The sequence below is a fragment of the Microbacterium sp. genome (assembly GCF_031179285.1).
In the GTDB taxonomy this organism is placed as follows: domain Bacteria; phylum Actinomycetota; class Actinomycetes; order Actinomycetales; family Microbacteriaceae; genus Microbacterium.
The window spans coordinates 1-55,452 of the sequence record NZ_JAPSHY010000019.1 but is presented as its reverse complement, the minus strand read 5'-3'; the positions used below and the strand labels follow the sequence as shown (position 1 = coordinate 55,452).

Below are 55,452 nucleotides of genomic sequence, written 5' to 3'. Positions count from 1 at the left end.
GGAGGAACCCGAGCGGGATCGAGACGATCCCCGGATTGTTCAACGGCCAGATCGCGAAGTCGACCCCCGGGATCATCGACGTCGGCGTTCCGGAGAACACCGGCGACAGCACGATGAGCAGGATCGCCGATCCCAGCCCGCCGTACATGCTCCACACCGCACCGCGCGTGGTGAAGCGACGCCAGAACAGCGAGTAGAGGATCGTCGGCAGGTTCGCAGACGCTGCGACAGCGAAAGCCAGCGCCACCAGGAAGGCGATGTTCTGGCCCTGGGCGCCGATGCCGCCGAGGATCGCCAGGATGCCGATGACGATCACCGTGCGGCGGGCGACCTTCACCTCGCCGTTCGGATCGGCCTGAGCGGGCGCGCCCGCGGAATCCTTCTTGTTCTTCTGGATGACGTTCGCGTAGATGTCGTGCGCGAACGACGCCGCCGCGGTGATCGTCAGCCCCGCCACGACGGCGAGGATCGTGGCGAACGCGACCGCCGAGATGAAGCCGAGCAGCAGCGGGCCACCGAGCTGGAGCGCGAGGAGCGGGGCCGCCGAGTTCACCCCACCCGGGGCGTTGGCGATGACGTCCGCCCCGACAAGCGCGCCGGCGCCGTAGCCCAGCACCAGAGTGAGCAGATAGAACCCGCCGATGAGCCAGATCGCCCACACCACGGAGCGACGCGCCTCCTTGGCGGTCGGCACGGTGTAGAAGCGCATCAGCACATGGGGCAGCCCCGCCGTTCCGAGCACGAGCGCCATGCCCAGCGAGAGGAAGTCCCAGGGGTTGGCGCCGTACTGCAGGCCGGGCGCGAGGATCGCGTCGCCCTTGTCGGAGTTGGCCACGGCTGCCTCGAGGAGGGTGTTGAGGCTGAAGCCATGCATCGCCAGCACCCAGATCGTCATCACGATCGCTCCGCCGATGAGCAGGAACGCCTTCACGATCTGCACCCAGGTGGTGCCCTTCATGCCGCCGATCAGCACGTACACGATCATCAGCACTCCGACGACCGCGATCACGATCGACTGCCCCAGGCGGCCGTCGATTCCGAGAAGCAGCGACACCAGACCACCGGCCCCGGCCATCTGCGCGAGCAGATAGAAGAAGCACACCGCCAGCGTGGTGATGGCGGCCGCGACCCGCACGGGGCGCTGCTTGAGGCGGAAGGACAGCACGTCCGCCATCGTGAACTTGCCGGTGTTGCGCATGAGCTCCGCGACGAGCAGCAGCGCCACCAGCCAGGCCACCAGGAACCCGATGGAATACAGGAACCCGTCATAGCCGTTGATGGCGATCGCACCGCAGATGCCGAGGAAGGATGCCGCGGAGAGGTAGTCCCCCGCGATCGCGAAGCCGTTCTGCGGTCCGGTGAATGAGCGACCTGCGGCGTAGTAGTCGGCCGCCGTCTTGTTGTTGCGGCTGGCACGGATGACGATGAACAGCGTCACCGCGACGAACGCGAGGAAGATCGAAATGTTGAGGACCGGGTTGCTCTCGCCGACGGGATTGTCTGCGGCCATGGGGATCACGTTCATGCTCCGGCCTGCGCCTTCTCGAGATCTTCGCGGATTTCCTGCGCGATGGGGTCGAGTTTCCTGTTCGCGAATGCCACATACGCCATCGTGATCGCGAATGTCGTCACGAACTGCCCGAGACCGAACAGTAGCCCGACGGTGATGTCACCCCAGACGCGCTGGCCCATGAAATCGGTGGCGAATGCCGCCAGCAGCACATAGACGAAATACCACACCAGGAAGAACGCAGCGAGCGGGAAGATGAATGATCGTTGCGTTCGTTTGAGCGTTCGGAATCGCTGCGATTCCTCGACGGCGATGTAATCGATCCCATCCGGGGAATCGATTGCGTTTCGGTCAGGCATGGGGCCTCCTTGCCACATGATCCAAAGCCCGCACGAGTCGATGTGCGAGTGGTAGGGTCGACGCTACGAAACGGGGCACGGTGCCGTCACCCCCGAAAGTAGGTAGTCGTGAGCTCATCTCTCGCCGCGGAGTCGGAGACGGAACTCGTCGCCCGAGCGGTGCGCGAACTGTCTCGTCGCACCCGTTTCCCCGTCGCCTTTGGCGGCCTCGTCGAAGAGGGCGCCGTGAGCGTGACGACCATCGTGGGCAACCGCACGCACAGTCTCGACGGCCTGAGGGTGCGCCCCGAGCGGGGCCTGGGCGGTCGGGCGATGACGGAGCTGCGGCCCCGCATGACCAGCGACTATCGTTCGTCGCAGCAGATCACCCACGACTATGACGGCTTCATCCTCGGGGAGGGGCTGCGGACGCTCCTGGCGGTTCCGATCGTGGTCAACGGGCGCTCGCGCGGTGTGCTGTACGCCGGCGCCTGGGAACAGACGCAGATCGGCGGAGTCACCACGGCCCCGGCGATGCAGGTCGCGCAGTCGGTGGCGGACGAGATGCGCATCCGCGACGAGGTGGACAGACGCCTGCGCACGAGCGCGCCGCCCGCCGCCACCGTCGTTGCCACCTCACAACGCGAGGAGCTGCGCGAGAGCTTCGCGGAACTGCGCAGCATCGCAGCATCCGTTGACGACTCAGCCCTCCGGGCCCGCCTTGCAGAAGTGGAGAGACGGCTGCTGACGCTCGCCGGCGAATCCCTCGCACCGGCCACCGGAGCGCTGTCGAGCGTGCGTCTCTCACCCCGGGAGACCGATGTGCTGGCGTGCGCGGCCCTCGGTTCGACAAATACCGAGATCGCGGCCCACCTGGGGCTCCGCGAGGGAACGGTGAAGGCGTACCTCGGCACGGCGATGTCCAAACTCGACGCGTCGACGCGGCATGCAGCGGTGGTGAAGGCCCGTCGGGCCGGACTTCTGCCCTGAGCACGCAGAACACCGCTGCCTCGATTCTGCCCAGCGCCTGCCCAGCCCGGTTGGCTATTCTTGGAAGCGATCGGCCCTCCCGATCCCGGACGAGGCAAGACCAGTACCCGGCACGCGACAAGACTGGTCCGAAAGGGACCGACATGTCATGGATCGTTCTGATCGCATCCGGTGTGCTCGAGGCCGTCTGGGCGACCGCTCTGGGTAAATCCGAGGGACTGACAAAGCTCTGGCCGAGCGTCATATTCTTCGTCGGACTCGCATTGTCGATGTTCGGGCTCGCATTCGCGATGCGCGATATCGCTACAGGCACTGCCTATGCCGTATGGGTGGGCATCGGCGCCTCGCTCACCGTCATCTGGGCGATGATCACGGGTGACACCGAGATCTCCTGGGTCCGGATTCTGCTCCTGCTGGGACTCGTCGGGTGCATTGTGGGGTTGAAACTGATCGACCCCGGACATGAATAGCGCGGTTGTCCTCATAGGAGCCGCCCGCTATTGTCGTTGACATGGCGAGAAGAATTGTGCACCAACTGGTCGACGATATCGACGGCAGCGTCCTCGAGGTGGGCGAAGGCGAGACGGTGCATTTCTCGCTCAACGGCACGTCTTACGAGATCGACCTGAATACGGAGCACGCCGAGGAATTGCGCAGAGCTCTCGAGCCGTACATCTCTGCGGGCCGCCGCGCCGGGTCGTCGGGCAGTGTCCGTGCGTCGTCGCCTCGCAAACGCGCGGCACGCAACCCGGAGGTCGCCGCGATCCGGGCGTGGGCCAACGACAACGGGTACAAGCTCTCCGAGCGCGGACGGGTTCCGGCACCGGTCGTCGAGGCGTACAACGCCGCACACTGAACAGCGCCGGTTCCGGCGGCCGCCGAACCGGCCGCCCGGATTCTCACGCGGACGTGCCAGCGCTCTCCTGCGCCCAGGGCTCATCGCGAAGAGTGATCTCGTCCGTCATGTCTCTGATGAAGCGGATGACCACGTCGCGCTCGGCCTCGCTGAGTCGAGCGGCCGCGTAGAAGCGCTTGGCCTGCTGTCGCCCGACGGTCTCCATCGCGGCGAGCCGCGTTTCGGGCGTGATCGTGATGGCGAGCGCGCGGCGGTCGGTCGGGTGCGGCGCTCGGAGGATGTGGCCACCTCTCTCGAGGCGGTCGAGAAGCTTCGTCGTGGACGCGGTCGAGATCCCCAGGTGCTGTGCGATCCCGCCGGGTGTGGCGATGACCTCGCGGTTCGCGCAGACGATCAGGTAGTGCAATGCGCGCATGTCAGTCTCGTTGAGTTGCATGTAGCGCCGCGACGCGCGCGACAGTCGCATCTCGGCATCCCGAAGGTCTCCCAGCGCGCCCATGAGCGATGCGATCTGCCGCAGCCCTTCGGGCGAGACACCGGTGCGGTCGATGAGGGTACTCCGCGGGTCACTGGCATCGACATCGTAGATCGCGGAGTGACTGAGACCGTCGGGTGTGACCGCTTCCGAAGGCGCCGAGTCAACGAGCGGCCGCGGCGATCTTCCCTGGGGGATGGCGCCGGGCTCGTTGTCCATGCGATCATGCTACACAAGGAACGACTTCATGCTAGGGTAACTACTCGCTTAGCTAGCGAATGCCACCACCCGGAGAGGACGGCGATGGATGACGTGATCCTCCTCTCCGACAACGGGATCGCCGTCGGGGTTCTCGCCAAGGATGAGGTGCACACGACGCAGACACCGCTGCATCTCGCGTTCTCCTGTCACATCACGGACTCCGATGGGCGAATGCTGGTCACCCGGCGCGCCCTCGGAAAAAAGACCTGGCCGGGGGTCTGGACCAACAGCTTCTGCGGCCACCCGCGACCCGGAGAGGACATGCTCGACGCTGTCCGGCGACGGGCTCAAGAGGAGCTGGGGGTCGCGTTGACGTCGATCCGCCTCGTTCTCCCCGACTACCGCTACCGCGCGGTCGATGCGAGCGGCATCGTCGAGAACGAGATCTGCCCGGTCCATGTCGCCGTCATCGACGGCCGGCTCGATCCGGACCCCGACGAGGTGTCGGAATGGGCGTGGGTGGGGACGGAAGACCTCGCCGAAGCCATAGAGCGGACGCCGTTCGTCTTCAGTCCTTGGCTCAGAGAGCAGTTGCCACTGCTGCGCGCTCACGGCGAGATGCGGCGATGACGATCACGACGCAGGAGGATCTCTCCCGCACGATCGAGGACGCCCTGCGTCGGCGCTTCAGCGAGCGCAGCGTCGCAGCGGCGGAGTACGGCGACGAGTTCGCCACCCTGTGGAGACTCGCAGCCGACCACGTCCTCGGGGGAAAGCTCATCCGCCCTCGACTGCTGCTCGACGTGCATCGCGCGCTGACGCCCGGCTCGTCGGCGCAGGGCGCCGAGGTCGCGATCGAACTCGCCGCCGACATCGAGCTGCTCCACTTCGCCTTCCTCCTGCATGACGACGTGATCGACGGCGACCTGATCCGTCGGCATCGACCGAACCTGATCGGCTCGCTTGCCGGAATCGAGGGCGACCACGCGGCGGCGACCGACGCTGACCTTCACTGGGCGCGCTCAGGGGCGATCCTGATGGGAGACCTGCTGCTCTCCTCGGCGATCCTGGGCTTCTCCAGAGCAGCGGTCAGCGCCGGCACCCGGGTGCGGCTCCTCGACCTTCTCGAGCACGTCGTCCTGGAGACGGTGGCCGGCGAGCACACCGACGTGGGCTTGAGCGACGGGGTGATCAGACCCGATCTGCAGCGGATCCTCGCGATGACCGCCTACAAGACCGCGACGTACTCCTTCGCGCTCCCGCTGCGCGCCGCGGCGATCCTGGCCGACGCCGCCCCGGCGGTCGAGTCGAGCATGGTCGAGATCGGTCGTCATCTCGGGCTCGCGTATCAACTCCAGGACGATCACCTCTCGGTCTTCGGCGACCATGCCGTGCACGGGAAGGACGCCCACGCAGATCTGCGTTCGGGCAAGGAGACGGCGATCATCGCTTATGCCCGGATGACCAGCGAGTGGTCGAGCATCGAACCCCGCTTCGGGCAGGGCGACCTCCTGCCCGACGATGCGGCGCGAATACGGCAGCTGCTGATCCGGTGCGGCGCCGAGTCATTCATCCGCAGCCTCGTGGACGACCAGCTGACCGCGGTGCACGAGGCACTGGAGAACGGCGACGGGACCAGCGGGATCCCGGAGGCAGCGCGTCTGGCGATCGTCGCCGTCGCCCGGAGCATCGAGGGCAGGCGGCGATGAAGCCTCAGGCCGGCGAGTCGTCGCCGGGGAAGGAATCCCTGGATCGGTTCACTCGCACCGCCGAGATCGCCACCAGGGACGTGATCCGCACCTACTCGACGTCGTTCGGACTCGCCACGCGGCTTCTGGGGCGCCGGCACCGGCGGCATATCCGCAACATCTACGCGATGGTGCGGATCGCCGACGAGATCGTCGACGGCGTCGCCGCCGAGGCGGGCCTGGATCCGCGCGCGCAGAACGCCGCGTTGAGCGACTACCGCAGCGAGACGCACCGCGCGATGCGCACGGGCTACAGCAGCGACATGATCCTGCACGCCTTCGCCCGCACCGCGCGCGAGGTCGGTATCGATGAAGAGCTGACCGTGCCGTTCTTCGCATCGATGCAGAGCGATCTGCCCGGCGCGGATGACGCCCCGGGCTTCACCGCCTACGACGCCCGAGCGCACGGGCGGTACGTCTACGGGTCTGCGGAGGTCGTCGGGCTGATGTGCCTGCAGGTCTTCCTGCAGGGCCAGGTGCGCGGGCCGGCGGAGCTCGAAAGCCTTCGCACCGGTGCGCGTCAGCTGGGCGCCGCATTCCAGAACATCAACTTCCTTCGCGATCTCGCCGACGACACGCAACGGCTGCGACGCGGCTACCTCACCGGAGCGAGCCGTCTGACGGATGCCGACCGTGACGCCTGGGTGGGCACGATCCGCGGGCAACTGGAGCAGGCACGACGAGCGATCCCCCTGCTGCCTCGCGATTCGCGGACCGCGGTGCGCAGTGCTCTGGCATTGTTCTCGGCGCTCACCGATCGCATCGCGCGTACCCCCGCCGCAGACCTCTACCGACGACGAGTCCGGGTTCCCGACCTTCAGAAGGCCCTGCTGACCGCATCCGCCGTCATCCGCACCTGGCTGGAGCGCCGATGAGCCGCGTCGTGGTCATCGGCGCCGGTGTCGCCGGACTCGCCACCGCCGGCCTCCTCGCCCGCGACGGTCACGACGTCGTCGTGCTCGAGAAGAACGCCGCGGTCGGAGGCCGCGCGGGATCGATCGGAAGAGACGGCTTCCGATTCGACACGGGGCCGTCCTGGTATCTCATGCCGCGGGTGTTCGACCACTTCTTCGCCATGATGGGCACCAGCACCGACCGGGAGCTCGACCTCACGTTTCTCGAGCCCGGCTACCGCGTCTTCAGCGAGCCGGCGGACGGCGAAGGTCAGGCTTTCGTCGTCACCGTGCCGCGCGGCGCCGATCGGGTGTCGCGACTGTTCGAGGAGCTGGAACCCGGGGCCGGCGCCGCGCTGCAGAGTTACCTGAACTCGGCGAGGCACGCGAGCGAGATGGCCGAGAAGCACTTCCTGTACAACCCGTTCACCCGCCCGGGCACGCTTGCCAGAGCAGAGATCGTCCGGGCGGCCCCCGAACTCGCGAGGCTGCTGCTCACCCCGCTGGAGGCGTGGGCCGCACGGCGGTTCGCGCATCCGGTGCTGCGGCAGATCCTCGGGTATCCCGCCGTGTTCCTCGGCACGCACCCTGCCGAGGCCCCGGCGATGTACCACCTGATGAGCGCACTCGACCTCGATGACGGCGTGCAGTACCCCCAGGGCGGGTTCTGGGCGATCATCCAGCGACTGGAGGCCCTCGCCATCGGCGCGGGCGCCACCATCATCACGCGAGCGACAGCGTTGCGCATCGAAACCGAACCCGTCGGCCGGCGCAGGAGCCGCGCGACCGGGGTTCGGTGGCGTGACGAGCACGGGGTCGAGCACACCGAGGCTGCCGACATCGTCGTCTCCGGCGCCGACCTGCACCACACCGAGAACGCCCTGCTGCCGCCGGCGCAGCGCACCTATCCGGAGGCGTGGTGGAGCCGGCGCACCAGCGGTCCCGGAGCGGTGCTCGTCATGTTGGGCATACGCGGAGAACTGGCACAGCTCCCGCATCACTCGCTCTTCTTCACCCGCGACTGGGACGCGAACTTCGACGCCATCTTCGGTGGATCGCCCCGCGTGCCCTCCCCCGCATCCGCGTACGTCTGCCGGCCGAGCGCCACCGATGCCGCGGTCGCGCCCTCGGGGCATGACAACCTCTTCGTCCTGATCCCGATTCCCGCCGACATCTCGCTGGGCGCGGGCGGTCCGGACGGCACCGGTGACGCGGCGATCGAAGAGGTCGCGGACGCGGCGATCGATCAGGTCGCGCGATGGGCCGGCATCCCGGATCTGCGCGAGCGGATCGTCGTCAGGGAGACCAGAGGGCCATTGGATTTCGCGCGCGACTACCACTCCTGGCGCGGAGGGATGCTGGGCCCCGCGCACACTCTGCGGCAGAGCGCGATGTTCCGGGCGCAGAACGCATCGAAGCGCGTCTCGGGTCTTTACTACGCCGGCGCGACCACGGCGCCTGGCGTCGGCGTGCCGATGTGCCTGATCAGCGCCGAGCTGGTGCTCAAGCGCGTCCGCGGAGACCACAGCGGCGGCCCACTCGTCGAGCCCGAGCCGCTCGCGACGCAGGGCGGAGCTGCGTCATGGGCATGATCTACCTCGCACTCCTGCTCGGGGCCTCCGGCTGCATGCTGCTGCTGGACTGGCGCTACCGGCTGTTCTTCTGGCGAGACCCGCTGGCCGCGGCGATCGTCATGGTCGTCGGGCTCGCGTTCTTCCTGACCTGGGACGTGGCGGGAATCGCGCTGGGCATCTTCCTGCGCGGCGACGGACCGGCGGCGACCGGCATCCTGCTCGCTCCGCATCTGCCGATCGAAGAGCCGGTGTTCCTCCTCTTCCTCGTGCTGTGCACGATGGTGCTCTACACCGGCAGCGTGCGGCTCATCGCGCGCCGCCGCACCGCTTCGGCGACGGCTCGGACTGGTGGGGGTGAGCGACCGTGAGCTACCCCTCCCTCTCACTGTGCTTTCTCGCCGTGGCCGCGATCGCAGGCGCGCTGCTTCCTCTCATCGCGCGAACGCGGCGTCCGTCGATGGGCGGGCTCGCGATCAGCGCCGCCGCCCTGCTGCTGCTGACCGCAGTGTTCGACAACGTGATGATCGGGTCGGAGCTCTTCCACTACGCGCCCTCTCAGCTTCTGGGCCTCCACGTCGGACTCGCTCCCATCGAGGACTTCGCCTACCCGATGGCGGCGGTCCTGCTGCTTCCGAGCGTGTGGGTCGCCGCCCTCCGGCGACGGCGACGACACCCGGCAGAGGATCGCGCTGCCGACGACCGCTCTGGCGGCATCCGATGACCGGTTCCGGCGTCGCGCAGATCGTGCTCTCCTCGAGGCCGGTGAGCTGGATCAACACCGCCTTCCCCTTCGGGGCCGCCTATCTGCTCAGCACGCGCGAGGTGGACACAACGCTCGTCATCGGCGTCATCTACTTCCTGATCCCATACAACCTGGCGATGTACGGCATCAACGACGTGTTCGACTACGCCTCGGACGTCGCGAACCCGCGAAAGGGCGGAATCGAGGGGGCACTGCTCGCCCCGCGTCTGCACCGGCCCACGCTGTGGGCCGCAGCGCTGTCGAATGTGCCGTTCCTCGTCTTCCTCGTCGTCGTTGGCAACCCCGCTTCCACGCTGTGGCTCACGCTCAGCGTGTTCGCGGTGATCGCGTACTCCGTGCCGGGGCTGAGGTTCAAGGAGCGGCCGTTCCTCGACTCGATCACATCGAGCACGCACTTCGTCAGCCCGGCCGTGTTCGGGATCGCCCTCGCCGGAGAGCCGGTGACGGTGGGCAACATCACGATCCTCGGCGCCTTCTTCCTCTGGGGCATGGCCGCGCACGCATTCGGCGCCGTTCAGGACATCGGTCCCGACCGCGACGCGGGAATCGGCTCCATCGCGACGGCGATCGGAGCGCGGGCGACCGTCCGGCTCTCCCTGGCGCTGTGGACGCTCGCCGGTGCGCTGATGCTGACGACGGGGTGGCCGGGTCCGCTCGCCGCACTGCTCGCCGTGCCCTACCTGCTCAACGCGGTGGGGTGGTGGAACGTCACCGATGGGACATCGGCCCGAACGAACGCGTCCTGGCGCCGCTTCATCGCGCTCAACTATCTGTCCGGCTTCCTCGCCACCATGCTGCTGATCCTCGCCTGGATCTCGTGACGGCCGGCTCCCCTCTGCCTCGACCCCGAAAGACCGAGATGACCGCCTCCGAACCCGCCTCGCCGCTGCGTCGTCGTCAGCGCGTCCGCAACCGATCGTGGGTGCGCGTGCTGCTCCCGGCGGCGCTGATCGTGCTGTGGCTCGCCGGCGCCTCCTTCGGGGGCCCGCTGTTCGGCAGGATCGACGAGGTCTCATCGAACGACCAGACCACCTACCTGCCAGAGTCGGCCGACGCGACGAAGGTGCAGGCCGTGCTCGACGAGTTCACGGATTCCGATGCGATTCCCGCGATCGTGGTGTTCGTGGCCGACTCGGAGCTGACCAGCAGTCAGCTGGATGAGATCACGGATGCCGTGACGGCAGCGAAGGACGTCGCGGGTGTCGAGGGCGACCTCTCGCCCCCGTTGCCCTCCGAGGATGGTCGAGCCGTGCAGGTCTTCGTCCCCATAGCGAGCGACGCCGACATCGGCGACGTCGTGTCCGAACTCGGAGACGACCTGCGCGCCGCCGTCGATGACGGCGTCGACGTCTTCGTCACCGGTCCCGCGGGATTCACCGCGGATCTCGTCGCCGGCTTCGCCGGCATCGACGGTCTGCTGCTCGGCGTAGCCCTCCTCGCCGTCCTCGTGATCCTCGTGCTGGTGTACCGCTCGCTGCTGCTGCCGGTCGTCGTGCTCTCGACGAGCCTCTTCGCGCTCTGCGTCTCGCTGCTCGTCGTGTGGTCACTGGCGAACGCGGAGGTGCTGCTGCTGAGCGGCCAGACCCAGGGCATCCTGTTCATCCTGGTCATCGGCGCGGCCACCGACTATTCGCTGTTGTTCGTCGCGCGATTCCGCGAAGAACTGCGCAGCACGCAGGACAGGGGCGCCGCGGTGGCAGCGGCGTGGAAGGGCTCGGTCGAGCCCATCGTCGCCTCAGGCGGCACGGTGATCGCCGGGCTGTTGTGTCTCCTCCTCAGTGACCTGAAATCCAACAGCACACTGGGCCCGGTCGCTGCGATCGGGATCGTCTTCGCGATGCTCTCGGCACTGACCCTGCTTCCATCATTGCTGCTTCTCTTCGGCCGCGCCGCATTCTGGCCGCGCCGCCCCTTGTTCGAACCCGACGCGGTGGCGGCGGAGGGTGGGATGCCGACGACCGGCCTCTGGGCGCGGCTTGCGCGCGCGATCAGCCGACGCCCCCGGACGATCTGGATCGTGACGACGCTCGTGCTGGCGGTAGGGGCCCTCGGCGTGCCCCAGCTCGACGCCTCGGGCGTGCCGCAGTCCGACCTCGTCCTCGGCGCATCGGAGGCGCGCGACGGGCAGGTGGCGCTCGGTGAGCACTTCCCCGGCGGCTCCGGCAGCCCGGCGTACGTCGTGACGGGCGAGGCGGATCTCCAGGCGACCGCCGAGGCACTCCTCGCCCTCGATGGCGTCGACGCCGTCTCGGTGACAGCATCCGACTCGCCCAGCGGAACGGCCGCCCTGACCGAGGACGGCGTCTCAGCCGTCGGGCCCCCGGGGACACCCGCGCCGGAGCCGACCGTGGTGGACGGCCGCGTCCTGCTCCAGGCCACGCTGACCGATGCCGCCGACTCCGAGGCCGCGACGGTGAGTGTCCGCGAGATGCGCGACGCGCTCGCAGGCACCGACGCCCTCGTGGGCGGCGTCACCGCCACCGCGGTCGATACCGACGATGCGTCCATCCATGACCGGACGCTCATCATCCCTGTCATCCTCGGGGTGATCCTGCTGATCCTGATGCTGCTGCTGCGATCCGTCCTCGCGCCGATCCTGCTCATCGCCACCACGGTGCTGTCGTTCGGAACCGCGATGGGCGTCTCGGCGGTCGTGTTCAACGGCATCTTCGGCTTCCCGGGTGCCGACCCGGCGGTGCCGCTGTTCGGATTCGTCTTCCTGGTCGCTCTCGGGATCGACTACAACATCTTCCTCATGACCCGCGTCCGGGAGGAATCGCGCGCTCACGGGACCAGAGACGGCATCGTGCGCGGCCTCGCGATCACCGGAGGAGTCATCACGTCGGCCGGGCTGGTGCTCGCGGCCACGTTCGCTGCCCTGTCGGTGATCCCGATCCTGTTCCTGGTGCAGCTCGCCTTCATCGTCGCGTTCGGCGTGCTGCTCGACACGTTCGTGGTGCGGTCGCTGCTGGTGCCGGCGCTCGCCTACGACATCGGCCGGCGCATCTGGTGGCCGTCGAAGCTGGGACGCGGCATCTCATAGACTGGACGCACGCCCTCGTAGCTCAGCAGGATAGAGCAGCCCTCTCCTAAAGGGCAGGTCGCAGGTTCGAATCCTGTCGAGGGCACGACGTCGCCGCGGGCCGCCCGGAGGGTGGCCCGCGACGGCGTCTAAGCCCTTCGCCAGCGGGCCCCATCGTCCGAGGCTCCGCGCGCCACCTTCGATCCGGACGCGAGCCGAACCGTCAAACGCGCGGCGCGCGGAGTGGCGATGGAGGACTCGAGGGCACGCGAGCCGACCTCCGATCCGTCGCGAAGCGGCGGATCGCCGCATCCATCGCGACGCGTCTCGATCTCATCGCGAGCGTCGCGACCGCCGTCAGGCAGCGAGCGCGAGGTACGGCTCCCACCGCGGATCGCTGCGCTCGGTGCCTCGTACCGTCCAGGACGCGCCGTGAGGTGGTCGCGGCGTGATCCGCAACTCCCACCGCATCTCCTGCGGGGTGCGGTCGCTCTTGATGTTGTTGCAGCGCAGGCAGCAGGCGACGAGGTTCTCCCAGGAGTCCGCTCCCCCACGCGAGCGCGGGAGCACGTGGTCGATCGTCGACGCGGCTTTGCCGCAGTACCCGCACCGGTGGTTGTCGCGACGCAGCACGCCACGGCGCGTGACCGGCATCCGTCTGCTGGCCGGTACCCGAACGTAGCGCGAGAGGATGATCACGGCGGGGCGCTCGTACACCCCGTGGCTGCCCCAGACGGGATCGTCCTCGACACGCTCGATCACGGTCGCCTTGTCATTCATCACGAGTACCAAGGCCCGTTTGAATGACACGACCGCGAGCGGCTCGTATCCTGCGTTCAAGACCAGTGTGCGCATCAGCATCCTCTCGATCCGCCGGGACGGCTTCCCGGCACTCTCGACTCACACGAGGTCGAACAGGCGGCAGAGGGTTCGCAGGGACGAGAAAAGGCGCTGTCTCAGAGACAGCGCCTTTTGCGCACGGCAGCACCGTGGCGTCCCTGCGGGCGATGCTGAAGAACGTAACGGCCGAGGGCATCCATGGTTCGGATGCTCGGTATTCGCTCCATCAGCTTCTCCCGCCTATGCGACAACGGGTTCAGGCTAACCCATTCCGCGGCCCTGCGGGCCGAACAGGGAGTGAACGGTCAGGGGCGTGTTCGAGGTCGCGGGTGCGAACGAGGTTGCGAGTGCGGTCAGCCCGCGTTCGCTGCGAGCCAGGAGTAAGGCTCGACGATGCCGCCGTTGATGAACACCTCGAAGTGCAGGTGGTTCGCCGTCGAGCGGCCGGTGCTGCCGACGAAGCCGATCAGCTGGCCTGCGGAGACCGACTGTCCGGCCTGCACCTGCCGGGAGCCGTAGGTCATGTGTCCGTAGGTGGACGAAACGCGCTGGCCGCCGATGACGTGGTCGATGACGACCCCGACGCCGTAGCCGTAATAGCTCTCCGATGAGACTCGGACGACTCCGGCCGCGGTGGCGTAGATCGGGGTGCCGGCGGGGGCGAGCATGTCGACGCCCTGGTGGCCGCCGCCGATGGTGCGGCCTTCAGTGTAGGAACCGGGAGGGAGCGGGTAGCGAACCTCGCCCGATCCCGGCGCGACGAGTGCATAGCCTGCGGTGTTGACGCGTCCGCCTGCCGTGGATGCGACCTTCGCAGCTGCGGCGGCGCGCGCGGCAGCCGCCTCTTCGGCCTTCTTCTTGGCGATCTCGTCGGGGGTGGTCGCCGTGAACGTGCCGCGGCTGAGCGGTGCGGCGGTGGCCTGAGACGCGACGACGAGCGACTGTGCATCGTCGGCCGCGAGCTGCTGGATGGTCGTCGCTGCCTCCGCCGGCTTCGCGGCCGCGTACGCCGGCAGCGCGATGGCGGCGACAAGCGCCCCCACCGCGGCGAAGATCGCGACCGAACGCAGCGGCTTCACAGCCTGTCGGGCGTGAACGCGCGCCGGGGTGCGGCGTACGGGGGTGCGGTCTTCAGATGTGTTCGAGGGCGAATCGATGTCTGCGGCCAAAGGTGGGTCCTCCTGCGCCTGCACGCTTCGGGTAGCGCTGGCTCGTCGGCACTCTGTTTCTCGTGGCACGAATGTAGCTCGGGGTACGTTGTGCATCCAACCGTGAAGACGACGAGCCTGGAAGGCAATCCTCACGGCGATCGCCAGCGGGCTTCTTCGCCGGCGACCTGTCCGAGGTTACCGGAAGATAACGATCATGTCACCCTGTGAACCTGGCAATGCTCGCAGAGCGGCCTCGGACTCGTGCCGAATGGGCCTCAGACGGGCTCGCCCACGAGGAAGATGTGAGAGGCGAGCTCGACGGGAAGCTCGAGTCCTTCGTCACTGCCGTCCATCTGGATGAGCACGTACCCCTCGTTGAAGCGATAGTCACCGTGTGCACCCGGGACCACACCGGCGTCGCGGAGCTGCTGCAGCAGTTCGGGGTCGACCTGGGCCGGCTCGGCGAGGCGTCGGACGGTGCCCTCGACCGGCGTGCCGGCGGCGTTCAGCTTCTGCACCAGACCGATGACTCCCTCGTCGAAGGTGCGCGCGGGGAGGTCGCCGAGCTGGTCGAGCCCCGGGATCGGGTTGCCGTAGGGAGATTCGGTCGGGTGACCGAGCAGCTCAACGAGGCGACGCTCGACCTGCTCGCTCATGACGTGCTCCCACCGGCAGGCCTCTTCGTGCACATAGGCCCAGTCGAGACCGATCACGTCCGAGAGCAGCCGCTCTGCCAGCCGGTGCTTGCGCATGACGTCGACGGCTTTGCGCCTGCCGGCGTCGGTGAGCTCCAGCGTGCGATCCTCGGAGACGATCACGAGACCGTCACGCTCCATCCGCCCGACGGTCTGCGACACGGTGGGCCCGGAGTGACCGAGCCGCTCAGAGATGCGTGCGCGCAGCGGCACGATGTTCTCCTCTTCGAGCTCGAGGATGGTGCGGAGGTACATCTCCGTGGTGTCGATCAGATCGGTCATGTGCTGGCCTCCGGGTGTTCTTAGGCAAGCCTACATTCCCGTGCCGACATCGGATCCGCGGCCGGAGGTGAGCGAACGGGCGACGCCCTAGAATCGAGGCATGGCGATCGAGATCCCCCGCGCACTCCTGCCCGCTGACGGCCGCTTCGGTTGCGGGCCCTCGAAGGTGCGCCCTGCGCAGCTCGACGCACTCGCCGCGGCAGGGACGAGCCTGCTGGGCACATCGCACCGACAGGCGCCGGTGAAGAACCTCGTCGGGAGCGTACGTGAGCAGCTCGCAGCGCTCTTCCGCCTGCCGGAAGGCTACGAGCTCCTCGTCGGCAACGGCGGCTCGACCGCGTTCTGGGATGCCGCGGCCTTCGGCCTCATCGAGCGCCGCAGCCAGAACCTGGTGTTCGGCGAGTTCGGCGGGAAGTTCGCCGCAGCGGCAGGCGCACCGTGGCTCGAGGCCCCAGACGTCCGCAAGGCCGAGCCGGGTTCGCGCCTGTCGCCGGAGATCGTCGAGGGTGTCGACGTCTACGCCTGGCCCCACAACGAGACGTCGACGGGCGTCGCCGCACCCGTCCAGCGGGTGCCGGCCGACGGCGCGCTCACCGTGATCGATGCGACCAGCGCTGCCGGGGGCATCGACTTCGATGCGTCCGAAGCGGATGTCTACTACTTCGCGCCACAGAAGAACCTCGGCTCCGACGGAGGACTCTGGTTCGCGGCTGCATCGCCCGCCGCGATCGAGCGGATCGAGCGGATCGCGGCGTCCGGGCGCTACATCCCCGAGTTCCTCAGCCTGAAGAACGCCGTCGACAACTCCCGTCTCAACCAGACGCTCAACACCCCTGCATTGACGACGCTGCACCTGCTCGAGAGCCAGCTGAGCTGGATCCTGGGCAACGGCGGGCTGCCATGGGCAGCCGCCCGCACCGCCGAGTCATCGTCGGTGCTGTACGACTGGGCCGAGGCCTCGCCGGTCGCGACCCCCTTCGTGTCGGCGATCGAGCACCGCTCCCCCGTCGTCGTCACCATCGACTTCGACGCGAGCATCGATGCCGCTGCCCTGGCGAAGACCCTGCGCGCCAACGGGATCGTCGACACCGAGCCCTATCGCAAGCTCGGCCGCAATCAGCTGCGTGTGGCGACGTTCGTCTCGATCGATCCCGACGATGTGCGACAGCTCACACGCGCCATCGATCACGTGCTGGCCCACACCGCCGCGTAGCACCGCGCGGCCCGGCCGCGGCTATTCTTCGTCGTCGTCCTCGGCGTCGTCGTCCTCGGCGTCATCGAGCTCGTCGGCGTCGTCGAGCTCGTCGTCGAGATCATCGCCGGAGTCATCGAGTTCGTCGATGTCGACGCCGTCGAGATCACCGGCATGCAGGATGTCGGCCTCGTGGTCCTCATCGTCGTCGAGCTCATCGAGTTCGTCGAGTTCGTCGAGTTCGTCGAGTTCGTCGTCGTCGAGTTCCTCGGCTCCATCGAGGCCCGCCGGCACGATGCCGTCGACCGATTCGGAGCCTGCGGCATCGGCAGCGGCCTGCTCCGCGAGTTCGGCCTGGTGGGCGCGGTATTCAGCTAGGCGCTCGACCCACGGCACCCACTCCGGCGCGAGGAGCGCGCCCTCGCCCGGAAGCAGTTCGACCTCCAGAACCGTCGGGTCGCTCTCCTCCACCCGGGCGACCGTCACCGTCCAGTGCCATCCGGGGTATCCCGGCAGACGGTTCGCGAAACGCAGCGAGACCGAGCCGTCCTCCTCGAGGAGGTAGCCGGCTGCGGGACCGATGGTCGAAGAGGGGGTGATCTCGCGCAGCGCGGCGAGCGCGAGATCGTGAGCGCCGATCAGACGTTCGTCGGCGTCACGCTTCGAGGTCATCGGCTACCTTGCGCAGAACCGCCGCGATCTTGCGGCCGTGGCCGGACGAGGGGTAGCGACCGCGACGCAGATCTCCGCCGATGTCGTCGAGCAGTTTCACCAGATCTTCGACGATGATCGCCATGTCATCGGCGGGCTTGCGCTGCGCCTTAGAAAGGCTCGGCGGGGCCTCGAGCACGCGCACCGACAGCGCCTGCAGACCGCGCTTGCCGTCGGCGACGCCGAACTCGACCCGCGCGCCCGCCTTCACAGCGGCGCCGGCGGGCAGAGCGGAGGCGTGCAGGAACACGTCCTGGCCGTCATCGCTGGCGATGAAGCCGAAACCCTTGTCGTCGTCGTAGAACCTGACCTTGCCGGTGGGCATGGGAGAACCTCGCTGTGTTGGACCTAACGGAAGGCGCGCGAAAGCGCGTCCATTGCAAGCCTACCGGTCGCGGCACGACCGGGGTCGACGAAGTGCGGAGACGAGGCGCCACGAGGCGCCCCGGCACGAGCCTGGCCCGGGGTGCGAGTAGGCTGAGGCAGATGAGCATGCAGAGTTCCGGACCGGACGTCACCGTCCGCCGGGTCGACCGGATTCTCGCGTTCACCGCGCTCGGCCTCGCGGCGGCATCCGTGCTGTGCTTCTTCTCGATCATCATCGGCAGTGCGGTCGGAATGGATCAGGCCGCCTTCGGAGAGGGCGCGTGGCCGCTGATCGCCGGCATCCCGTTGTGGGGGCTGCCGCTGGCGTTCGTGCTGATCATCTCTCTCCTCGTGACGAGCTTCATCAGGAAGGGACGCGCGGGGTCGCGGTCCTGAGGCGCCGGACATGAGCACTCACGCACGCCCGCTGGCCGATTGGCTGTCTGCAGCGAGCGATGCACAACTGGCCGCGCTGCTCTCCGCCCGGGGCGTCCGAGCGGATGCCGCGTGGCATGACTTCTTCGACGCCGCCGAGTCGCTCCTCGAACCCGTGTCGTTGGCACGGATCCTGCCTCGCCTCACCCGCGACGAGGCCGCGGCTCTGCTGCGGGCGGCCGGCGGCGGCGATGCGGGAACCGAACGCGCGGCGTTGACGGCTCTGGCACTGCTTCGACCGGACGGCTCGCCGTACCCGCCGGTGGCGGCGGCTGTCGCCGGCCGCCACGTCGAAGCTCGCCCGGGCGGAACGGGACACCGGCCGGCCACCGCGGAGGCCGCGGCCCACGCGGCCGAGCGCGCCTTCACCACGGTCGCCTCGCTGGCGGACCTCCTGCTCCACGCCCGCGAGAATCCGCTCGCCCTTCTCGCCAGCGGCGGGATCAGTGCGGGCGAGAAGCGGCTGCTGGCCGAATCCGGGGTACCCGCCGAATCGATCGATGCGCTCCTCGCCATCGCCGGCGATGCCGGTCTCATCAGCACCGCAGTTCGTCGGCTTCGTGTCTCGAGTGACGCGGAGGGCTGGCTGCACGCAGGGGTCGGGGCACGCTGGGAGCGACTGGTGACGAGCTTCCGGGCGACGCTGCCACGGGGCCTGCGCACGGACGGCGGCGGCTGGCCCGAGCTTGCACTCTGGCCCGACGCGCATCCGTGGGATCCCGCCTGGCCGGAGCGCAGTGCCGCACTCATGGAGCGGGCGCGGCTGCTCGGCTTGATCACGGATGACGGCGGCGAGCCGGACTGGGCGGTTCCACTCCGCGAACACGGGGCCGTGGATTCCGGTGCGCTCACGCGCATGCTTCCGGCAGAGGTCGACCGCATCTTCCTGCAGAACGATCTGAGCGCGATCGCGCCGGGCCCGCTCGCTCCCGCCCTCGACGTCCGATTGCGCAGGATCGCGACGCGGGAGTCCGCCGCTCAGGCGTCGTCGTACCGTTTCACCGCCGAGTCGGTGGCCCATGCGCTCGTCGCGGGCGAGACCGAGGAGTCGATCACGGAGTTCCTGCGCTCGCTGTCGCTCACCGGCATCCCCCAGCCCTTGAGCTACCTCATCTCCCAGACCGCACAGCGCCATGGGCTGGTGAGGGTGTCCGGCGATCCGGAGACGGGGCGAGCGCGCATCGACAGCGTCGATCCGCACCTGATCGACGCGCTGGCCGTCGATCAGACGCTGCGACCGCTCGCGCTGAGCCGGCACGGAGGCTCGCTGACCTCTCGTGTCGGGCGCGACACGGTCTACTGGGCGCTGACGGATGCACGCTATCCGGCGACACTGGTCGATGCGGACGGCTCGGTCGTTCCGGCGGACCGGCACCCGCAAGAGCCCTCACCGGTCGCCGCCGCCCCCGATCACACCGCGCTCATCGCCCGGCTCCGGTCGCAGCAGGGACCCGATGCCGATGCGGCGTGGCTCGACCGGGAGCTCGAGGCCGCGGTGCGCGCGAAGGCGGTGCTGCAGGTCACGGTCGGCATGCCGGATGGCTCGACGCGTGAGCTGTTGCTCGAAGCGACGGGGCTGGGTGGCGGACGACTCCGCGGGCGGGATCGGGCGGCCGACGTCGAGCGAACGCTGCCGGTGTCCAGCATCCGCGCGGCGGTCGTCGTCGAGTGATGAATGCGCAGCGACGCGGGCATCTCCGATCCCGTGCCGTCTGCGCCGGATAGACTGGTCAGCTATGTCTGATGGCCCCCTGATCGTCCAGAGCGATCGCACCGTGCTGCTCGAAGTCGCCCATGCCGATGCCGAGAGCGCCCGCCACGAGCTGGCGATCTTCGCGGAACTGGAGCGTGCCCCCGAACACATCCACACCTACCGGATCACGCGGCTGGGCCTGTGGAACGCGCGAGCCGCAGGCCATACCGCCGACGACATGCTGGAGACCCTCGACCGCTGGTCGCGCTTTCCGGTACCGCCGTCCGTGGCCGTGGATCTGCGCGAGACGGTGAACCGGTACGGCCGGCTCGTGATCGAGCGCGATGCGGAGGGCACACTCGTGCTGCGGTCTTCCGACCCCGCCGTCCTGACCCAGGTCGCCGGGAACAAGCGCATCCAGCCTCTGCTCATCGGCCACCCCACCCCCGAGACCTTCGTCGTCGATGCGTGGGCGCGCGGGCAGATCAAGCAGGAGCTGCTGAAGATCGGCTGGCCCGCGGAAGACCTCGCCGGCTACACGCCGGGCACCCCGCATCCGATCGAACTCGCCGAGGACGGCTGGCACATCCGCCCCTACCAGCAGGATGCCGTCGACGCCTTCAGCAGGGACGGATCGGGCGTCGTGGTGCTGCCCTGCGGCGCGGGCAAGACGATCGTCGGCGCCGGAGCGATGGCAGCGACGAAGACGACCACGCTCATCCTCGTCACGAACACGGTGTCGGCGCGTCAGTGGCGCGACGAGTTGCTGCGTCGCACGAGCCTCACCCCTGAAGAGATCGGGGAGTACTCCGGCCAGGCGAAGGAGGTCAAGCCGGTCACCATCGCGACCTACCAGATCCTCACCGCCAAGCGGAAGGGTGAATATGCGCATCTGGCGCTGCTGGATGCCATGGACTGGGGACTCATCGTCTACGACGAGGTCCACCTGCTGCCGGCGCCCGTCTTCAAGCTGACCGCCGATCTGCAGGCGCGCCGCCGGGTCGGACTCACTGCCACCCTCGTGCGCGAGGACGGTCGCGAGGGCGACGTGTTCAGCCTCATCGGCCCCAAGCGCTTCGATGCCCCATGGAAGCAGATCGAGGCACAGGGATTCATCTCCCCCGCCGCCTGCTACGAGGTCAGGGTGGATCTGCCGCCGAGCGAACGGCTGGAGTACGCGGCGGCCACCGACGACGAGCGCTATCGCCTGGCAGCGTCCGCTCCGGCGAAGATCGACGCGGTACGCGAGCTGATCGCGAAACACCCGGGCGAGCGCATCCTCGTCATCGGACAGTACCTCGACCAGCTCGAGACGCTGTCGAACGCGCTGGACGCACCGTCGATCACCGGCGCGACCCCGATCGATGAGCGTGAGGAGCTCTACCGCAGGTTCCGGGAGGGCGAGATCTCGCTGCTCGTGGTGTCGAAGGTCGCGAACTTCTCGATCGACCTGCCCGAGGCATCCGTCGCCATCCAGGTGTCCGGGTCCTTCGGATCGCGCCAGGAAGAGGCTCAGCGTCTCGGCCGGCTGCTGCGGCCCAAGCAGTCCGGGCACACCGCGAGCTTCTACACGCTCGTCGCCCGCGACACGGTGGATCAGGATTACGCGCAGAATCGTCAGCGCTTCCTCGCCGAACAGGGCTACAGCTACACGATCCTCGACGCCGACGCCCTGGCCGCCTGAGGCAGGCGACCGTCCGCGGCCGGGATGGGCGGTGCCGGTGCACCGCGGAACCGCCGCTCCGCAGATAATCAGCATGTGCATCGCGGAAGTCACCATAATGGGGACATGACTGCAGCGCGCATCCTGGTCGTCGACGACGAACCCAACATCCGCGACCTTCTCTCCACGGGACTGACCTTCGCGGGATTCTCGGTGAAGACCGTCGCGAACGGCGCCGCCACGATCTCGGCGGTGCTGGAGGAGGAGCCTGATCTCATCATCCTCGATGTGATGCTGCCGGACATGAACGGTTTCAGCGTCACCAAGCGCCTCCGCGGTGCCGGCTTCACCGCGCCCATCCTCTTCCTCACCGCCAAAGACGGCACCGACGACAAGATCGAGGGCCTCAACGCGGGCGGCGACGACTATGTCACCAAGCCGTTCAGCCTCGACGAGATCGTCGCACGCGCGCAGGCGATCCTGCGGCGCACGATGCAGGCCGACGAGGAGTCGATCATCCGCGCCGGCGAACTCTCGATGGATCAGGACACGCACGACGTGCGCGTCGGCAACGAGTCGATCGAGCTGAGCCCGACCGAGTTCAAGCTGCTGCGCTACCTCATGCTCAATCCCAACCGGGTACTGTCCAAGGCGCAGATCCTCGACCATGTCTGGGAGTACGACTTCAACGGCGATGCCGGCATCGTGGAGAGCTACATTTCCTACCTGCGGCGCAAGATCGACCCGCACACCGAGGAGTCGCTCATCCAGACCAAGCGCGGGTTCGGCTACATGCTGAAGGTCGGCAAGTCCGCCTGATCGTCCTCTCTCGACGCCTGACACGGGAGGACCGCATGACGCACAAGCCCGATGCAGTCACCCGTGGATGGCGCCGCACGAGCCTGCGGGCCAAGGTCACCGGTGTCACCGTCGCCGTGCTGGCGCTCGGCCTGCTCCTCGCGGGCCTCGGCACCGTGCCGATCCTGCGCTCGGCACTCATCACGAACATCGAGTCCCAGCTGCCGTCTCTGGTGTCCAGCGACCTGACCGGCCGCTATTTCGACGTCACGACCGAGGACGGGGTGACGAGCTACACGCAACGCGACACACCTCGCGACTTCTCGTTCGCGGTGTACGACGCGACCGGACGGCTGACGGCGACCGCCGTCAGCGGCCCGCGGCCGAACTTCCCCTCGCAGTACTCTCTGCAGCGGGGCAAAGCGAACGAGGACCGGATGATGTCCCTGAGCGGCGAGGACGGCTCGTCCTTCCGGGCCGCGGTCGCCGTGGTGTCGGACGACGACGGGGCGCTCCGCGTCCAGTTCGTCGCCATGCCGCTGGACGAGGCCGACCGGATCATCGGGCAGTACTTCGGCATCTACACGACGGTCGCCCTCGTGACCATCCTCATCGCGGCGCTTCTCACTCGAGGGCTCGTGACGCTCACCTTCCGCCGTCTCGGGCAGGTGGAGTCGACGGCCATGTCGATCGCGGCCGGCGACTTCAGTCAGCGCCTCACGGACCTCGAACCGACGACCGAGGTCGGCCGTCTCAACGCCGCGATCAACACAATGCTCGACCGGGTGGACGCCTCGCTCGCGCAGCGCGACCGGACCGTTCAGCACATGAGGCGGTTCATCGGCGACGCCAGCCACGAACTGCGAACCCCCCTGGTGAGCGTGCGCGGCTACGCGGAGCTGTATCGGATGGGTGCGATCCGCGGTGAAGAGGACACCGCGCGCGCGATGGAGCGCATCGAGAAGGAGGCGATCCGGATGGGCGTCCTCGTCGAGGATCTCCTGGCTCTCGCTCGCCTGGACGAGGAGCGCGAGCCCGAGATCGAGGCGCTCGATCTCCGCCCGATCGCCCGCGATGCCGCCCTCGACGTGCGCGCGGCATCCCCCCGGCGCACCGTCACGGTCATCGACCTGACAGCTGCGGCGGCGTCGGCGACTCCCACCTACACGATCACCGTCCCGGTCGCTCAGCCTCCGGCACCGCGCGGGCTCGCCGGCGCGACGCTCGCCCGTCTGCGCCGACGCCCGAAGCCACCAGCGGGGAGCGCGCCGGAGATCGATTTCACCGAGGCGACGGACATCCCGGTGCGTACGCCGCCGATCGTCCTGGGCGAGGAGAACAAGGTGCGCCAGGTGGTGACGAATCTGCTCGGCAACGCCCGGCGGTTCTCTGCCGAAGACAGTCCCATCGAGATCGTCGTCGACACCGACCGCGTCAAGGGCACCGGGAGCATCGCGGTCGTCGACCACGGCGAGGGCATCCCTCCGCAGATCCGTGACCAGATCTTCGAGCGGTTCTGGCGCGCTGACACGTCCCGCGCCAGGGAGACGGGCGGGTCAGGACTCGGGCTCGCGATCGTCTCGTCGATCGTCAAGGCACTGCACGGCTCCGTGACGGTGTCCGACACCGACGGCGGGGGCGCGACATTCACCGTCACCCTGCCGCTCGCGCCCTCGCGTGCCATCCCGGAGCACCTCCTCGAGGACACACAACCGCTCGACCGGCTCGAGCTCTAGCTCAAGCCCTCCCGCTGCTTCGGCTGCTCACTCCCCCTGCACACCGGTCGTTCTCACTCGTTGTGCACAGCGCGTGCGTGATCGGCGGTCGGCTGCCCGCGGGACGCACCCTGCGCGAATAGGTTCGGAACTCCAACGAGAGGAGATCCCATGTCCGTCTTCACCGTCGACACCGACGCGGTACAGGCCGCACACGGTGCGGCCCATGCGACGATGGCGCGACTGCAGAACGAGTCGGCCACCCTGATGGGGCAGCTGACGCAACTGCAGTCGACCTGGACCGGTGGTGCATCGGCCGCATTCCAGGTCTGCGCCGAGCAGTGGCGCGGAGCGCAGCTGCACGTCGAGCAGGTGCTCGAGTCGATCGGCACCTCGCTCGGTTCGGCCGCAATGCAGTACGCCGACGCAGACCAGTACTCGGCGAGCCTGTTCCGCTGACGACCGGGACGTTCCGCCCTTCCCCCGCAAACGCAGAGACGCCCCGGCCGAGGCCGGGGCGTCTCCGTGCAGCGAGCAGGACTCAGAAGTCCATGCCACCCGACGGGTCACCCATGGGAGCGGGCGCCTTCTCGGGCTTGTCTGCCACGACGACCTCCGTGGTGAGGAAGAGACCGGCGATCGAGGCTGCGTTCTGCAGCGCCGAGCGGGTCACCTTCGCGGGGTCGATGATGCCCTGTGCGAAGAGGTCGCCGTACTCGCCGGTCGCGGCGTTGAGGCCGTGACCGGTCGGGAGCTCTGCGACCTTGTTCGCGACCACGCCCGGCTCGAGGCCGGCGTTCATCGCGATCTGCTTGAGCGGGGCTTCGATGGCGACGCGGACGATGTTCGCACCGGTGGCCTCGTCTCCCGTCAGCTCGAGACCTGCCAGCGCCTTGGTGCCGGCCTGGATGAGCGCGACGCCACCACCGGGGACGATGCCCTCCTCGACGGCCGCCTTCGCGTTGCGGACGGCGTCCTCGATGCGGTGCTTGCGCTCCTTGAGCTCGACCTCGGTCGCAGCTCCCGCCTTGATGACGGCGACGCCACCGGCGAGCTTTGCCAGGCGCTCCTGCAGCTTCTCGCGGTCGTAGTCGCTGTCGGTGTTCTCGATCTCGCGGCGGATCTGGGTCACGCGACCCTCGATCTGGTCCGCCTCACCCGCGCCCTCGACGATCGTGGTCTCGTCCTTGGTGACGATGACCTTGCGTGCACGGCCGAGCAGGTCGAGCGTCGCGTTCTCGAGCTTCAGGCCGACCTCTTCGGTGATGACCTGTCCGCCAGTGAGGATCGCGATGTCCTGCAGCTGAGCCTTGCGGCGGTCGCCGAAGCCCGGAGCCTTGACGGCGACGGACTTGAAGATGCCCTTGAGCTTGTTCAGCACCAGGGTCGCGAGAGCTTCGCCCTCGACGTCCTCGGCGATGATGACGAGCTCCTTGCCGTCCTGGATCACCTTGTCGACGATCGGCAGGAGATCCTTGATGTTCGAGATCTTCTGGTTCGCGATGAGGATGTACGCGTCCTCGAAGACCGCCTCCTGGCGCTCCGGGTCCGTGACGAAGTAGGGGTTCAGGTAGCCCTTGTCGAAGCGCATGCCCTCGGTGAGCTCGAGCTCGGTGCCGAAGGTCTGCGACTCCTCGACGGTGACCACACCCTCCTTGCCGACCTTGTCGATCGCCTCGGCGATGAGCTCGCCGATCGCGGGATCGGCGGCGGAGATCGATGCGGTGGCCGCGATCTGCTCCTTGGACTCGATCTCCTTGGCGCTGGAGAGCAGCTCCTCGGTGATCGCGGCGACGGCCTTCTCGATGCCGCGCTTGAGCGAGATCGGGTCGGCGCCGGCTGCGACGTTGCGAAGGCCCTCGCGGACGAGTGCCTGAGCGAGGACGGTCGCGGTGGTGGTTCCGTCACCGGCGACGTCATCGGTCTTCTTGGCGACCTCCTTGACGAGCTCCGCGCCGATCTTCTCGTACGGGTCGTCCAGCTCGATCTCCTTGGCGATCGACACACCGTCGTTCGTGATCGTGGGGGCGCCCCACTTCTTCTCGAGCACGACGTTGCGACCGCGCGGGCCGAGGGTCACCTTGACAGCGTCGGCGAGGATGTTCAGGCCACGCTCGAGGCCGCGGCGGGCCTCCTCATCGAAAGCGATGATCTTTGCCATGAGTTTTGTCGTCCCTCCTGGACGTAGACGTTGATTTAGCACTCAGACTGAGAGAGTGCTAACGCCATTCTGGCACTCGACCCCTTCGAGTGCAAGCCGCGTGGAGGACGCTATTCCGCGGGAGTCTCAGCGGGCGTCTCGGGCGCCGTCGTCGAGCGGTCGAGTCCGACCACGACCGTGAGCTGCTTGCCGTCGGTGGTGTTCATGTCGGCATAGAAGTCGCTCTGCTGCACCTCGGCGCCGCCGATGAGGCGGGCGAGGCCGATCGCGGCGAGCTCGTCGTCGTCAGCGAGGTAGTACACGGTGGTCATGGCGAAGTCCTGACTGCCGCTGTCGCTGGCGAACACGTTGTCGGCCGACCATCCGTTGTTGAGCAGCGTGTCGCGCATTTGGGCGTCGAGCCCCTCGTCCGGAGTCGCATTCAGGATCATCACGGAGTACGCCGTGTCGAGCACACCGGTCTCCTCCGGCGTCGGCGCCACCGTCGGCACCGCTTCCGGGAAGAGGGTGATCCGGCCCATCACGACGAGAGACGCGAAGATTCCTCCGATGATCAGCACGAGGGCTGCGACGAACGACCACAGCAGGACGACCCAGCCGTTCATCCCGGGGGCTTCCGCGCGATGCGCCCCTACGCGTCCGGACGAACGAGGGACGTCATCAAAGCGGTCGCGAGTGGGTTTGGACACCCCTCGATGCTAGCGGCACGCGTCTGTCGAATCCGCACCGCGTGCGGCTGCGCGTGCCACCGGTTCAGCTGACGAAGCCCGGCACGCGCGCCGCTCGGCGGGCGGCGCGCGAATCCCGGATGCGGCGCAGGCGACCCACCAGCATCGGGTCATACTCCAGCGCGACGTCCGAATCGATGAGGCGACCCAGTAGCTGGTAGTAGCGGGCAGCGCTCATTCCCAGCTGCGCGCGGATGATCTCCTCCTTCGCCCCGCCGTGTCGCGGCCACGCCGCCTCGACCGCGAGGATCGAGCGGTCGCGCTCCGTGAGATCTCCGAGCATGCGTCCAGGCTAGAGCGCTCCGGGGCGATCCTCCGTTCGCCACTCCCACCATCGCCCCAATGGATCAGCCCGGGCCCGCACTCGGCCGTCGAGAGCCACGACGAAGCCCTGTGCCGCTCCGGCATTCACGTGCGGCGACCAGATGTCGAGGATGCCGGGCGGATCGATGGTGACCCATCGCGCCGGGAGCCGACGGATCTCCTCGACCAGTGCGAGCCGCTCCGCTCGCGGGATGTGGACGAGCACTCCGGGGGTGGTGATCACCAGCGTCGCTGCGTCCGGCGCGTGGCCGGCGAGCGTCGACAGCATCCTCAGCGCATCCCCCTCGACGAGTTGAGGCGGTTCGGATGCCGCCACATCGAGCGCCGCCGTGATCCGCTCCTCCCGTCCTGCTTCACCGGGCCAGACCAATCCGCGCAGCCATCGCCGATCGCGCTCGTCGCGTGCGTCGAGCGGGGCGAGATCGATGCCAGCGCGCCAGACCACCTCCGGTATGCGCATCGGCGGCAGCTCGCCGCGCACGACACTGTCCAGCACCACGGACGAGATGCCTGCCTCGGGATCGAGCGCTGCACGCAGCGAGCCGTCTTCGGCCCAGAAGCGGAAGGAGTACCGGTCCGGGTAGAGGCACAGGCCGGCGGAGGCTCCGATCTCGAGGAGCGCGAGAGGACCCGGGATCTCCGACAGCGCGGGCAGGAGCGGGGAGAGCCGCAGCGGCTCGTTCGTCTGCACGCGCCGCGCCGTGCACTCGGCGACGATGTCATCGTCGTGCGCGAGCACGAACGCGCGCCACGTCGCGTATCCCGAGGGATCGGCACCCAGCATCCGGGTGACCGCGAACACGAGCGGCGGCTGCCGGTGGGTCTCAGGGATGCGGGCGAGGACGGCGCTCACATCAGCATCCGATGCGACGCCCGCGGCCCATTCCCGGTACTCCTCGCTTCGTCCGGGTGCCTCCTCCCGCGCGAAGCGCGCGTAGCGCTCGCGCACAGCATCCGTCATGTGCCCATTCTCCCTCGGCGCGCGCGCTCTGCCTCCGAGACGCGAGACAATGGAGGTGAACGAGGAGGACGCATGACGTACAGCGTGAACAAGACGGAAGACGAGTGGCGCCGAGAACTCGGCGACGAGCAGTACGCCGTGCTGCGCCAGGCCGCGACCGAGCGCGCCTGGACCGGTGAGCTGCTGGATGAGGAGCGCGGCGGGCTCTACACCTGCGGCGCATGCGACGCGGAGCTGTTCAAGAGCGGGACGAAATTCGATTCCGGCTGCGGCTGGCCGAGCTTCTATGAGTCCATCAGGCCCGAGGCGGTCGAGCTCATCGAGGACACGACCCTCGGGATGGTGCGCACCGAGGTGCGCTGCGCGAACTGCGGCTCCCACCTCGGCCACGTCTTCCCCGACGGGTTCGGCACCCCGACCGGAGACCGCTACTGCATGAACTCGATCGCGCTGAACTTCACGCCAGACGAGTCGTGAGCGCGCTGGACGCCGTCCGGGCGCGGCAGTCCTGGTCCAAGGTCACCGACGACGCTCCGACCCACGAGGAGCTGCTGACCCTCGTCGCCGCAGCCGGACGCGTCGCCGATCACTCGTCGCTTCAGCCATGGCGACTGATCGAGATGCGCGGGGCGGACCGCGAGGTGCTCGGAACCGCGATCGCCAAGGCACAGGGCGACACGTCGCCGTCGTCGAAGCCGTTGCGCGCGCCGCTGCTCATCGCCGTCGTCGCGGCATATCGGAAGAGCGAGAAGGTGCCGCGGTGGGAGCAGGAGGCGGTCGCCTCCGGCGTCGCCCACGTGCTCAGCCTGCTGCTGGACGAAGCCGGCTGGGGAGTCATCTGGCGCACCGGGCACTACACCCGCTCCAAGCCCGTGGCGAAGGCGCACGGCCTTTCGAAGAACGAGGAACTGCTGGGCTGGCTCTACGTCGGCGGCAAGCCCTCCGGGAAACGGCCGGGACGCCGCAAGGCGGTCGACGCGCGCAAACTCGTCACCCGCATGCCCAGGAAGACGAAGAAGTAAATCCGATCACGTGCGGCGACGTCGCGGGACGACAGCGACGACAACGGACGCCCCCGCCACGAGGACCATCGCGATGATCTGCCAGAGCGCGGGCCCCGCTGCCGCCGGCCACACCAGATCGATGATGACGGAGCAGGTCAGCTGCCCCAGCACCGAGCCGAGTCCGAGCAGCAGCACGCCGCTGTGCCCGACGATCACGGCACCCAGCAGGATGTAGGCGAATCCGAGGAAGCCGCCGAGGTACAGCCACGGCTCCGACGGCAGTGCCGCGGGCAGCCCGTGCACCGCGACACTCACGGCGGATGCCAGCAGCAGCGCGACGGTACCGGCGATGAAACTCGTGAGGGTGGCCGCGATCGGCGACCCCACCCGCTGTGCGAGACGGCCGTTGGTGGCAGCCTGCCAGGCGATGCCCACGCCGGCGGCGAAGGGCAGCAGGAGCATCCACAGCGGTGCGGTGGCGAGGACGTCGCCGCTCAGGGAGATCCCGACGGCTGCCAGCGCGAGCGCGCCACCGAGCACACGGCCGGGAGTGACGGCGACGACGCCGGCCGGACCGAAGCCGATGCGGTCCAGCACCAGCCCATGCAGGGTCTGCCCTGCCACGACGCCGACGGTGAACAGCGAGACGCCGAGCACCCCGGCGGTGACGCCCTGCGTCGACACGGTCACCGCACCGCAGGCACCGCCGAGCAGCATCCAGGCGGGAATCGTCCGCCGCCGGATGCCGGTCCACAATCGCGACGCTCCGCGTCGGGCTGCCGGAAACCATGGGATCACCGCGGCAAGCGCCGCGAGGCCGACGGCGAACGAGATGAGCCCGGCGAGGACGCCATCGTCGATCCGCATTCCGAGAACACCGTTGATCCGCGCCTGGATCGCCGTCATCGCGCCGATGGCGACGGCCCCGCCGAGGGCCGCGGGGGCGGACAGGGGGCGCTTGTCGGTCACTCCCTCGACCCTACCCGAGGCCACGCAAGCGCTTCGGGATGTCGGGAGCCGGGGCTACGCTGGCGGCATGTGCGCGAGCTATGGCCTTGATCCCCGGTTCACCGACTCCGAGTTCATCGCTGCCGCCGACGAGAGCGTCCTCGAGGGCCTGCGTGTCTGGGCGGAGCAGAACGCGGGCGAAACCCTGCGTCCCACCGGCAAGAATCTGCGCAACCTCAACCCCATCGTCGTCCAGCCCGACGAGGCGCCGGTGATCGAACCGGCATGGTGGGGCTTCCTGATCGGCGGTGAGCCGTCGAAGTTCCCCTCCATCAACACGCGTTCCGAGCGGCTGCAAGACCGTCCAGGTGGGCTGAAGACCCGCGCCATCGTGCCGGCGACCAGGTGGTACGAGATGCAGAAGCCGCAACGGATCTGGCACGAGTTCCTCGTCGACGACGGGGCATTGTTCGGCATGGCCGCCGTGACGCAGCGGGGCAGAGCCGCGGACGGCGCGTGGTTCACCTGCTACTCGATCGTGATGAGGCCGGCACCTGATCACCTGGCTGAGCTGCACGACCGGATGCCGCTGCTGATCCCCGCATCCCTCAGCCACGACTGGCTCACCGCCGAGCCGACGCGGGAGATCATCGACGAGGCCATCATCGCGTCGGATGAGGTGGCCGCTCGCGTCAGCGCTCGAGCGCGCGACTGACCGGATCGATCGTCCGGCGGTGCCATGTCGGGGGCCGGAGTCGGTACCGCGGGAGGACGCGGGGTACGCCGGCTCCTCCGTAGCGTCGAGACATGATCACAGCGGAAGGCCTCACCAAGAGGTTCGGAGACAAGACAGCAGTCCAGGACGTGTCGTTCACGGTGAAGCCGGGAACGGTGACCGGGTTCCTCGGGCCCAACGGTGCCGGGAAGTCGACGACGATGCGCATGATCGTGGGTCTCGATCGACCGACGGCCGGCCGCGCGACCGTTGCCGGTCGCGAGTACCGGCACCTGCGCGCGCCGCTCACCGAGGTGGGGGTGCTGCTGGACGCCAAAGCGGTGCACACCGGGCGCACGGCCAGGAATCATCTGCGCGCAATGGCAGCGACCCACGGCATCCCGCTCTCCCGCGTGGATGAGGTGATCGAGCTCGCGGGTATCGGCTCGGTCGCCCGCAAGCGGGCGGGCAAGTTCTCACTCGGCATGGGGCAGCGGCTCGGTATCGCCTCGGCCCTGCTCGGCGACCCGCACACGCTGATCCTCGACGAACCGGTGAACGGGCTCGACCCCGAGGGTGTGCGCTGGGTGCGCCAGTTCGTCCGGCGTGCCGCGGCCGACGGGCGCACGGTGCTGCTCTCGAGTCATCTGATGAGCGAGATGGCCCAGACCGCCGACCACGTCATCGTGATGGGTCGGGGCAAGGTGCTCGCGGACGCGCCGCTCGAAGAACTCGTGCGCGCCTGGACGACCACGACCGTGCGGGTGCGCAGCCCGCGCCTCAGCGATCTCGTCTCGGCCGTCGCCGGCCCCGCGACCGAGATCGTGAGCACGAGCCCCGAGACGGTCGACGTCGTCGGCCTGCCCGCATCCCGCATCGGCGACATCGCCGCAGAGCAGGGGATCCCCCTGCACGAGCTGACGCCGATCACCGGATCGCTCGAAGACGCCTACCTCGCCCTCACCGGCGATTCGGTGGAGTACCGCACGAAGGAGATCTCATGACCACCGCCACCGCACCCGCCCGCCGCACTACGGCGGTGACGCCCCACCGGCTCACGTTCCTGCGATCGCTGCGCGGAGAGTGGATCAAGCTCGCCACGCTCCGCTCCACCTGGTGGTCGATCGGAGTGACCGCGTTGATCACGATCGGCATCGCGCTGCTCATCGCCCAGACCGTGAACGCGCCTGACTTCGGAGCGATCCGGGCGGCCGTCTCCCCCATCCAGTTCACGATGCTGCTCGCCGGTGTTCTCGGGGTCATCGTCGTCACGGGCGAGTACTCGACCGGCATGATCCGCTCCACGCTCACAGCCGATCCCGTTCGCGGTTCGGTCCTCGCGGCCAAGGCGCTCATGACGGCGGTGTTCCTGTTCGTCACCTCGTTCCTGATCTTCCTGGCCGCAGCTCTCGCCGCCTCGCCGATCATGGCGGGCAGGGACCAGCCGATCGACTGGGGCGACCCGGCCGCATCGTTCGTCCCGCTGCTCGCGGCTTCGCTGTCGATGTCGGTGTTCGCCCTCATCGGCGTCGCGTTCGGATTCATCCTCCGTTCCGGAGCGGGCGCGATCGCCGCGACCGTCGGCCTGCTGTTCGTGCTTCCGATCGTCGCGAGCCTGTTCGCCACGCCCGACCCGGCGTGGTCGTGGATCGCGGACCTCAGCCAGTACCTGCCGATGTCGGCCGCGCAGAGCGCGATCATGCCCGAAAGCGGCTGGGGCCTGGACGAGCCCGTGGCGTACCTGACGCTGGCCGGCTGGGTGGGCGCGGGGATGCTGTCGGCATGGGCCGTGCTGCGCACCCGCGACGCGTAAAGTCGAGCGCGTGAGGCAACCGCACAGCCGCAGCGACTCCGTCCGCGAGGACGAGGAGCTGCGGCTGCCGCGTCCGCCCGGCGTGATCCGGCGCTTCTGGGCGCGGCATCCGGTCTTCTCGGACGTGCTCATCGCCCTGACCTGCCTGCTGTTGTCGTTGACTCCCGCGGCGACCGTCTCGCCACGGGCGTCCGGCGCGGACGTCGCCTCGATCGGGGCTCGGGTCTTGCTGCCGGTCGTCGTGGTCGTCGCATGCGCGCTGCTGCTCCGGCGTCGGCAGTGGCCGGTCGCCGCGTTCGTCGCGGGCTTCGCCGTCTCGGTCCTGTACCTCGCGTTCGGGGTGGCCGTCGGCGGGCCGCTGCTGCTGGTGACGAGCTATTCGCTCGCTGTCTACCGGTCATCCCGGGCATGCTGGCGAGGCTTCGGCATCGGCATCGTCTCGCTCACGATCATCGCCTTCGCGCTGGAGCGCAGCGGAGCCATCACATTCCAGATCGCCGCCAACGCCGTGCTCGGAGAGACCGTCCTCGGCCTGATCGGATCCCTGATCGGGGTCAACGTCGGCGGCCGGCGGCGCTATCTCGAGGCGGTGATCGACCGTTCCAGGCAGCTTTTGGTGGAGAGAGACCAGCAGGCGCAGCTCGCCGCCGCCGCGGAACGGGCGCGCATCGCTCGCGAGATGCACGACATCGTCTCACATTCGCTGACCGTGATCGTCGCTCTCTCGGAGGGAGCCGCAGCCACCGCCGATCAGCAGAAAGCACGCACGGCGGCCACCGCGAGTGCGGCCGCCGCCCGCAGCGCCCTGGCCGAGATGCGCGCCATGCTGGGCGTGCTGCGCGACGACGATTCGCCGCTGCCCCTCGCGCCGCTGGAGCCCGCCTCTCCGCGCGACACCGTCGAGACGGCGCAACGCGCCGGCTACCCCGCGGTGCTGACCGTCACCGGCCACGCCGACCTCTCTCCCGTCGTCCGCCACGCCGTCGGCAGAATCGTGCAGGAAGGCGTGACGAACGCGATGCGGCATGCCCCGACCGCGACGACCATCGCGGTGCGGCTGGACTACGCGCCGGAATCCGTCTCCATCGAGATCATCAACGACGCAGCGACCGGCCCCACGGGAACCGCGGGCTTCGGCCTGCGCGGCTTGAGAGAGCGAGCAGCCCACGTGGGCGGCTCGCTGAGCGCCGGACCGGCCGAGGGCGGCCGGTGGCTGCTGCATGCCGAGCTTCCCACCGGCGGACCCGGCCACCGCCCGGCGGATGAGTTGAAGGAGACCCTGCCATGACCGAGACCATCCGCGTCCTGCTCGTCGACGACCAGGAGCTCATCCGGCTGGGATTCCGGATGGTGCTCGAGGCCGAGAGCGACATCGTCGTGGTCGGTGAGGCGGGCGACGGTCGTGCGGCGATCAGTCAGACGGCCGCGACGACGCCGGACATCGTGCTGATGGACATCCGGATGCCGGGGCTCGACGGCATCGCCGCCACGGAGGCGATCGTGCGCGAGCACCCGCGGACCCGGGTGCTCGTGCTGACGACCTTCGATCTCGACGAGTACGCATTCGGGGCGATCCGCGCAGGTGCCAGCGGGTTTTTGTTGAAAGACGCGCAACGACACGAGATGATCTCGGCCATCCGCGCGGTGCACCGCGGCGATGCCGCGCTCTCCCCTCGCATCACACGTGCGCTGCTCGAGCACGTCGCGCCCCACCTCGGAGCGACGCCGTCAGCAACGGACGCCGAAGAGGCCACCATCACCGCGGCACTCACGGAACGGGAGCGCGATGTGTTCCTCGCCATCGGCCGCGGCCTGACGAACGCTGAGATCGGCCAGCACCTCTACGTCAGCGAATCGACGGTGAAGACGCATGTCGGGCGCGTGCTGATGAAGATCGGAGCGCGCGACCGCATCCATGCGGTGATCCTCGCGCACCGGCTCGGTCTCGTCGGCGGTGGTTCGTCGTCACCGACCAGGTGATCCTGGTCGGGCCGGACGATCTGGCCGGGCCCGGGGGATCCTGGGCTGGCGGATGATCCTGGTCACCGCGTGCGAGCCTCCGCGGACGCCTACAACTCGTCCAGAGCGCTCTGCGCATCCGCCACCGCGCGCTCAGCGGCCGTGACCCGCTCGCCGGCGGACGCCTGCGCCTTCTCGGCAGCGGTGAGCGCAGAGGTCGCCTTCTCGGCATCCTTCCGCGCTCGGGTGAGTTCGGCCTCCAGTTCTTCGATGTGCGCCGCGAGCTGCTCCGAGCGTTCGGAGGCACTACGCCTCTCCCGGTCCGCCGTCGCCCGATCCTTCTCGGCGGCCGCGAGGTCTTTCTCCGCCTCGCGGAGCGTCCGTTCCGCCTGGCGACGTTCCCTGCGAGCGCGCACTTCGTCGACCGGTTGCGGAGCGGGCGCCGGGGCCTCGGGAAGACCACCGCCGACGATGAGTTCGAGCGGATAGCTGTCGGACGGTTCCAGTTCACGGATCAGCCGCCCGGAGGCGACGGCCGTCGCCGCATCCTCATCGAAGAACGCGGCCGCGATCGTCTGCCTGACCGCCTCGAGCGTGCCCGGGGTGATCTTCTCACCGCGCGCGCGTCCGAGTTCGGCCGCCCGTTCGGCGAGACGATTCGTGAGGGCGCGGCGCTCGCGTCCGAGCTTGGCGAGCGCTGCGGCATCGAGATCGCCCTGCGCCTCGCGCAACTCCGCAGCGAGTTCGAGGACCTCGCCGAGTTCCCCCGCCCGTTCGCGCGAGAACACGTTGACCACCCACGCGGCGATCGAGGGCTTCTTCAGCGCGCGGATCTGGGCTGCGAGGTCGCGGTCGCCGGTGTCTTTCGCGCGCGCGTTCCGCGCGGTGGTGAAGTCTGAAAGCGACCCTGCATAGAGTTCGGCGGCCAGGTCCGCGAGTATCGCGTCGGACTGCGTCGTCATGGCTGTGCTCCGTCTCTGTCACCGGCCGGCACCCGAGCATACGCCGAAGCGCGGCACACGGTCGTGATGTGGCGGGCGGAGTCCTCAGCCCGCTCGCGCCCGGCGGTCCGTCCCAGGGCGGCGGTCAGGCTTGCACACGGCGAGATCAGGCGGGGCCTGTCTGCGTGAGATGCAGATGAGCATAGCGGCCGCCCGCCGCCAACAGGTCCTCATGCGTGCCCTGCTCGACGACCCGGCCCCGTTCGAGCACGATGATCCGGTCCGCCCGCCGCACGGTCGAGAGCCGGTGCGCGACGACGAACGTGGTGCGTCCGATCATGAGTCGTCCGAGCGCCTGCTTCACCAGCTCCTCCGACTCCGGATCGAGAGCGCTGGTCGCCTCGTCCAGCAGCAGGATGCGGGGGTCGCGCACCAGCGCCCGGGCGATCGCGAGCCTCTGGCGCTGGCCGCCGGAAAGGCGCGCTCCGCGCTCTCCGACGACCGTGTCCCACCCGTCCGGTTGCTCTTGGACGAACTGCCAGGCATTCGCGTCCCGCAGCGCCTGCTCGATGCGGGCGTCGGTGGCGCCTGCAAGCCCGTAGGCGATGTTCTCGCGGATCGTGCCCTCGAAGAGCACTGACTCCTGCGGGACGACCGAGACGAACCTCCGAACACTGCGCAGGTCGAGTTCCTGCATGTCGGAGCCGTCGAGGAGGATGCGACCGGAGGTGGGCCGTACGAATCCGAGCACGAGGTTGAGAAGGGTCGACTTTCCCGATCCGGATGAGCCGACCAGAGCGACCGTCGTCCCCGCGGCGATGTCGAGGTCTATCTCATGCAGCGCGTCCTCGATCGCTCCCGGGTAGCGATGGCTCGCCCGCTCCAGGACGATGCGCCCGGATACCCGATCGACCTTCCGACGACCAGCGTTGTGCTCGAGGTCGGGCTCGGCGATGACCTCGGCGATCGAGCGCACCGATTCCAGACCGCGCGTCGCGACCGGGATCAGCATCAACAGCTGGGTCAGGCCGCCTGTGAGCAGAGTGAAGTAGGTCGACAACAGCACCACCTCGCCGGCCGAGATCGGCAGGATGCCGGTGAGCGAGAACACGGCGGCGAGGACGAGACATCCTGCCCCGAGCAACTGCATCGTGACCCACGAGATGGACGCCACATGGCCGTTGAGGATGTCCAGGTGAAGCCCCGCTCGGCGCACCCCCTCCGCTCCCTTCGAGACCCGGTGCACCGCTGTCTGCTCCAGGCCGTGCGCGCGGGTGACGGGGATCAGCGCGGCCATCTCCCCGACCCTGGCCGACAGCGTCTCGACCTCGCGGCGGAAGACTTCGTTGCGCTCACGCGATCGATTGCGCATGCCGTAGCGGATGCCGATCGCGATCGGGACGGTGAGCAGATATACAGGAAGGAACTGCGGTACCGCCAGCGCCGTCATCACGAGTGCACCGGAGATCACCATGATCGCCGAGAGCAGGGGGTGCGCGACCTGCTGCAGCATCAGCTCGATGTTCTCGACATCCCGCACCAGCTTCGTCTGGACGATCGACGAGCTCATGCGGGTGTGGTACCCGATCGACAGGCTCTGCAAGCGTTCAGCCAGGGCGGCCCGGAGCTCGGCGCCGGTGTCTCGGACCACCGTCATGAAGCTGCGGGTGTACAGCAGGTGGTTGGGATAGTTCTGCAGGAGCAGGACGGCCGCAAGCGCGAACCACCACAGGACGGCGGACACGTCGCCGCGATCCGCGACGATGTCGATGACAGCGGCGGTGATCACCGGGAGGAACCACATCGGGATCTCTTTAAGCGCGAACGCCGCGATCGCCGTCGCCATGCGGCCGGGACGCCGGGCGAGCAATCTGACGACCGTGCGGACGGGGCGGCGTCCGTCGATGATCTCGATCCTGAGGGAAAGCGCTCTCCGTGGCACAGCCCCATCGTAGTCCGCATCGCACTGCGTCTTGAGAGCCGACTACGGGACTCGAACCCGTAACCCCCGTATTACAAGTACGGTGCGCTACCAATTGCGCCAAGTCGGCAGATGCCACCAGCTTAGCGATGGCGGCGACGCGCTTCGAACCTACGGAGCGGTCGTCGGGGTCGGCGTGGGCGTCGGAGTCGGGGTGGCGTAGTAGGCGTCGCTGGCGACCGTGAGGATGAACTGCGAGAACTCGGCGGGATCGTCGAGGGCTCCGACGTAAGCCTCTCCGTTGGCGACGACCATCGGCGCCGACGTCAGCACCAGGTCGTCGGAGCCGGGAAGCGGACCTTCCAGCGCGCGGGCTGTGGCCTCTTTCGCCCAGGTGACGAAGTCCTGATCCTCGATGCACGAGCGCACCGCCTTCGGGTCGTCGACACCGACCGCGCCGGCGAGATCAGCGAGATCCGCATCGGAGAGGCCAGGGGTGTCGACGGCGGGCTGGTCGTCGAGGAGGTCGTGGTTGAACGCGTAGAACTGCTTCGGCGAGTGCGTCGCGACGCATGCGGCGGCGGCCGCCGAGCGCAGCGAGTACTTCGTGCCGTTCGAGCTCGCCGTGAGCAGCGCGACCGGGTGGTAGGTGACGGTGACGGCACCCTCGGAGATCCAGCTCGCGAGCTGCCGAGCATTCGAGCGCTCGAACTCGCCCGCCCCGGGAGACAGGTAGTCGACGTAGATGTGGATGTCGACCTGTCCTGCCGTGGTCGGCTCCGGCGTGGGCGCTGCCGTGTCGCCGGCCTCGGTCGGCGCCGGCGTCGGAGAGGCGGGGGCCTGATCGGATGCTGCCGCGGCGGTGACCTCGGTGACGGCGATGCCGTCTCCCTTCATGCCGCTGGGGGTGAGCTGCGGCTTGCCGACGGTCGACGTGACAGCCATCCAGATCGCCGTGCCGATGGCGCCGACGGCGACGACGGCGACGGCACCGACGATGATTCGTCGCATGATGCGCGCCCTGGACTGCTGCGCGTGCACCTGCTGAGCCTTCTCCCGCACGGCCTCGCGGGTATTGCGAGGCGTGGGGACGTTCGGCGTTTCGTCGCTCGACATCGTTCCTCTTGAAAGTCTCGTGGGGGCTCGAGGCCCCGACCGCCGTACCGGGCGACGATCGCCGCGCGAAAGCGGCCGGTCTCGATGTTAACCAGGCTGGCTGGGAAATACCCAGGTGTGCGGATCCGTGCCATACTGATCGCGACCCAAAGAAGGGTCCCGGCGGGTCACTCCGCCGCTTCCATCACAACGGATCGTCCGGCACGTACCTGCCGGTGAGGAGAAACACATGGCATCTGTAACTTTCGAAGACGCAACCCGCCTGTACCCCGGCGGAACCCGTCCCGCAGTCGACAAGCTCAACCTCGAGGTCGGAGACGGCGAGTTCCTCGTCCTGGTCGGCCCCTCGGGTTGCGGTAAGTCCACCTCGCTTCGCATGCTCGCCGGTCTCGAAGAGGTCAACGCCGGCCGCATCCTCATCGGCGATCGTGACGTCACCGACGTCCCGCCGAAGGATCGTGACATCGCGATGGTCTTCCAGAACTACGCGCTCTACCCGCACATGACGGTCGCCGAGAACATGGGCTTCGCGCTCAAGATCGCCGGCGTCAACAAGGAGGAGCGCGCCAGCCGCGTTCTCGAGGCCGCCAAGCTCCTCGACCTCGAGGACTACCTGACCCGCAAGCCCAAGGCGCTTTCCGGTGGTCAGCGTCAGCGTGTCGCGATGGGTCGTGCCATCGTCCGTCAGCCGCAGGTGTTCCTCATGGACGAGCCGCTGTCGAACCTCGACGCGAAGCTGCGCGTGCAGACGCGTACCCAGATCGCGTCGCTGCAGCGCCGCCTGGGCGTCACGACCGTCTACGTCACCCACGACCAGACCGAGGCCCTGACCATGGGTGACCGCATCGCGGTCCTCAAGGACGGCATCCTGCAGCAGGTCGGCACCCCGCGCGACCTGTACGAGAAGCCGAACAACGTCTTCGTCGCCGGCTTCATCGGCTCGCCCGCGATGAACCTGTTCTCTGCCGACCTGGCAGAGGGCGGCATCCGCTTCGGCGACGAGGTCGTGCCGCTCGACCGCGACACCGTCGGCCGCGCACACGGCTCGCAGGTCACGGTCGGCGTCCGTCCGGAGGACATCATCGTCGGCCCCGCCGACGGCAAGGGCCTGTCGGTCGTCGTCGACCTCGTCGAGGAGCTCGGCGCCGATGGCTACCTCTACGGCCACACCGAGATCAACGGCAAGCGCACCGACCTCGTCGCGCGCGTCGACGGCCGCAGCCACCCGAACGCCGGTGAGACGGTCACGCTGGCCGCGACGGCCGGTCACGTGCACGCCTTCGACATCGAGTCCGGCGAGCGCCTGAACGACAAGCCGGTCGTCTCGGCTTCCTGAGTCCGACCACTCGACGCGGCGCGGGCGACCCTCTGGTCGTCCGCGCCGCGTCGTTTCACCCCCGGAGGATTCATGCATGATGCGCTGAGGATCACAGCCAGCACCGTCGACCCCGGGCTGCTCTCGCTGCCCTGGTCGACGTCGCTGGCGAAGTGGCCCTCCGAGCACATCGTCTCCCTCCCGAAAGGCCTCTCGCGTCATCTCGTGCGCTTCGCCGATCTCTCTGGGCGCGTCGTCGCGATCAAGGAGACGACGGCCGAGATGGCGCAGCGCGAGTACGACATGCTCGGCAACCTCAAACGCCTGGACGTGCCGTGCGTCGAGCGCGTCGCCGTCATCGCCGGCCGGACCGACGCCGCCGGCGACCCGCTCCCCGCCGTGCTGGTGACCTCGCATCTGCGCTTCTCGATGCCCTACCGGGCGCTTTTCACCCGGGTGCTCCGGCCCGACACCGCCACCCGGCTCGTGGATGCGCTCGCCCTCCTGCTCGTGCGCCTTCACAACGTGGGGTTCTACTGGGGCGATGTCTCGCTGTCGAACACGCTGTTCCGCCGAGACGCCGGCGCCTTCGCCGCCTATCTGGTCGACGCCGAGACCGGAGAGCTGCACGAGGAGGGGCTCACCGACGGACAGCGCGCCTACGACCTCGACCTCGCTCGCACGAACATCGCCGGCGAGATCATGGACCTCGCCGCCGGCGGACGGCTCGAGCACGGTGTCGATGCGGTGGCCATCGCCGACGGCATCGTCTCGTCGTACCGGTCGTTGTGGGCGGCGCTGACCACCCAGGAATCGTTCTCGGCGAATGAGACGTGGAGGATCACCGAGCGCGTCGAGCGCCTGAACGCCCTCGGCTTCGACATCGACGAGATGTCGATGTCGACCACCGCAGACGGCACGGTGGTCGAGATCCAGCCGAAGGTGGTGGATGCCGGCCACCATCAGCGCCGCCTGATCCGTCTGACCGGACTCGACGTCGAGGAGAATCAAGCGAGGCGACTGCTGAACGACCTCGACGAGTTCCGGGCGCGTTCGACCAAGCAGTGGGCGGATGAGGAGATGTACGCGCACGAGTGGCTCACGCGGGTGTTCGAGCCCGTGGTGCGGGCGATCCCGTACGAACTGCGGACGAAGCTCGAGCCCGCCGAGGTGTTCCACCAGGTGCTGGAGCACCGGTGGTACCTGTCACAGGCGCACGGCCGATCGGTTCCGCTCGCCGAGGTGCTGACCAGTTACATCAATGATGTGCTGCGGCATCGGCGCGACGAGGCGACGATCATGGGTCCGCCGACCGAGACCATGAGCCTGCCGGTTGTCACCGGCGCGACCTCGACGGCGGATGAGGACGACATCGACTGGCGCGACCTCGTCTGAGGCGCGACTCAGTATCCGACGGTGAACCGCTCCCGGTGATGCTTGCCCTGCTCGATCTCGTCGACGACCGCCATAGCGAAATCAGCACCCGAGATCGACGACTGCCCCTCCTCGTCGCGGACGATCACATCGCCGCCGTCGCGGTAGCGTCCGGTGCGCTCGCCCTCGGCCCACGGCCCGAAGACCTCGGCGGGGTGCACGAGGAACCAGTCGAGTCCGGAGTCCGAGCGCTCCAGCATCGCGAGGGAGTCGATGCCGACCTGCGCCTCGTGGCGGTACTCCTCCGGGTACCCCTGGTCGAACAGACGCGGCCCGCCGGGGGCGACCAGGCTCCCGCCCGCGCCGCCGATCACGCCGAGACGCGTCGAAGTTCCCGTGAGCCGGGAGATCAGCGCTTCGAGCGCGCCGAGGGTCGCGTCGGCCATGTCGCCGCGCGGTGCCACCGAGAAGATGACCGCATCCGCGCCGTCGAAGACGTCTCCCAGCGCGGCGAGGTCGAGGACTGAACCCTGCACGCTCAGTGCGCCGTCCACCGGCCTCTTGGGGGCCGAGCGCGAGACGGAGATCACCTCGTGCCCCCGGCTCACCGCCTCCGAGACGATGTGGCGACCGGCATAGCCGGTGCCTCCGAGGACGACGGTGCGCGTCATGCGGTTCCCTTCTGGATGCTCACTTCGAGGCGCGGGTGGTCGCGACCTGGTAGAGCGCGACGGACGTCGCGATGCCGGCGTTGAGCGACTCGGTCGCCGCGTTGATCGGAATGGAGACGATCTGATCGCACGTCTCGGTGACCAGGCGCGAGAGTCCCTTGCCCTCGGAGCCCACGACGATCACGACCGGCCGATCCGCCAGCTGCAGCTCAGGAAGCGAGACGTCGCCGCCACCGTCGAGGCCGAGCACGAAGACCCCCTGCTTCTTGAACTCCTTCAGCTGCGTCGTCAGGTTCGTCGCGAGGGCGACGGGGATGCGGGCGGCGGCGCCGGCGCTCGTCTTCCAGGCCGCTGAGTTCACGCCCGCCGAGCGACGCTGCGGCAGGATGATGCCGTGTCCGCCGAATGCGGCCGCCGACCGGATGATCGCCCCGAGATTGCGCGGGTCGGTGATGCCGTCGAGCGCCACGAACAGCGGCACCTCACCGCGGTCGATGGTCTTCTCGAGCAGGTCCTGCGGGTGCGCGTACTCGTAGGGCGGCACCTTCAGGGCGACGCCCTGGTGAACGCCGTCGAAGCCCGCCATCCGGTCGAGCTCCTGCCGGGTGACCTCGAGGATGGGAATGTCGCGGTTCTTCGCGATCGAAAGCATCTCCTTGACCCGGTCGTCCATCTCGACGCGCTGCGCGATGTAGATCGCCGTGGCCGGGATCTTCGCCCGCAACGCTTCGAGCACGGAGTTGCGGCCGGTGACCGTCTCGGTGTCGGAGGTGTTGTCCTTCGCTCGCGCGGAGCGGTTCGGGCTGCCCCCCGAAGTCGCGCGACCGCCCGGCTTGCCCTTTCCACCCGAAGCCGCGAATCGCTCGGCGGCCGCCTTGCGCTTGCCTGCCGGGTGCCAGGCGCGGTCCTCTGCCTTCGGCGTCGGCCCGCGCCCCTCGAGTGCCTTGCGTCCGAGTCCGCCGGTGCCCTTGATGGGGCCCTTCTTCTTGTTGTTGCTCGCGCCGGGGCGCCCTGGCTTAGCCATCAATACTCCAATGAGTTCCGTCTGTGGTGTCTTCGAGGGTGATGCCGGCCGCCGCGATCGCATCGCGGATGCGGTCGGCTGCCGCCCAGTCCTTGTCAGCGCGCGCCTGCGCGCGCTGGGTGATCATCGTCTGCACGAGGGCGTCGAGAGCCGATGCCTCGGCCCCCGCCTTCTCGCCGACCGGGGTGAGGCCGAGCACGCCGGTCATCCCGGTGACTTCGGCGAGCGCGGTCGCTGCCGCCTCGAGGTCGCCCCCATCGAGCGCCGCGTTGCCGGCGCGCACGGTCTCGTGGATCACGGCGAGCGCCTGGGGCACGCCCAGGTCGTCGTCCATGGCCTGAGCGAAGGACTCGGGGATGCGCCGCATGATCGCGACGTACCCGGCGCCCGGCGAGAACACCGGTCCGTGTTCGCCCTCTGCAAGCGAGCGGAAGGCGCGTCGTCGGAACGTGTCGATGCGCCCGAGCGCGGACTCGGCTTCTGCCCAGGACGACTCGGTCAGGTCGAGGCTGGAACGGTAGTGCGCGGCCGCGAGCGCGTAGCGCACGACCAGCGGGTCGTGAGCGGCGAGGATGTCGGCGGCGAGCGTGAAGTTGCCCAGCGACTTCGACATCTTCTGCCCGTTGACGTTCACGAGACCGTTGTGGACCCAGTACCGTGCGAAGCCGTCGCCGGCCGCCGTGGACTGCGCGAGCTCGTTCTCATGGTGAGGAAAGCGCAGGTCGAGCCCGCCGCCGTGGATGTCGAATTCCGCACCGAGATACCGCTTCGCCATCGCCGAGCACTCGATGTGCCACCCGGGCCGACCAGGCCCCCAGGGCGAGGCCCAGACGGCGTCCGCCGGCTCTTCGCGCTTCGCGCCCTTCCAGAGGGCGAAGTCCTGCGGGTTGCGCTTGCCGCGCGGGTCGGCATCGCCGGCAGCTTCCATCGCATCGATCGACTGGTTGGTGAGCGAACCGTAGTCGGCCCATGAGCGCACGTCGAAGTACACATCACCCGAACCGTCGGATGCCGGGTAGGCGTGCCCTCGTTCGATGAGCGTCGCGATGATCTCCTGCATCTGCGGGACGGATGCCGTCGCTCTCGGCTCATAGGTGGGAGCGAGGATGCCGGTTGCAGCATACGCCGCGGTGAACTCGCGCTCCATCCGGTACGCCAGGGCCCACCAGGGCTCGGACTCCGTCGCGTTCGCGAGCACCTTGTCGTCGATATCGGTGACATTGCGGACGAGCGTGACCCGGCCGTACCGGTGGGCGAGCCAGCGACGCAGGAGATCGAAGCTGAGCGCCGCGCGGACGTGCCCGATGTGAGGGCCCGACTGCACCGTGGGTCCGCAGACGTACATCGTGATGTTCTCGGGATCGAGAGGCACGAAGTCGCGCAGGTCCTGAGCGCGGGTGTCGTAGAGGCGGAGAGTCACCGCTCAAGCCTACTCGGCCTGTTCCGGCATCCCCTGAGTGTGATCGGGTCAGCCCCGCGCGATCACCGAGGCGACGGCGGTGACCGCGATGCCCTCTCCTCGCCCACTGAATCCGAGTCCGTCCGTCGTGGTGGCGGTGATCGATACCGGCGCCCCCCCGAGGGCCTGCGAGAGCACCTGTTCGGCTTCCGCACGGCGGGCGCTGAAGCGCGGGCGGTTCCCCTGGAACTGCGCCGAGACGTTGCCGATCGCGAAGCCGGCGTCGGCGAGCAGCTCACGGGTGCGGCCGAGGAAGACATCGGCGTGCGCTCCGGCGAACTCCGGGTGCGAGGTGCCGAAGTGCTCCCCGATGTCGCCGAGTCCGGCGGCTCCCAGCAGCGCGTCGACGATCGCATGCGCGACCGCATCACCGTCCGAGTGCCCGGAGAGGGCCGGCTCCCCCGGCCACTCGAGACCGGCGAGCCAGAGGTCACCCTCGCCGCCGAACGCATGGACGTCGGTGCCGACGCCCACACGGACGCCGATCCCCGCCGGAGAAGCCCCGGGCGACGTGCGAGGAGGCGGAGCCGCTGATGCGGAGAGCAGGTACCGTGCCCTGTCGAGGTCGGCCGCGGTCGTGATCTTGAACCCGCGCGCCGACCCTTCGATGTACCGAACCTCGTGCCCTGCGGCGGCGAACAGCGCCGCGTCGTCGGTGTACTCGACGCCCGAGGCGAGAGCCGCCTCGTACGCGTTCTCGAGCAACGAGCGGGGAAAGCCCTGCGGCGTCTGTGCGGCCGCCAGCGCGGAGCGGTCGACCGCCCCGACCACGGAGCCCCGGCCCACCTTCTTGAGGGTGTCGACGACCGGCAGCGCGGGGATGACACCGGCGTCTGCGGTCACAGCTGCACTCACGGCATCGATCACCGCCGGTGGGGTGAGAGCGCGCGCCGCGTCGTGCACGAGCACCGTCGAGATGTCTCCCCAGAGGGCGGTGAGTCCCGCCGCGACCGACCTCTGCCGGGTCTGCCCGCCCGTGACCACTCGGCCCAGCTCCCGCCGATCGCCGGCAGCGGCGTGGAGTTCCGCTTCGGCCTCGCCCTCGTAGCCCGCGGGTGCGACCACGATCACCTGTGCGGGCGATGCGGCGAACACGCCGTCGAGCGCATGACGCAGGATGGAGTGCACGTCGATGCCGACGAAGGCCTTCGGGGCGCCCGCGCCGAGGCGCGTACCGGACCCGGCGGCGACGACGATGATGGCGGTCTTCGGCACGGGGAGCAGAGTCACCCCCTCACGTTACCGCTCCCGCTGCCGCTGCCCGCGATACGGCAGCGGCGGGACGACGAAGGGACGGATGCCGCCGGCATCCGTCCCTTCAGAAGAAGAACCGCCCTAGGAGGCGAGGACCTCGTCGAGCAATGCTCCGGCCTTGTCCTCGTCGATCTTCTCGGCGAGCGCGAGCTCCGAGATGAGGATCTGGCGAGCCTTCGCCAGCATCCGCTTCTCTCCCGCCGACAGACCGCGATCCTGATCACGGCGCCACAGGTCGCGAACGACCTCGCTGACCTTGATCACGTCGCCGGAGGCGAGTTTCTCAAGGTTCGCCTTGTAGCGGCGCGACCAGTTCGTCGGCTCCTCGGTGAACGGCGCACGCAGCACCTCGAACACGTGGTCGAGGCCCTCCTTGCCGATCACATCGCGAACGCCGACGAGATCGACGTTCTCTGCGGGGACCTCGATGATCAGATCGCCCTGCGTGACATTGAGCTTCAGATACTTCTTCGTCTCGCCCTTGATGATGCGGTCCTTGACCTCGATGATGGTCGCGGCCCCATGGTGCGGATAGACGACAGTCTCGCCAACCTCAAAAAGCATAAAAACATGTCCTTTCGGCAACCTCAAGGATACCACAGGGGATATGCGCTAAGGTTCGCGCCTCGGCGACTCCGAGCGGGCGGGCGCATACCCGTAGAATGGTTCGCGGATACCCCGCCGGACCTCAGGAGGACCCGTGAAATCGCGCCTTGTTGCGTCTGCCGCTCTCAGCGCCGTCGTTCTGTTCGGCGCGACGGGGTGCGCGTTCATCTCGCCGCAGGCGACGACGATCCAGTACTCCGCCTCGGACGGTGTGAACGTCTCGGACGCCGACGGTCCCCTCGCCGTCCGCAACGCCCTCGTCGTGGCGACGGAGGACGGCTCGGTCGGTAACCTCGTCGCCGCGATCGTGAACCCGACCGAAGAGCGCGCCACGCTGACGATCACGCTCTCCGGCATCGACCCGTTCACGGTCACCGTGCCCGCCGGTGAGACGATCAGCCTCGGCGCCGACGAGGCTCCGCTGCGGATCGTGGACCTCGACAGCATCCCCGGATCGACCGTGGAGATCCACTTCCAGTCCGGCGAGTCGACCGGAACCAAGGCGGAGATCCCGGTGCTAGACGGCTCGCTTCCCTACTACGCCGATCTCGTCCCGTCCGAGGACAAGCTGATCGGGGTGCCGGAGAGCACCCCTATGCCGACGCCCACCGACACGGCGACCTCGGCACCCACGAACTGACGCCACGAGGACAGAAGAGGCCGGCACCCGACAGGGTGGCCGGCCTCTCTGTCGTTCCGGGCCTGGTGGTCAGCCCTCGAATCGATAGCCGAGGCCGCGGACGGTGACGAGCATCACCGGCTCCCCCGGATTCACCTCGATGCGGGAGCGGATGCGCTTGATGTGCACGTCGAGGGTCTTCGTGTCGCCGAAGTAGTCGCTCCCCCAGACCCGATCGATCAGCTGTCCGCGGGTGAGCACTCGTCCCGAGTTGCGCATGAGCACCTCGAGCAGTTCGAACTCCTTGAGCGGCATGTTGATCATCTCGCCGGCCACCGTGACGGTGTGACGATCGATGTCGAGCGTGACGCGGCCGCCGTCGAGCACGCGCTCGTCGAGTTCGTTCTCCGCCTGCACGACGCGTCGCAGCACGGCGCGCATCCGAGCCAGCAATTCCCGTGAGGAGTACGGCTTGGTGATGTAGTCGTCGGCTCCGAGCTCGAGCCCCACCACGATGTCGACCTCCGAGTCCTTCGCGGTGAGCATGATGATCGGCACCGAGGAGGTGGAGCGGATCTGACGGCACACCTCGGTGCCCGGCATCCCGGGCAGCATCAGGTCGAGCAGGATGATGTCCGCCCCACGTTCCCGGAACGCGGTGAGGGCGCCGGGGCCGTCTTCGGAGATCTCCACCTCGTATCCCTCGCGGCGCAACAGGTACGCCAGGGGATCGGCGAGGTCGGGTTCGTCTTCGACGAGAAGGATGCGGGTCATGCTCTGTCTCCGTTTCGGGCGCGCGCCGGTGCGGCGGCCTTGGCTGCCTTGCGGGCGCGCTTCTTCTTGCGCTTCTCATCCTGGTCGATGACCGGGGTCTCGATGCGCGGCAGGCGGATGGTGAAGGTGGAACCTCGGCCGGGGCGCGACCACAGCCGCACCTCGCCGCCGTGGCGCTGGGTGGCGTGCTTGACGATCGACAGCCCGAGGCCGGTGCCGCCCGTTCGTCGGGAGCGCGCTTCGTCGGCACGGTAGAAGCGCTCGAAGATGCGCTCGCGGTCAGCCTCGGAGATTCCGATGCCCTGGTCGGCGACGGCGATCTCGACGACGTCTCCGTCGGCCTTGACGCCGACACCGACGCGGGAGCCCCGGGGCGAGTAGACGATCGCGTTCGTGAGGAGGTTGCCGACGGCCTCGATGAGGATCTGCGCGTCACCGCGCACCCACACGCCCCGGTCGCCGCCCCTGACGAGCTCGACTCCGGCCGAGTCGGCCTGGACGACATGCGCCTCGATGGATGCCATGATCACTTCGTCGATCGCGACGGGATTCACATCGGCGAGCCCGTCGGCGGCTTGGAGCCTCGAGAGGCTCAGGATGCGACCGGTGAGCTGACCGAGCCGCGCAGCCTCCGCCGAGATCCTGGCGGCGAAGATGCGCACCTGCGCCGGATCGTCTGCCGCGGACTCTATCGCCTCGGCGAGCAGGCTCACCGCACCCACCGGCGTCTTCAGCTCGTGGCTGGTGTTGGCCACGAAGTCGTTGCGCATCTGATCCAGACGCTCCTGCTCGGTGACGTCCCGGATGATCAGCAGCATGAGCCGAGGGCCGAGGGTGCTCGCCCTGGCGGACACCAGACGAGGATCGAGGCTGAGCCCGCCGCGGGTGATGCGCATCGTCTCCGTGCCGGTCCCACCGGTGCTTCGGACGTTGCGCACCAATTGGCGCAGCTCCTGATTCTCCAGGATCGCCCCCACCTCGATGCCGAACCGCGTCGCTGCGACGGAGGTCGCCAGCACCAGGCCCGAGACATCGACGACACACGCGGCGTCGTCCATGCTGCGCAGCACGTCGGCGACGCCGTCGGGTATCGCCGACGACGTCTCCAGCTCGACCCTCGCTTTGGCACGATATGCCCACATCACGAGAAGTGAGACACCGACACCGATGATCAGGCCGATGGCCAAAGCGATCAGGGCGATCTCGGTCGAGCTCATGGGACAAGCGTAGAGTGCGTTCACCCGCGTTCCGGAGGGTTCTCGGGCCGCGACGGCAAGCGGGGAAGTACTATTCACGTGCTGGGCACCGTTCGTTAACCTTCGGCGCACACAATCGCTTCGGGCCTGTGCGGCAGCGCAGTCCACACCTCTCGACCGGACGACGCCGCCGAGACACGAATGAAAGGTTGCGCCGCCATGCGCGAAGTCTTCCACCAGTCCCTCGAGGACCTGCAGTCCCGCCTCGTCGAGATCGCGGACCTCGTCACGGTCTCGATCGACAAGGCGACTCGCGCATTCGCGACGAGCGATGTCGGTCTTGCCGAGGAGGTCATCGCCGACGACGCCAAGATCGACGAGCTGGCCGTCGCTCTCGACGAGCAGGCCATCGAGATCCTCGCCCGGCAGCAGCCCGTCGCACGTGACCTGCGCATCGTGGTGACCGCGCTCCGCGTCAGCGCGTCCCTCGAACGCATGGGCGACATGTCGGAGCACATCGCCCAGCTGGCCCGCCTTCGCTTCCCCGAGCGCGCCATCCCCAAGGGCCTGAAGGGCACCTTCACGAAGATGGGGGAATTGGACGTCGAGATCTCCCGCACGCTCTCGGAGCTGCTTCGCACCCAGGACCTCCGCCTGGCTGATGCGATCCGCAATGCGGACGACGACGTCGACGAGCTGCATGTGAACGTCTTCGACAAGGTGCTCAGCGACAACTGGAAGGGTGAGGCGACGGCGACCGTCGACGCGACGCTCGCCAGCCGATACCACGAGCGGTTCGCCGACCACGCGGTCGCGGTCGCGAAGAAGGTCGTCTACCTCGCCACCGGAGACTGGCAGATCGACGAGCACGACATCCCACTGGCCGTCGAGCATCAGAAGGAGCTCGGGCACGCGTAACGACCGCGTAGGACGAAGAGGGGCGGATGCGGGGAGCATCCGTCCCTTTCGCGCACTCGGCACTGCCGCCGGGTGAGCGCTCGCAGATGGCGCCAAGCACTTAGCTGCGGGTCGGGCCGCTCAGGCGCCCGAAATCCGTCGCAAGCCACTCCTCCAGCGGCATCCGGGGAAACGGACGCTCTCCCGCCCGCCCCGGCAGCGGCTCCGCGTCGCGGATGCGATCCAAGCGGAACAGCCGCCAGTCGTCGCGATCCAGATCGAACGCGATGAGATACCAGCGTTCTCCCCGAAGCACATGCCGGAACGGCTCGACCACCCGCGGCGATACCCCACCACGGCTGTCCGTGTAGGCGAATCGCACCCGGGATTCGTTCCCGACCGCGTCGGCGAGCACCCCGAGTGTCGCCACATCGATGACGGGGCGGTCACCCCGAACCACCTGCGTCGACAGCGCCACCGCCCGCGCCCTGCGCGCCAGCCTGGGCGGGAGCACCTGGGCGAGCTTCGCGGCGGCCGATGACGCGGCCGCATCCACGGGCGACCAGGCGGCGAGCATCTCGAGGGCGACCGCGACGGCCCCCACCTCGTCCTCATCGAGGAGCAGGGGCGGGATCTTAATGCTCGCGCGCAGCCGATAACTCGTGCCCGGTCCTGGTCGAGCGCGCACGTCGTAGCCGAGGTCTCGCAGTCGCCTGGCATCACGGCGCACGGTGCGTTCGCTCACACCGAGGCGGCGCGCAAGGGTCGCTGCCGACAGCTCTCCCCCGCCCTGCAGCAGTGACAGCAGCTGCAGCGCGCGGTCAGTAGGCGTGGACATGCGCCCTACGATTCCACAGAGATGCGGACGGAATCCGGCCTCATCTGCTCGTAGCGTCGATCTCACCGATGAAGAACACGAATGAAGGAGGTTTCTCACATGCGAATCGCTGTCACCACTCCGAACGGCAATGTCGGGCGATACCTCAGCCGGATGCTCGTCAGAGCCGGAGTTCGTCCACTGCTGCTCATGCGCGACCCGCGCGGCCTCGACGAGGAGCTGCGCGACCTCGTGGACGTCGCCCGAGCCGACTCGTTCGATCGCGATGAGGTCGCAGCGGCCACGCGAGGAGTCGATGCGCTCTACTGGGTCGATCCACCGAGTGCCGGCGAGGATCCGCTCGCGGACTATGCGAGGGCGACGGATGCCGTCGTCGGTGCGGTCACGCGGAACGGTATCGGCAGGGTCGTCTTCCAGAGCAGCGTCGGCGCCGAGAAACGTCACGGCGCCGGCGAGATCGACGGACTCGCCGCAACGGAGATGGCGCTCGACGGCCTCGACATCGATGTCACCCACCTGCGTTGCGGGTACTTCTTCACCAACCTGTCGTTCCAGCTGGACGCCATTCGCGCCGGCACGATTCCCGTGCTGCTGCCGCCGGACGCCCGGATGAGCTGGGTGGCCCCGCGAGACATCGCCGAGGTCGCGGCCGGATTGCTCCTCAACCGTTCCTGGTCGGGTCATCGCGTGCAGGCCGTCCACGGGCCGGCCGATCTCAGCTGGAACGAGGTCGCGGAGATACTCACCGAGGAGACGGGTCACCCGGTGTCGGCGGTGCGGGTCGCCGATGATGAGCTGCGCCGCGACTACCTCTCTGCTGGCTTGTCCGCCGCCGCGGCGGACGCGATGCTGGGCATGTCGATCGGCCTGCGCGACGGCTTCATACCCGAGCAGCCACGTACTGCTGCGTCGACGACCCCGACGACCCTCAGGTCGTGGATTCGCGAGAAGCTCGACGTCGCCTGACGGCTACTTCTTGCCCTGAGACGCGACTGCCGCAGCGCCGGCAGCAGCCGCCTCCGGGTCGAGGTAGCGACCGGGTCCGGTGGGGACGTTGTTCTCGTCGAGCTCGTACACCAGCGGAATGCCGGTGGGGATGTTCAGCTCAGCGATGTCGTCGTCGCTGATGCCCTCGAGGTGCTTGACGAGGCCGCGCAGAGAATTGCCGTGCGCAGTGACCAGCACGGTCTTGCCCGCTGCGAGATCCGGGACGATCGCGTCATCCCAGTAGGGCAGCATCCGGTCGATCACGAGCTTGAGCGATTCGGTGCGCGGCACCTCGCCGTCGATACCGATGTAGCGGGGGTCGTTCACCTGGCTGAACTCGCTCGCGTCATCGAGCTCGGGCGGCGGCACGTCGAACGAGCGACGCCACAGCTGGAACTGCTCCGGCCCGAACTGCTCGAGCGTCTCGGCCTTGTCCTTGCCCTGCAGCGCACCGTAGTGACGCTCGTTCAGCCGCCACGACCGGGCGACCGGGATCCACAGACGATCGGCTGCATCGAGGGCGATGTTCGCCGTCTGGATCGCGCGGCTCAGCAGCGAGGTGTGCAGAACGTCCGGAAGGATGCCCGCCTCGCGCAACAGCTCGCCGCCGCGCCTCGCCTCCTTCTCACCCTGAGCGTTCAGACGGACGTCCACCCAGCCGGTGAAGAGGTTCAGTTCGTTCCACTCGCTCCGGCCGTGGCGGAGCAGGATCAGGGTGCGCGTCGCAGTCATGCCGCCAGTTTATCGGGGTGGCCGTCGCTGTCGTTTCCGGTTCTTCCGGCGGCCCGCCCCTGGGAGGATGGATCCATGGCGTCCTCTCCTCTCGGCCGGCCGACCCGCGGCACGACGGGGACGAACCGGCTCCGGCGCAGCGACCGCTGGATCGCCGCGAGCCGGGCCTTCCGTCGCGCCGCGGATCCGCTGGTCGTCGATCTCGGTTTCGGAGCGAGTGGCGTCACCGCGTTCGAGCTCGCCGCCCGACTGCAGAAGGTGCGCTCGGATACCGAGGTGATCGGGCTCGAGATCGACCCGGTCCGGGTCGCGACAGCTCGCGCTCAGCTCAGCGAGGTGGGAGCCGGGCGCACCCCGTTCCCGCAGAGCCTGCGTGTCTCGTTCGCCCGCGGCGGGTTCGAGGTGCCGCTTCCCGGCGACAGGCGTCCGGCCGTCATCCGCGCCATGAACGTGCTGCGCCAGTACGACGAGACAGATGTGACGGAGGCGTGGCGCGCGATGGCGTCCCGCCTTGCTCCCGACGGCCTCCTCGTCGAGGGCACCTGCGACGAGATCGGCCGCATCGCCGCGTGGGTGGATGTCACCCCGGATGCTCGCCCCGCTCGGTTCACGATGTCCCTGCGGCTGACGGCGCTGGAGCGGCCGAGCATCGTCGCCGAGCGCCTTCCGAAGGCGCTCATCCATCGAAACGTGCCGGGGGAACGGATCAACGCGCTTCTCACCGATTTCGACAGGGAGTGGGAACGGTCGGCCGCCCTCACGACATTCGGGCCGACGCAGCGCTTCATCGCCGCGGTGTCAGGGCTGCGCGAGCAGGGCTGGCCCGTGCTCGCCGGGCGCACCCGGTGGCGCCTGGGCGAACTCACGGTGCCCTGGTCGAGCGTGGCACCGGAGACCGATTGTAAATAGTCTTACCGATATTCGACACGGCCGTCGTATCGTGTTCGCCGTATCCGTGCGTCGCGAAGGGCGTCTGTCAGGATGGGTGGGTGGAGCACAGCACAGCACGGCCGGCCGGCCTGAAGGACATGCGTCGATCGAACGAGCTCCTCGTCCTCGAGGAGCTCTACCGGGAGTCGCCGTCCACCCGCACGGCCGTGGCGAGGGCGATCGGTCTCACGAAGCCGACCGTCTCGGCAGCGCTGAGCTCGCTCATCGACGCGGGGCTCGTCGAACAGGTGGCGTCGGACGCTGCCGTGTCGAAGTACGGAGCCGAGCTCTTCCGCGCAGCCGGCGCGTCGCTTCCCGTCCTCGGTCTCGACGTCGGCACTCGATTCATCCGGGCGCAGCTCGCCGGGCTCGATGATCGACTGCTCGCCGAGGCGGAGGAACCGGCCGGAGACCTGACCCTGTCCGGGATCATCGTGACGATCCTGCGCCTTCGCACCGAGGTGTGCCGGCGCGCCGGCATCGACGTGCGCGACATCCAGGCCATCGGCATCGGCATCCCCGGCGTCGTGCATCCGCAGACCGGGCGCATCGAGATGGCCGGCGGTTTCGAAGGGCTCAACGGCACCGCGCTGGCCGCCGACCTCAGTGATCTCCTGGGAACGCCGGTGTTCGTCGAGAACGACGTCAATGCGGCCGCCCTGGCGGAACGCCGATACGGCTCATGTACGCAGACCGACGATTTCGCGATGATCTCGGTCGGCGCGGGGGTCGGCGGGGCGCTCGTGCTCGGCGGGCGCGTGCATCGCGGCGGGCGAGGCAGCGCGGGTGAGCTCGACCTGCTGTTCCGCGAATCCTCGAGAGGGCCGATCGTCGAGGATCCGAGCAGTCCGGCCATGATCGCGCTCGCGGAGTCGCGCCTGCGGGAGGGCGGGTCAGCCGTCGATGCCACCACGGTGTCCATCCCGATCGACCTGCCGGCCCTGTTCGCTGCCGCAGAATCCGGCGACGCCTTCGCCCAGGCGATCGTCGATGAGACCGCGTGCCGGATCGCCGCCCTGTGCGCGACCGTCGTCGCCGTCGTCGACGTCGAGACCATCGTGCTCGTCGGAGGCGTGGGAGCGGCGATCGACCAGGGACGCCCCGCGCTCGAGGCATGCTTGGCAGATCTCGTCCCCTGGCCCGTCTCGGTCATCCCCAGCACCCTCGGTCGGGCCGGCACCGTTCAGGGAGCCCGCCTCCTCGCCGTGACCGCGGCTCGCCGCGACATCTTCGCCACCAAACTTGGAAAGACTCTTTACACGATTCCCTGATTCGCCTACGCTCATCAGAAGCACCGGCTGGGTCGATCACGTTCTCGCCCCACGAGGCCCCGATGCTCCTGACGAGCAGTGCGCAACCTTGGAGTCAGAACATGAAGATTGTCGTCGTCGGCGGTGGGTCGACGTACACCCCTGAGCTCATCGACGGGTTCGCGCGGCTGCGCGGCACCCTCCCGATCACCGAGATCGTGCTCGTCGACCCGAGCAGGGAGCGTCGCGAGCTGCTCGGCGGCGTCGCCCGGCGGATGCTGCAGAAGCAGGGTCACCCCGCGGTCGTGACCGAGACGGACGACGTCGCCGCGGCAGCGGACGGCGCCGCCGCCGTGCTGCTCCAGCTGCGCGTCGGCGGGCAGCAGACCCGTCAGCGCGACGAGACGTGGCCGCTGGAATGCGGGTGCCTCGGTCAGGAAACCACCGGTGCCGGTGGCCTCGCGAAGGCATTGAGGACCGTGCCGGTCGTTCTCGACATCGCGGACCGGGTGCGTGCGGTGAATCCCGATGCCTGGATCATCGATTTCACCAACCCCGTCGGCATCGTCACCCGCGCCCTCCTCTCGCACGGCCACCGCGCCCTCGGTCTGTGCAACGTCGCCATCGGACTGCAGCGGTACTTCGCCGGGCTCCTCGACGTCGCCCCGGAACGCATCGCTCTCGACCACGTCGGCCTCAACCATCTGACCTGGGAGCGCGGGGTCCGACTGCTCGACGACGGCCAGAGCGCCGCGCCGACGTCCGGCACCACGAAGCCCGGCCGTGACCTGCTCCCGACGCTCCTGGAATCCCAGGGCGAAGCGCTGGCCGCGCGCATGCACCAGCCGGTCGAGCTGCTGCGTCGGCTGCAGGCGATCCCTTCCTACTACCTGCGCTACTTCTACCAGCACGACACCGTCGTCCAGGAGCAGCTGCACAGCCCCACCCGTGCGGAACAGGTCGCCGAGATGGAAGCGAAACTCCTGGAGATGTACGCGGATCCGGCGCTCGACACCAAGCCCGC

58 protein-coding genes, 2 tRNA genes and 1 riboswitch (1 of these 61 only partly in view) are annotated in these 55,452 nt (G+C 68.6%); of the genes, 34 read left to right on the top strand and 26 right to left on the bottom strand.

What is annotated here, in order from left to right:
* Both RIN18_RS12505 and RIN18_RS12500 read right to left on the bottom strand, forming a co-directional pair.
* A protein-coding gene (locus tag RIN18_RS12505) for a cation acetate symporter (RefSeq protein ID WP_309104309.1) crosses the window boundary here: on the bottom strand, positions 1-1,510 show its 5' portion. It extends 113 nt beyond the left edge of the window; 1,510 of the gene's 1,623 nt are visible here — the first part of the coding sequence; the start codon lies at positions 1,508-1,510; its stop codon lies off the left edge, out of view.
* Positions 1,511-1,521: 11 nt separating this feature from the next.
* Positions 1,522-1,869, bottom strand: coding sequence for a DUF485 domain-containing protein (locus tag RIN18_RS12500; protein ID WP_309104308.1), 348 nt, complete (start codon positions 1,867-1,869; stop codon positions 1,522-1,524).
* A 108-nt stretch (positions 1,870-1,977) separates the two neighbouring features.
* On the opposite strand from RIN18_RS12500, the gene RIN18_RS12495 reads away from it, so the two are divergent.
* The 3 genes from RIN18_RS12495 (at position 1,978) to RIN18_RS12485 (ending at position 3,694) form a co-directional block, all read left to right on the top strand.
* Positions 1,978-2,838, top strand: a complete 861-nt coding sequence (locus RIN18_RS12495) for a LuxR C-terminal-related transcriptional regulator (protein WP_309104307.1) — start codon at positions 1,978-1,980, stop codon at positions 2,836-2,838.
* A 64-nt stretch (positions 2,839-2,902) separates the two neighbouring features.
* Positions 2,903-2,970, top strand: a riboswitch (guanidine-III (ykkC-III) riboswitch).
* 11 nt (positions 2,971-2,981) lie between these two features.
* The gene (locus tag RIN18_RS12490; protein WP_309104306.1) at positions 2,982-3,308 is read left to right on the top strand and encodes a multidrug efflux SMR transporter; all 327 of its coding nucleotides are present in this window, start codon (positions 2,982-2,984) and stop codon (positions 3,306-3,308) included.
* Between the two features lie 41 nt (positions 3,309-3,349).
* Positions 3,350-3,694, top strand: a complete 345-nt coding sequence (locus RIN18_RS12485; protein ID WP_309104305.1) for an Lsr2 family protein — start codon at positions 3,350-3,352, stop codon at positions 3,692-3,694.
* A gap of 43 nt (positions 3,695-3,737) precedes the next feature.
* On the opposite strand, the gene RIN18_RS12480 is transcribed toward RIN18_RS12485, so the two are convergent.
* Positions 3,738-4,388 (bottom strand): MarR family transcriptional regulator, encoded by a 651-nt coding sequence (locus tag RIN18_RS12480; RefSeq protein WP_309104304.1) that lies wholly within the window; start codon positions 4,386-4,388, stop codon positions 3,738-3,740.
* Positions 4,389-4,472: 84 nt separating this feature from the next.
* On the opposite strand from RIN18_RS12480, the gene idi reads away from it, so the two are divergent.
* The 9 genes from idi (at position 4,473) to RIN18_RS12435 (ending at position 12,476) form a co-directional block, all read left to right on the top strand.
* On the top strand, positions 4,473-5,000 hold the full coding sequence (idi, locus tag RIN18_RS12475) for an isopentenyl-diphosphate Delta-isomerase (RefSeq protein ID WP_309104303.1): 528 nt from the start codon (positions 4,473-4,475) through the stop codon (positions 4,998-5,000).
* Positions 4,997-6,079, top strand: a complete 1,083-nt coding sequence (locus RIN18_RS12470; protein ID WP_309104302.1) for a polyprenyl synthetase family protein — start codon at positions 4,997-4,999, stop codon at positions 6,077-6,079. Before idi ends, RIN18_RS12470 begins: the two co-directional genes overlap by 4 nt.
* Positions 6,076-6,993 carry a squalene/phytoene synthase family protein gene (locus RIN18_RS12465; RefSeq protein WP_309104301.1) on the top strand — a complete coding sequence of 306 codons (918 nt, stop codon included), beginning with the start codon at positions 6,076-6,078 and terminating at the stop codon, positions 6,991-6,993. Before RIN18_RS12470 ends, RIN18_RS12465 begins: the two co-directional genes overlap by 4 nt.
* Entirely contained in the window at positions 6,990-8,603 is a 1,614-nt protein-coding gene (gene crtI / locus RIN18_RS12460) for a phytoene desaturase family protein (RefSeq protein ID WP_309104300.1), read from the top strand. The genes RIN18_RS12465 and crtI overlap by 4 nt, the downstream gene beginning before the upstream one ends.
* Positions 8,594-8,953: a lycopene cyclase domain-containing protein gene (locus RIN18_RS12455; RefSeq protein WP_309104299.1), complete on the top strand. Its 360-nt coding sequence runs from the start codon at positions 8,594-8,596 to the stop codon at positions 8,951-8,953. Before crtI ends, RIN18_RS12455 begins: the two co-directional genes overlap by 10 nt.
* Positions 8,950-9,306, top strand: a complete 357-nt coding sequence (locus RIN18_RS12450; RefSeq protein WP_309104298.1) for a lycopene cyclase domain-containing protein — start codon at positions 8,950-8,952, stop codon at positions 9,304-9,306. Before RIN18_RS12455 ends, RIN18_RS12450 begins: the two co-directional genes overlap by 4 nt.
* A complete protein-coding gene (locus RIN18_RS12445) occupies positions 9,303-10,169 on the top strand; it encodes a prenyltransferase (RefSeq protein WP_309104297.1) in 867 nt (288 codons plus the stop codon). The genes RIN18_RS12450 and RIN18_RS12445 overlap by 4 nt, the downstream gene beginning before the upstream one ends.
* Positions 10,170-10,207: 38 nt before the next feature.
* Positions 10,208-12,391, top strand: a complete 2,184-nt coding sequence (locus tag RIN18_RS12440; RefSeq protein ID WP_309104296.1) for an MMPL family transporter — start codon at positions 10,208-10,210, stop codon at positions 12,389-12,391.
* Positions 12,392-12,402: 11 nt separating this feature from the next.
* Positions 12,403-12,476: transfer RNA gene (locus tag RIN18_RS12435), tRNA-Arg, on the top strand.
* Positions 12,477-12,727: 251 nt separating this feature from the next.
* Here the strand turns inward: RIN18_RS12435 and RIN18_RS12430 are convergent.
* The 3 genes from RIN18_RS12430 to RIN18_RS12420 all read right to left on the bottom strand — a co-directional run bounded on the left by RIN18_RS12430 (position 12,728) and on the right by RIN18_RS12420 (position 15,338).
* Positions 12,728-13,225 carry an HNH endonuclease gene (locus RIN18_RS12430; protein ID WP_309104295.1) on the bottom strand — a complete coding sequence of 166 codons (498 nt, stop codon included), beginning with the start codon at positions 13,223-13,225 and terminating at the stop codon, positions 12,728-12,730.
* Between the two features lie 338 nt (positions 13,226-13,563).
* Entirely contained in the window at positions 13,564-14,289 is a 726-nt protein-coding gene (locus RIN18_RS12425) for a M23 family metallopeptidase (RefSeq protein ID WP_309104294.1), read from the bottom strand.
* A gap of 347 nt (positions 14,290-14,636) precedes the next feature.
* Positions 14,637-15,338, bottom strand: coding sequence for a metal-dependent transcriptional regulator (locus RIN18_RS12420; protein WP_309104293.1), 702 nt, complete (start codon positions 15,336-15,338; stop codon positions 14,637-14,639).
* Positions 15,339-15,438: 100 nt separating this feature from the next.
* Here RIN18_RS12420 and serC point away from each other — a divergent pair, with 100 nt between their 5' ends.
* Positions 15,439-16,551, top strand: a complete 1,113-nt coding sequence (gene serC, locus RIN18_RS12415; RefSeq protein ID WP_309104292.1) for a phosphoserine transaminase — start codon at positions 15,439-15,441, stop codon at positions 16,549-16,551.
* Between the two features lie 21 nt (positions 16,552-16,572).
* Here the strand turns inward: serC and RIN18_RS12410 are convergent, their stop codons facing one another.
* Together RIN18_RS12410 and RIN18_RS12405 are read right to left on the bottom strand one after the other, a co-directional pair.
* Positions 16,573-17,202: a DUF3027 domain-containing protein gene (locus RIN18_RS12410; RefSeq protein ID WP_309104291.1), complete on the bottom strand. Its 630-nt coding sequence runs from the start codon at positions 17,200-17,202 to the stop codon at positions 16,573-16,575.
* Complete coding sequence (locus tag RIN18_RS12405) at positions 17,186-17,566, bottom strand: cold shock domain-containing protein (protein WP_309104290.1); 381 nt, start codon at positions 17,564-17,566, stop codon at positions 17,186-17,188. The genes RIN18_RS12410 and RIN18_RS12405 overlap by 17 nt, the downstream gene beginning before the upstream one ends.
* Positions 17,567-17,727: 161 nt before the next feature.
* Here RIN18_RS12405 and RIN18_RS12400 point away from each other — a divergent pair, with 161 nt between their 5' ends.
* From RIN18_RS12400 to RIN18_RS12375, 6 genes are all read left to right on the top strand, one after another.
* Complete coding sequence (locus RIN18_RS12400; RefSeq protein WP_309104289.1) at positions 17,728-18,003, top strand: multidrug ABC transporter ATPase; 276 nt, start codon at positions 17,728-17,730, stop codon at positions 18,001-18,003.
* Positions 18,004-18,013: 10 nt separating this feature from the next.
* Positions 18,014-19,714: a helicase-associated domain-containing protein gene (locus tag RIN18_RS12395; protein WP_309104288.1), complete on the top strand. Its 1,701-nt coding sequence runs from the start codon at positions 18,014-18,016 to the stop codon at positions 19,712-19,714.
* Positions 19,715-19,778: 64 nt separating this feature from the next.
* Positions 19,779-21,419 carry a DNA repair helicase XPB gene (locus RIN18_RS12390; RefSeq protein WP_309104287.1) on the top strand — a complete coding sequence of 547 codons (1,641 nt, stop codon included), beginning with the start codon at positions 19,779-19,781 and terminating at the stop codon, positions 21,417-21,419.
* 105 nt (positions 21,420-21,524) lie between these two features.
* Positions 21,525-22,217 carry a response regulator transcription factor gene (locus RIN18_RS12385; protein ID WP_309104286.1) on the top strand — a complete coding sequence of 231 codons (693 nt, stop codon included), beginning with the start codon at positions 21,525-21,527 and terminating at the stop codon, positions 22,215-22,217.
* A 35-nt stretch (positions 22,218-22,252) separates the two neighbouring features.
* Positions 22,253-23,932, top strand: coding sequence for a HAMP domain-containing sensor histidine kinase (locus RIN18_RS12380; RefSeq protein ID WP_309104285.1), 1,680 nt, complete (start codon positions 22,253-22,255; stop codon positions 23,930-23,932).
* A 150-nt stretch (positions 23,933-24,082) separates the two neighbouring features.
* The gene (locus tag RIN18_RS12375; RefSeq protein ID WP_309104284.1) at positions 24,083-24,370 is read left to right on the top strand and encodes a WXG100 family type VII secretion target; all 288 of its coding nucleotides are present in this window, start codon (positions 24,083-24,085) and stop codon (positions 24,368-24,370) included.
* A gap of 82 nt (positions 24,371-24,452) precedes the next feature.
* On the opposite strand, the gene groL is transcribed toward RIN18_RS12375, so the two are convergent.
* The 4 genes from groL to RIN18_RS12355 all read right to left on the bottom strand — a co-directional run bounded on the left by groL (position 24,453) and on the right by RIN18_RS12355 (position 28,085).
* The gene (gene groL / locus RIN18_RS12370) at positions 24,453-26,072 is read right to left on the bottom strand and encodes a chaperonin GroEL (RefSeq protein WP_309104283.1); all 1,620 of its coding nucleotides are present in this window, start codon (positions 26,070-26,072) and stop codon (positions 24,453-24,455) included.
* Between the two features lie 110 nt (positions 26,073-26,182).
* Entirely contained in the window at positions 26,183-26,761 is a 579-nt protein-coding gene (locus RIN18_RS12365; RefSeq protein WP_309104282.1) for a LytR C-terminal domain-containing protein, read from the bottom strand.
* A gap of 64 nt (positions 26,762-26,825) precedes the next feature.
* Positions 26,826-27,083: a DUF3263 domain-containing protein gene (locus RIN18_RS12360; RefSeq protein ID WP_309104281.1), complete on the bottom strand. Its 258-nt coding sequence runs from the start codon at positions 27,081-27,083 to the stop codon at positions 26,826-26,828.
* A gap of 9 nt (positions 27,084-27,092) precedes the next feature.
* Complete coding sequence (locus RIN18_RS12355) at positions 27,093-28,085, bottom strand: DUF2332 domain-containing protein (protein WP_309104280.1); 993 nt, start codon at positions 28,083-28,085, stop codon at positions 27,093-27,095.
* Positions 28,086-28,157: 72 nt separating this feature from the next.
* Here RIN18_RS12355 and msrB point away from each other — a divergent pair, with 72 nt between their 5' ends.
* A complete protein-coding gene (msrB, locus tag RIN18_RS12350; RefSeq protein ID WP_309104279.1) occupies positions 28,158-28,562 on the top strand; it encodes a peptide-methionine (R)-S-oxide reductase MsrB in 405 nt (134 codons plus the stop codon).
* Positions 28,559-29,107 (top strand): nitroreductase family protein, encoded by a 549-nt coding sequence (locus tag RIN18_RS12345; RefSeq protein ID WP_309104278.1) that lies wholly within the window; start codon positions 28,559-28,561, stop codon positions 29,105-29,107. Before msrB ends, RIN18_RS12345 begins: the two co-directional genes overlap by 4 nt.
* Before the next feature lie 6 nt (positions 29,108-29,113).
* Here the strand turns inward: RIN18_RS12345 and RIN18_RS12340 are convergent, their stop codons facing one another.
* Positions 29,114-30,058 (bottom strand): DMT family transporter, encoded by a 945-nt coding sequence (locus RIN18_RS12340; protein ID WP_309104277.1) that lies wholly within the window; start codon positions 30,056-30,058, stop codon positions 29,114-29,116.
* A gap of 67 nt (positions 30,059-30,125) precedes the next feature.
* On the opposite strand from RIN18_RS12340, the gene RIN18_RS12335 reads away from it, so the two are divergent.
* From RIN18_RS12335 to RIN18_RS12315, 5 genes are all read left to right on the top strand, one after another.
* Positions 30,126-30,752: an SOS response-associated peptidase family protein gene (locus RIN18_RS12335; RefSeq protein ID WP_309104276.1), complete on the top strand. Its 627-nt coding sequence runs from the start codon at positions 30,126-30,128 to the stop codon at positions 30,750-30,752.
* Positions 30,753-30,844: 92 nt separating this feature from the next.
* The gene (locus RIN18_RS12330; RefSeq protein ID WP_309104275.1) at positions 30,845-31,756 is read left to right on the top strand and encodes an ATP-binding cassette domain-containing protein; all 912 of its coding nucleotides are present in this window, start codon (positions 30,845-30,847) and stop codon (positions 31,754-31,756) included.
* Complete coding sequence (locus tag RIN18_RS12325; protein ID WP_309104274.1) at positions 31,753-32,565, top strand: ABC transporter permease; 813 nt, start codon at positions 31,753-31,755, stop codon at positions 32,563-32,565. Before RIN18_RS12330 ends, RIN18_RS12325 begins: the two co-directional genes overlap by 4 nt.
* A gap of 10 nt (positions 32,566-32,575) precedes the next feature.
* The gene (locus tag RIN18_RS12320) at positions 32,576-33,853 is read left to right on the top strand and encodes a histidine kinase (RefSeq protein WP_309104273.1); all 1,278 of its coding nucleotides are present in this window, start codon (positions 32,576-32,578) and stop codon (positions 33,851-33,853) included.
* Positions 33,850-34,545, top strand: coding sequence for a response regulator transcription factor (locus RIN18_RS12315; RefSeq protein WP_309104272.1), 696 nt, complete (start codon positions 33,850-33,852; stop codon positions 34,543-34,545). The genes RIN18_RS12320 and RIN18_RS12315 overlap by 4 nt, the downstream gene beginning before the upstream one ends.
* An 89-nt stretch (positions 34,546-34,634) precedes the next feature.
* On the opposite strand, the gene RIN18_RS12310 is transcribed toward RIN18_RS12315, so the two are convergent.
* The 4 genes from RIN18_RS12310 to RIN18_RS12295 form a co-directional block, all read right to left on the bottom strand.
* A complete protein-coding gene (locus tag RIN18_RS12310; RefSeq protein ID WP_309104271.1) occupies positions 34,635-35,486 on the bottom strand; it encodes a transposase in 852 nt (283 codons plus the stop codon).
* A gap of 145 nt (positions 35,487-35,631) precedes the next feature.
* On the bottom strand, positions 35,632-37,407 hold the full coding sequence (locus tag RIN18_RS12305; RefSeq protein ID WP_309104270.1) for an ABC transporter ATP-binding protein: 1,776 nt from the start codon (positions 37,405-37,407) through the stop codon (positions 35,632-35,634).
* A 36-nt stretch (positions 37,408-37,443) separates the two neighbouring features.
* A tRNA-Thr gene (locus tag RIN18_RS12300) sits at positions 37,444-37,516 on the bottom strand.
* Positions 37,517-37,557: 41 nt separating this feature from the next.
* On the bottom strand, positions 37,558-38,502 hold the full coding sequence (locus tag RIN18_RS12295) for a thioredoxin domain-containing protein (protein ID WP_309104269.1): 945 nt from the start codon (positions 38,500-38,502) through the stop codon (positions 37,558-37,560).
* Positions 38,503-38,731: 229 nt separating this feature from the next.
* Here RIN18_RS12295 and RIN18_RS12290 point away from each other — a divergent pair, with 229 nt between their 5' ends.
* Together RIN18_RS12290 and RIN18_RS12285 are read left to right on the top strand one after the other, a co-directional pair.
* On the top strand, positions 38,732-39,838 hold the full coding sequence (locus RIN18_RS12290; RefSeq protein ID WP_309104268.1) for a sn-glycerol-3-phosphate ABC transporter ATP-binding protein UgpC: 1,107 nt from the start codon (positions 38,732-38,734) through the stop codon (positions 39,836-39,838).
* A gap of 72 nt (positions 39,839-39,910) precedes the next feature.
* Positions 39,911-41,212 (top strand): DUF4032 domain-containing protein, encoded by a 1,302-nt coding sequence (locus tag RIN18_RS12285; RefSeq protein WP_309104267.1) that lies wholly within the window; start codon positions 39,911-39,913, stop codon positions 41,210-41,212.
* An 8-nt stretch (positions 41,213-41,220) separates the two neighbouring features.
* On the opposite strand, the gene RIN18_RS12280 is transcribed toward RIN18_RS12285, so the two are convergent.
* From RIN18_RS12280 to RIN18_RS12260, 5 genes are all read right to left on the bottom strand, one after another.
* Positions 41,221-41,862, bottom strand: coding sequence for an NAD(P)H-binding protein (locus RIN18_RS12280; RefSeq protein ID WP_309104266.1), 642 nt, complete (start codon positions 41,860-41,862; stop codon positions 41,221-41,223).
* A 19-nt stretch (positions 41,863-41,881) separates the two neighbouring features.
* The gene (gene rlmB / locus RIN18_RS12275) at positions 41,882-42,886 is read right to left on the bottom strand and encodes a 23S rRNA (guanosine(2251)-2'-O)-methyltransferase RlmB (RefSeq protein ID WP_309104265.1); all 1,005 of its coding nucleotides are present in this window, start codon (positions 42,884-42,886) and stop codon (positions 41,882-41,884) included.
* Positions 42,879-44,306, bottom strand: coding sequence for a cysteine--tRNA ligase (cysS, locus tag RIN18_RS12270; RefSeq protein ID WP_309104264.1), 1,428 nt, complete (start codon positions 44,304-44,306; stop codon positions 42,879-42,881). The genes rlmB and cysS overlap by 8 nt, the downstream gene beginning before the upstream one ends.
* A 48-nt stretch (positions 44,307-44,354) precedes the next feature.
* The gene (ispD, locus tag RIN18_RS12265; protein ID WP_309104263.1) at positions 44,355-45,575 is read right to left on the bottom strand and encodes a 2-C-methyl-D-erythritol 4-phosphate cytidylyltransferase; all 1,221 of its coding nucleotides are present in this window, start codon (positions 45,573-45,575) and stop codon (positions 44,355-44,357) included.
* 105 nt (positions 45,576-45,680) lie between these two features.
* Positions 45,681-46,163 (bottom strand): CarD family transcriptional regulator, encoded by a 483-nt coding sequence (locus RIN18_RS12260; protein WP_264157127.1) that lies wholly within the window; start codon positions 46,161-46,163, stop codon positions 45,681-45,683.
* Between the two features lie 136 nt (positions 46,164-46,299).
* Here RIN18_RS12260 and RIN18_RS12255 point away from each other — a divergent pair, with 136 nt between their 5' ends.
* The gene (locus RIN18_RS12255; RefSeq protein ID WP_309104262.1) at positions 46,300-46,845 is read left to right on the top strand and encodes a DNA modification methylase; all 546 of its coding nucleotides are present in this window, start codon (positions 46,300-46,302) and stop codon (positions 46,843-46,845) included.
* Between the two features lie 69 nt (positions 46,846-46,914).
* On the opposite strand, the gene RIN18_RS12250 is transcribed toward RIN18_RS12255, so the two are convergent.
* Both RIN18_RS12250 and RIN18_RS12245 read right to left on the bottom strand, forming a co-directional pair.
* Entirely contained in the window at positions 46,915-47,598 is a 684-nt protein-coding gene (locus RIN18_RS12250) for a response regulator transcription factor (protein WP_309104261.1), read from the bottom strand.
* Positions 47,595-48,815, bottom strand: coding sequence for an ATP-binding protein (locus RIN18_RS12245; protein WP_309104260.1), 1,221 nt, complete (start codon positions 48,813-48,815; stop codon positions 47,595-47,597). The genes RIN18_RS12250 and RIN18_RS12245 overlap by 4 nt, the downstream gene beginning before the upstream one ends.
* A gap of 198 nt (positions 48,816-49,013) precedes the next feature.
* On the opposite strand from RIN18_RS12245, the gene phoU reads away from it, so the two are divergent.
* The gene (gene phoU / locus RIN18_RS12240; RefSeq protein WP_309104259.1) at positions 49,014-49,712 is read left to right on the top strand and encodes a phosphate signaling complex protein PhoU; all 699 of its coding nucleotides are present in this window, start codon (positions 49,014-49,016) and stop codon (positions 49,710-49,712) included.
* 100 nt (positions 49,713-49,812) lie between these two features.
* Here phoU and RIN18_RS12235 read toward each other — a convergent pair whose 3' ends face one another.
* Entirely contained in the window at positions 49,813-50,529 is a 717-nt protein-coding gene (locus RIN18_RS12235; protein ID WP_309104258.1) for a WYL domain-containing protein, read from the bottom strand.
* Between the two features lie 99 nt (positions 50,530-50,628).
* Here RIN18_RS12235 and RIN18_RS12230 point away from each other — a divergent pair, with 99 nt between their 5' ends.
* A complete protein-coding gene (locus RIN18_RS12230) occupies positions 50,629-51,495 on the top strand; it encodes an NAD(P)H-binding protein (RefSeq protein WP_309104257.1) in 867 nt (288 codons plus the stop codon).
* A gap of 3 nt (positions 51,496-51,498) precedes the next feature.
* Here RIN18_RS12230 and RIN18_RS12225 read toward each other — a convergent pair whose 3' ends face one another.
* Positions 51,499-52,248: a phosphoglyceromutase gene (locus RIN18_RS12225; RefSeq protein WP_309104256.1), complete on the bottom strand. Its 750-nt coding sequence runs from the start codon at positions 52,246-52,248 to the stop codon at positions 51,499-51,501.
* A 75-nt stretch (positions 52,249-52,323) separates the two neighbouring features.
* On the opposite strand from RIN18_RS12225, the gene RIN18_RS12220 reads away from it, so the two are divergent.
* From RIN18_RS12220 to RIN18_RS12210, 3 genes are all read left to right on the top strand, one after another.
* Entirely contained in the window at positions 52,324-53,157 is an 834-nt protein-coding gene (locus tag RIN18_RS12220; RefSeq protein WP_309104255.1) for a class I SAM-dependent methyltransferase, read from the top strand.
* Positions 53,158-53,237: 80 nt separating this feature from the next.
* The gene (locus tag RIN18_RS12215; RefSeq protein ID WP_309104254.1) at positions 53,238-54,449 is read left to right on the top strand and encodes an ROK family transcriptional regulator; all 1,212 of its coding nucleotides are present in this window, start codon (positions 53,238-53,240) and stop codon (positions 54,447-54,449) included.
* Positions 54,450-54,550: 101 nt separating this feature from the next.
* A partial coding sequence (locus RIN18_RS12210; protein WP_309104253.1) for a 6-phospho-beta-glucosidase occupies positions 54,551-55,452 on the top strand: 902 nt, incomplete at its 3' end.

Coding starts and splice junctions, on each gene's coding strand:
- RIN18_RS12500 (WP_309104308.1), bottom strand. CDS start 1,869: ATGCCTGACCGAAACGCAATCGATTCCCCGGATGGGATCGATTACATC.
- RIN18_RS12490 (WP_309104306.1), top strand. CDS start 2,982: ATGTCATGGATCGTTCTGATCGCATCCGGTGTGCTCGAGGCCGTCTGG.
- RIN18_RS12485 (WP_309104305.1), top strand. CDS start 3,350: ATGGCGAGAAGAATTGTGCACCAACTGGTCGACGATATCGACGGCAGC.
- RIN18_RS12480 (WP_309104304.1), bottom strand. CDS start 4,388: ATGGACAACGAGCCCGGCGCCATCCCCCAGGGAAGATCGCCGCGGCCG.
- idi (WP_309104303.1), top strand. CDS start 4,473: ATGGATGACGTGATCCTCCTCTCCGACAACGGGATCGCCGTCGGGGTT.
- RIN18_RS12470 (WP_309104302.1), top strand. CDS start 4,997: ATGACGATCACGACGCAGGAGGATCTCTCCCGCACGATCGAGGACGCC.
- RIN18_RS12465 (WP_309104301.1), top strand. CDS start 6,076: ATGAAGCCTCAGGCCGGCGAGTCGTCGCCGGGGAAGGAATCCCTGGAT.
- crtI (WP_309104300.1), top strand. CDS start 6,990: ATGAGCCGCGTCGTGGTCATCGGCGCCGGTGTCGCCGGACTCGCCACC.
- RIN18_RS12455 (WP_309104299.1), top strand. CDS start 8,594: ATGGGCATGATCTACCTCGCACTCCTGCTCGGGGCCTCCGGCTGCATG.
- RIN18_RS12445 (WP_309104297.1), top strand. CDS start 9,303: ATGACCGGTTCCGGCGTCGCGCAGATCGTGCTCTCCTCGAGGCCGGTG.
- RIN18_RS12440 (WP_309104296.1), top strand. CDS start 10,208: ATGACCGCCTCCGAACCCGCCTCGCCGCTGCGTCGTCGTCAGCGCGTC.
- RIN18_RS12430 (WP_309104295.1), bottom strand. CDS start 13,225: ATGCGCACACTGGTCTTGAACGCAGGATACGAGCCGCTCGCGGTCGTG.
- RIN18_RS12420 (WP_309104293.1), bottom strand. CDS start 15,338: ATGACCGATCTGATCGACACCACGGAGATGTACCTCCGCACCATCCTC.
- serC (WP_309104292.1), top strand. CDS start 15,439: ATGGCGATCGAGATCCCCCGCGCACTCCTGCCCGCTGACGGCCGCTTC.
- RIN18_RS12410 (WP_309104291.1), bottom strand. CDS start 17,202: ATGACCTCGAAGCGTGACGCCGACGAACGTCTGATCGGCGCTCACGAT.
- RIN18_RS12405 (WP_309104290.1), bottom strand. CDS start 17,566: ATGCCCACCGGCAAGGTCAGGTTCTACGACGACGACAAGGGTTTCGGC.
- RIN18_RS12400 (WP_309104289.1), top strand. CDS start 17,728: ATGAGCATGCAGAGTTCCGGACCGGACGTCACCGTCCGCCGGGTCGAC.
- RIN18_RS12395 (WP_309104288.1), top strand. CDS start 18,014: ATGAGCACTCACGCACGCCCGCTGGCCGATTGGCTGTCTGCAGCGAGC.
- RIN18_RS12390 (WP_309104287.1), top strand. CDS start 19,779: ATGTCTGATGGCCCCCTGATCGTCCAGAGCGATCGCACCGTGCTGCTC.
- RIN18_RS12385 (WP_309104286.1), top strand. CDS start 21,525: ATGACTGCAGCGCGCATCCTGGTCGTCGACGACGAACCCAACATCCGC.
- RIN18_RS12380 (WP_309104285.1), top strand. CDS start 22,253: ATGACGCACAAGCCCGATGCAGTCACCCGTGGATGGCGCCGCACGAGC.
- RIN18_RS12375 (WP_309104284.1), top strand. CDS start 24,083: ATGTCCGTCTTCACCGTCGACACCGACGCGGTACAGGCCGCACACGGT.
- groL (WP_309104283.1), bottom strand. CDS start 26,072: ATGGCAAAGATCATCGCTTTCGATGAGGAGGCCCGCCGCGGCCTCGAG.
- RIN18_RS12360 (WP_309104281.1), bottom strand. CDS start 27,083: ATGCTCGGAGATCTCACGGAGCGCGACCGCTCGATCCTCGCGGTCGAG.
- RIN18_RS12355 (WP_309104280.1), bottom strand. CDS start 28,085: ATGACGGATGCTGTGCGCGAGCGCTACGCGCGCTTCGCGCGGGAGGAG.
- msrB (WP_309104279.1), top strand. CDS start 28,158: ATGACGTACAGCGTGAACAAGACGGAAGACGAGTGGCGCCGAGAACTC.
- RIN18_RS12335 (WP_309104276.1), top strand. CDS start 30,126: ATGTGCGCGAGCTATGGCCTTGATCCCCGGTTCACCGACTCCGAGTTC.
- RIN18_RS12330 (WP_309104275.1), top strand. CDS start 30,845: ATGATCACAGCGGAAGGCCTCACCAAGAGGTTCGGAGACAAGACAGCA.
- RIN18_RS12325 (WP_309104274.1), top strand. CDS start 31,753: ATGACCACCGCCACCGCACCCGCCCGCCGCACTACGGCGGTGACGCCC.
- RIN18_RS12315 (WP_309104272.1), top strand. CDS start 33,850: ATGACCGAGACCATCCGCGTCCTGCTCGTCGACGACCAGGAGCTCATC.
- RIN18_RS12310 (WP_309104271.1), bottom strand. CDS start 35,486: ATGACGACGCAGTCCGACGCGATACTCGCGGACCTGGCCGCCGAACTC.
- RIN18_RS12295 (WP_309104269.1), bottom strand. CDS start 38,502: ATGTCGAGCGACGAAACGCCGAACGTCCCCACGCCTCGCAATACCCGC.
- RIN18_RS12290 (WP_309104268.1), top strand. CDS start 38,732: ATGGCATCTGTAACTTTCGAAGACGCAACCCGCCTGTACCCCGGCGGA.
- RIN18_RS12285 (WP_309104267.1), top strand. CDS start 39,911: ATGCATGATGCGCTGAGGATCACAGCCAGCACCGTCGACCCCGGGCTG.
- RIN18_RS12280 (WP_309104266.1), bottom strand. CDS start 41,862: ATGACGCGCACCGTCGTCCTCGGAGGCACCGGCTATGCCGGTCGCCAC.
- rlmB (WP_309104265.1), bottom strand. CDS start 42,886: ATGGCTAAGCCAGGGCGCCCCGGCGCGAGCAACAACAAGAAGAAGGGC.
- RIN18_RS12260 (WP_264157127.1), bottom strand. CDS start 46,163: ATGCTTTTTGAGGTTGGCGAGACTGTCGTCTATCCGCACCATGGGGCC.
- RIN18_RS12250 (WP_309104261.1), bottom strand. CDS start 47,598: ATGACCCGCATCCTTCTCGTCGAAGACGAACCCGACCTCGCCGATCCC.
- RIN18_RS12245 (WP_309104260.1), bottom strand. CDS start 48,815: ATGAGCTCGACCGAGATCGCCCTGATCGCTTTGGCCATCGGCCTGATC.
- phoU (WP_309104259.1), top strand. CDS start 49,014: ATGCGCGAAGTCTTCCACCAGTCCCTCGAGGACCTGCAGTCCCGCCTC.
- RIN18_RS12235 (WP_309104258.1), bottom strand. CDS start 50,529: ATGTCCACGCCTACTGACCGCGCGCTGCAGCTGCTGTCACTGCTGCAG.
- RIN18_RS12230 (WP_309104257.1), top strand. CDS start 50,629: ATGCGAATCGCTGTCACCACTCCGAACGGCAATGTCGGGCGATACCTC.
- RIN18_RS12225 (WP_309104256.1), bottom strand. CDS start 52,248: ATGACTGCGACGCGCACCCTGATCCTGCTCCGCCACGGCCGGAGCGAG.
- RIN18_RS12220 (WP_309104255.1), top strand. CDS start 52,324: ATGGCGTCCTCTCCTCTCGGCCGGCCGACCCGCGGCACGACGGGGACG.